General features: G+C 45.9%; 39 protein-coding genes and 1 pseudogene. 19 read left to right on the top strand and 21 right to left on the bottom strand.

Annotated elements, in window-relative coordinates:
- Window positions 1–293: 293 nt before the first annotated feature.
- Window positions 294–1,025: a TIGR04283 family arsenosugar biosynthesis glycosyltransferase gene (locus tag ACE1CM_RS39915; RefSeq protein ID WP_374884597.1), complete on the bottom strand. Its 732-nt coding sequence runs from the start codon at window positions 1,023–1,025 to the stop codon at window positions 294–296.
- Window positions 1,026–1,184: 159 nt separating this feature from the next.
- Window positions 1,185–1,655: a rhodanese-like domain-containing protein gene (locus ACE1CM_RS39910; RefSeq protein WP_374884595.1), complete on the bottom strand. Its 471-nt coding sequence runs from the start codon at window positions 1,653–1,655 to the stop codon at window positions 1,185–1,187.
- A gap of 136 nt (window positions 1,656–1,791) precedes the next feature.
- Here ACE1CM_RS39910 and ACE1CM_RS39905 point away from each other — a divergent pair, with 136 nt between their 5' ends.
- A complete protein-coding gene (locus ACE1CM_RS39905) occupies window positions 1,792–2,070 on the top strand; it encodes a YiaA/YiaB family inner membrane protein (protein WP_226580118.1) in 279 nt (92 codons plus the stop codon).
- A 285-nt stretch (window positions 2,071–2,355) separates the two neighbouring features.
- Here the strand turns inward: ACE1CM_RS39905 and ACE1CM_RS39900 are convergent, their stop codons facing one another.
- From ACE1CM_RS39900 to ACE1CM_RS39885, 4 genes are all read right to left on the bottom strand, one after another.
- Window positions 2,356–3,099, bottom strand: a complete 744-nt coding sequence (locus tag ACE1CM_RS39900; RefSeq protein WP_374884593.1) for a hypothetical protein — start codon at window positions 3,097–3,099, stop codon at window positions 2,356–2,358.
- Between the two features lie 171 nt (window positions 3,100–3,270).
- On the bottom strand, window positions 3,271–4,344 hold the full coding sequence (locus ACE1CM_RS39895) for an NYN domain-containing protein (RefSeq protein WP_374884592.1): 1,074 nt from the start codon (window positions 4,342–4,344) through the stop codon (window positions 3,271–3,273).
- A 250-nt stretch (window positions 4,345–4,594) separates the two neighbouring features.
- On the bottom strand, window positions 4,595–4,981 hold the full coding sequence (locus tag ACE1CM_RS39890; RefSeq protein WP_374884590.1) for a hypothetical protein: 387 nt from the start codon (window positions 4,979–4,981) through the stop codon (window positions 4,595–4,597).
- A 78-nt stretch (window positions 4,982–5,059) separates the two neighbouring features.
- Window positions 5,060–5,311, bottom strand: a complete 252-nt coding sequence (locus tag ACE1CM_RS39885) for a hypothetical protein (RefSeq protein WP_374884588.1) — start codon at window positions 5,309–5,311, stop codon at window positions 5,060–5,062.
- 844 nt (window positions 5,312–6,155) lie between these two features.
- Between ACE1CM_RS39885 and ACE1CM_RS39880 the strand changes: the two genes are divergently transcribed.
- The 6 genes and pseudogenes from ACE1CM_RS39880 to ACE1CM_RS39855 all read left to right on the top strand — a co-directional run bounded on the left by ACE1CM_RS39880 (window position 6,156) and on the right by ACE1CM_RS39855 (window position 13,626).
- Window positions 6,156–7,496 carry an NB-ARC domain-containing protein gene (locus ACE1CM_RS39880; RefSeq protein ID WP_374884586.1) on the top strand — a complete coding sequence of 447 codons (1,341 nt, stop codon included), beginning with the start codon at window positions 6,156–6,158 and terminating at the stop codon, window positions 7,494–7,496.
- A gap of 5 nt (window positions 7,497–7,501) precedes the next feature.
- Entirely contained in the window at window positions 7,502–9,802 is a 2,301-nt protein-coding gene (locus ACE1CM_RS39875; RefSeq protein ID WP_374884584.1) for a CHASE2 domain-containing protein, read from the top strand.
- Window positions 9,777–10,514: a DUF928 domain-containing protein gene (locus ACE1CM_RS39870; RefSeq protein WP_374884583.1), complete on the top strand. Its 738-nt coding sequence runs from the start codon at window positions 9,777–9,779 to the stop codon at window positions 10,512–10,514. Before ACE1CM_RS39875 ends, ACE1CM_RS39870 begins: the two co-directional genes overlap by 26 nt.
- A 22-nt stretch (window positions 10,515–10,536) precedes the next feature.
- Complete coding sequence (locus tag ACE1CM_RS39865; RefSeq protein ID WP_374884582.1) at window positions 10,537–11,763, top strand: tetratricopeptide repeat protein; 1,227 nt, start codon at window positions 10,537–10,539, stop codon at window positions 11,761–11,763.
- A gap of 12 nt (window positions 11,764–11,775) precedes the next feature.
- Window positions 11,776–12,282: pseudogene (locus ACE1CM_RS39860) on the top strand (tetratricopeptide repeat protein); the annotation flags it as partial.
- Between the two features lie 36 nt (window positions 12,283–12,318).
- Entirely contained in the window at window positions 12,319–13,626 is a 1,308-nt protein-coding gene (locus ACE1CM_RS39855; protein WP_374884600.1) for a CHAT domain-containing protein, read from the top strand.
- 192 nt (window positions 13,627–13,818) lie between these two features.
- On the opposite strand, the gene ACE1CM_RS39850 is transcribed toward ACE1CM_RS39855, so the two are convergent.
- From ACE1CM_RS39850 to ACE1CM_RS39840, 3 genes are read right to left on the bottom strand one after another with little or no spacing between them, the layout of a single operon-like run.
- The gene (locus ACE1CM_RS39850) at window positions 13,819–14,271 is read right to left on the bottom strand and encodes a ferredoxin (RefSeq protein ID WP_374884580.1); all 453 of its coding nucleotides are present in this window, start codon (window positions 14,269–14,271) and stop codon (window positions 13,819–13,821) included.
- The gene (locus ACE1CM_RS39845; protein WP_374884579.1) at window positions 14,271–14,657 is read right to left on the bottom strand and encodes a DUF1257 domain-containing protein; all 387 of its coding nucleotides are present in this window, start codon (window positions 14,655–14,657) and stop codon (window positions 14,271–14,273) included. Before ACE1CM_RS39845 ends, ACE1CM_RS39850 begins: the two co-directional genes overlap by 1 nt.
- A gap of 35 nt (window positions 14,658–14,692) precedes the next feature.
- Window positions 14,693–14,902, bottom strand: a complete 210-nt coding sequence (locus ACE1CM_RS39840) for a DUF2997 domain-containing protein (RefSeq protein ID WP_374884577.1) — start codon at window positions 14,900–14,902, stop codon at window positions 14,693–14,695.
- 328 nt (window positions 14,903–15,230) lie between these two features.
- Here ACE1CM_RS39840 and ACE1CM_RS39835 point away from each other — a divergent pair, with 328 nt between their 5' ends.
- Window positions 15,231–16,250, top strand: coding sequence for a saccharopine dehydrogenase-like oxidoreductase (locus ACE1CM_RS39835; RefSeq protein ID WP_374884575.1), 1,020 nt, complete (start codon window positions 15,231–15,233; stop codon window positions 16,248–16,250).
- Between the two features lie 160 nt (window positions 16,251–16,410).
- Here the strand turns inward: ACE1CM_RS39835 and ACE1CM_RS39830 are convergent, their stop codons facing one another.
- The 4 genes from ACE1CM_RS39830 to ACE1CM_RS39815 form a co-directional block, all read right to left on the bottom strand.
- The gene (locus ACE1CM_RS39830) at window positions 16,411–16,998 is read right to left on the bottom strand and encodes a hypothetical protein (RefSeq protein WP_374884574.1); all 588 of its coding nucleotides are present in this window, start codon (window positions 16,996–16,998) and stop codon (window positions 16,411–16,413) included.
- Window positions 16,999–17,066: 68 nt separating this feature from the next.
- Window positions 17,067–18,308 (bottom strand): type II secretion system F family protein, encoded by a 1,242-nt coding sequence (locus tag ACE1CM_RS39825; protein WP_374884572.1) that lies wholly within the window; start codon window positions 18,306–18,308, stop codon window positions 17,067–17,069.
- Between the two features lie 393 nt (window positions 18,309–18,701).
- Window positions 18,702–19,811, bottom strand: coding sequence for a type IV pilus twitching motility protein PilT (locus tag ACE1CM_RS39820; RefSeq protein WP_374884599.1), 1,110 nt, complete (start codon window positions 19,809–19,811; stop codon window positions 18,702–18,704).
- A 294-nt stretch (window positions 19,812–20,105) separates the two neighbouring features.
- Window positions 20,106–22,094, bottom strand: a complete 1,989-nt coding sequence (locus tag ACE1CM_RS39815) for a GspE/PulE family protein (RefSeq protein ID WP_374884571.1) — start codon at window positions 22,092–22,094, stop codon at window positions 20,106–20,108.
- 76 nt (window positions 22,095–22,170) lie between these two features.
- On the opposite strand from ACE1CM_RS39815, the gene ACE1CM_RS39810 reads away from it, so the two are divergent.
- Window positions 22,171–22,344: a hypothetical protein gene (locus ACE1CM_RS39810; protein WP_374884570.1), complete on the top strand. Its 174-nt coding sequence runs from the start codon at window positions 22,171–22,173 to the stop codon at window positions 22,342–22,344.
- A gap of 366 nt (window positions 22,345–22,710) precedes the next feature.
- Here the strand turns inward: ACE1CM_RS39810 and ACE1CM_RS39805 are convergent, their stop codons facing one another.
- Window positions 22,711–23,433 carry a hypothetical protein gene (locus ACE1CM_RS39805; protein ID WP_374884569.1) on the bottom strand — a complete coding sequence of 241 codons (723 nt, stop codon included), beginning with the start codon at window positions 23,431–23,433 and terminating at the stop codon, window positions 22,711–22,713.
- A 75-nt stretch (window positions 23,434–23,508) separates the two neighbouring features.
- A complete protein-coding gene (locus ACE1CM_RS39800; protein ID WP_374884567.1) occupies window positions 23,509–24,186 on the bottom strand; it encodes an actin-binding WH2 domain-containing protein in 678 nt (225 codons plus the stop codon).
- Between the two features lie 179 nt (window positions 24,187–24,365).
- On the opposite strand from ACE1CM_RS39800, the gene ACE1CM_RS39795 reads away from it, so the two are divergent.
- From ACE1CM_RS39795 to rsgA, 8 genes are all read left to right on the top strand, one after another.
- On the top strand, window positions 24,366–25,121 hold the full coding sequence (locus ACE1CM_RS39795) for a hypothetical protein (protein WP_374884565.1): 756 nt from the start codon (window positions 24,366–24,368) through the stop codon (window positions 25,119–25,121).
- A gap of 102 nt (window positions 25,122–25,223) precedes the next feature.
- Complete coding sequence (locus tag ACE1CM_RS39790; RefSeq protein WP_374884563.1) at window positions 25,224–26,123, top strand: DUF1822 family protein; 900 nt, start codon at window positions 25,224–25,226, stop codon at window positions 26,121–26,123.
- Between the two features lie 43 nt (window positions 26,124–26,166).
- The gene (locus ACE1CM_RS39785) at window positions 26,167–29,388 is read left to right on the top strand and encodes a CHAT domain-containing protein (RefSeq protein ID WP_374884561.1); all 3,222 of its coding nucleotides are present in this window, start codon (window positions 26,167–26,169) and stop codon (window positions 29,386–29,388) included.
- 280 nt (window positions 29,389–29,668) lie between these two features.
- Window positions 29,669–30,388 carry a nucleotide exchange factor GrpE gene (gene grpE, locus ACE1CM_RS39780; RefSeq protein ID WP_374884559.1) on the top strand — a complete coding sequence of 240 codons (720 nt, stop codon included), beginning with the start codon at window positions 29,669–29,671 and terminating at the stop codon, window positions 30,386–30,388.
- Window positions 30,389–30,489: 101 nt separating this feature from the next.
- A complete protein-coding gene (gene dnaK, locus ACE1CM_RS39775) occupies window positions 30,490–32,451 on the top strand; it encodes a molecular chaperone DnaK (RefSeq protein WP_374884558.1) in 1,962 nt (653 codons plus the stop codon).
- 53 nt (window positions 32,452–32,504) lie between these two features.
- Window positions 32,505–33,638, top strand: a complete 1,134-nt coding sequence (gene dnaJ, locus ACE1CM_RS39770) for a molecular chaperone DnaJ (RefSeq protein WP_226580057.1) — start codon at window positions 32,505–32,507, stop codon at window positions 33,636–33,638.
- Entirely contained in the window at window positions 33,635–33,901 is a 267-nt protein-coding gene (locus ACE1CM_RS39765) for a sulfurtransferase TusA family protein (protein ID WP_374884557.1), read from the top strand. Before dnaJ ends, ACE1CM_RS39765 begins: the two co-directional genes overlap by 4 nt.
- On the top strand, window positions 33,902–35,080 hold the full coding sequence (gene rsgA, locus ACE1CM_RS39760; RefSeq protein WP_374884556.1) for a small ribosomal subunit biogenesis GTPase RsgA: 1,179 nt from the start codon (window positions 33,902–33,904) through the stop codon (window positions 35,078–35,080). It abuts the gene before it with no gap.
- Window positions 35,081–35,380: 300 nt separating this feature from the next.
- Here the strand turns inward: rsgA and ACE1CM_RS39755 are convergent, their stop codons facing one another.
- From ACE1CM_RS39755 to ACE1CM_RS39740, 4 genes are all read right to left on the bottom strand, one after another.
- Window positions 35,381–35,638, bottom strand: coding sequence for a hypothetical protein (locus ACE1CM_RS39755; protein WP_374884555.1), 258 nt, complete (start codon window positions 35,636–35,638; stop codon window positions 35,381–35,383).
- 693 nt (window positions 35,639–36,331) lie between these two features.
- Window positions 36,332–37,561, bottom strand: coding sequence for a DUF445 domain-containing protein (locus ACE1CM_RS39750; protein ID WP_374884554.1), 1,230 nt, complete (start codon window positions 37,559–37,561; stop codon window positions 36,332–36,334).
- Between the two features lie 102 nt (window positions 37,562–37,663).
- Complete coding sequence (gene ubiE, locus ACE1CM_RS39745) at window positions 37,664–38,368, bottom strand: bifunctional demethylmenaquinone methyltransferase/2-methoxy-6-polyprenyl-1,4-benzoquinol methylase UbiE (protein ID WP_374884552.1); 705 nt, start codon at window positions 38,366–38,368, stop codon at window positions 37,664–37,666.
- Window positions 38,365–39,312, bottom strand: a complete 948-nt coding sequence (locus ACE1CM_RS39740) for a response regulator (protein ID WP_374884550.1) — start codon at window positions 39,310–39,312, stop codon at window positions 38,365–38,367. Before ACE1CM_RS39740 ends, ubiE begins: the two co-directional genes overlap by 4 nt.
- 226 nt (window positions 39,313–39,538) lie before the next feature.
- Between ACE1CM_RS39740 and ACE1CM_RS39735 the strand changes: the two genes are divergently transcribed.
- Complete coding sequence (locus tag ACE1CM_RS39735) at window positions 39,539–40,609, top strand: RuBisCO accumulation factor 1 (protein ID WP_374884548.1); 1,071 nt, start codon at window positions 39,539–39,541, stop codon at window positions 40,607–40,609.
- A 79-nt stretch (window positions 40,610–40,688) separates the two neighbouring features.
- Here the strand turns inward: ACE1CM_RS39735 and ACE1CM_RS39730 are convergent, their stop codons facing one another.
- Together ACE1CM_RS39730 and ACE1CM_RS39725 are read right to left on the bottom strand one after the other, a co-directional pair.
- The gene (locus ACE1CM_RS39730; protein ID WP_374884547.1) at window positions 40,689–42,458 is read right to left on the bottom strand and encodes a glycosyltransferase family 39 protein; all 1,770 of its coding nucleotides are present in this window, start codon (window positions 42,456–42,458) and stop codon (window positions 40,689–40,691) included.
- The gene (locus ACE1CM_RS39725) at window positions 42,455–43,849 is read right to left on the bottom strand and encodes a serine/threonine protein kinase (RefSeq protein WP_374884546.1); all 1,395 of its coding nucleotides are present in this window, start codon (window positions 43,847–43,849) and stop codon (window positions 42,455–42,457) included. The genes ACE1CM_RS39730 and ACE1CM_RS39725 overlap by 4 nt, the downstream gene beginning before the upstream one ends.
- A gap of 89 nt (window positions 43,850–43,938) precedes the next feature.
- Here ACE1CM_RS39725 and ACE1CM_RS39720 point away from each other — a divergent pair.
- A partial coding sequence (locus ACE1CM_RS39720; RefSeq protein ID WP_374884545.1) for a UvrD-helicase domain-containing protein occupies window positions 43,939–45,549 on the top strand: 1,611 nt, incomplete at its 3' end.

Here is a 45,549-nt window from a genome sequence, read left to right as displayed (position 1 = left end):
AACTAAAAACCTTTTTTTGGGTTTTTTAATTTTTTTTATTTTTGGCGGTGGGGGGGTTTTTTTTTTGGCGCCACATTTTTGGTTCCCGAAAAAAAAAGGGCGCCCGCCTACGCGGACTATTAACCTCATGCAAAATAAAGTGTATTCTATGAAGTCGCAAAACACTATAAACCGGGTTAGGAGGCAGAGCCTCCCGGATCTCGTTCCCAGGCTGGAGCCTGGGAACGAAATCGCGAGGCTCTGCCTCGGTTTTCGCGTGGGCTGCTGCCTCGGTTTTCTTACCTCACTTTTCTTCAGCGCATATCCTGATAAAACTTTTTTAAATAACTTGCAGGAACGCCCAAACCCCACAAAATACCAATATAAAGATAAATCCCCGTCGCCTTGAGAGATCCCCAACGAGCAACGCGACGATCTGAACTTTGTACGATGCGATTAACCTGACAAATACGTCCCTGCTGAGTCAACTTTAAACATAAATCCGCCTCTTCCATAATCGGCAAACTTTCATCAAAACCGCCACATTCCCAAAAATCAGAACGACGACAAAACATTACCTGATCGCCAAACAAAAGACGCAATCCCTTAAAAAACAGACGAGGTTTAAAAATCAGCGGAGCGTAGTAAGTTTTGAGATAATTATGCAGAGATATGCCCCATCGAGTCGTCATCGAACCTGTCATCAGAGAAATAAAACCCCCGCAGGCGATAGTTTTATCTGCCAAAGTTTGCTCGATCACCGCTACAACGTCATCCGGTACAATAGTATCAGCGTGAAGGAAGCAGAGAATATCCCCCGTTGCAGCATCTGCACCCAAATTCATTTGAATTGAACGCCCTCGTTTTTCCGCAGAAATGACGCGCACATCAAATGCCTTCGCTATAGCAATAGTCTCATCTTCACTTCCCCCATCAACCACCAAAACTTCACTAGCAGGGGGACAGAGTAGTTTAAGCAGACGCAGGGTGCGTCCTAATGAAGTTGCCTCATTCAAAGTGGGAATGATTATACTAACCCGTGACATGGTTTTAATTTTAGAACTTACTCGCGACGATCTTAGAAACCGGGTTTCTTTCTGGGATCTTTCGTTGCCAAACCAGGATTTTGGAGCGCTGAAGCGCAACTACGTGCCTGGAGCGCTGAAGCGCAACTACGTGCCTGCGCGATCGCATCCTCCCTCGGTTCAAATTTTGCCGCGATACTGCAACTTCAGCAACTTCCCCCACAGCCAATTATACGGATGCACCCCGCTATTTTTTTGTTCATCTTTATACACCGCTTTCCCCTCGTTAACCCATTGAAAAATACTGCCCTCCAAATTGTAAACGCGAGAAAACCCCGCCTGTAATAGCCAAGATCCAACCGCTGCACTGCGATAACCGACCGCACAATATACCACTAGCGGTGTTTCAAAAGATACATCTGCTATCGCTGACAAATCAGGCGAGTCAGGATCGATGCGCCTTGCGTGCCACAGATGACTTATTTCATACTCCGCCTCGCTGCGAGCATCGAGTAAAATCGGCGGTGTCTTAGTAGAATCTTGCAGCCATTGTGCCAAAGCTTCCGGCGTTATCGACTCGACATTGGGAAACTTGAGGGTAATCAAGCGCTTGAGGAGATTGAAGGTAAGCGATCGCCAAAACAAAACCACAATTTCAGACAGTTGAAAAACTGGCTCACCCGTTCGGGTGTTTTCCGAATTAGACTCCTAACATAGCATACTATATAGCCGAATAATTGAGCTAATAATGCCAACAACTCAAACCTATCGGAAGGCGGGAAAACCTATGCAAAACCTAACCCCTCAAAAAGATACAGCTGCCTGGATTATTCAAGTTTGGGCTTCATTTATACTTTCCTTCGGTTCAACGGCGATGGGTATTGCCTACCTGCCCGTAGATGGCTGGGTAAAAGGCTTCATGGGCATGGGTTTAACCTTCACAGTTGGCTCATCATTGACCCTAGCCAAAACCATCCGAGACAATCACGAAGCTTCTAAAATAACAGCCCGAATCGATGAAGCCAAAGTCGAAAAATTACTCAGCGAACACCATCCCCTCAAATAAAATAAGACATCCAGAACTTACGCAATGGCGTTGCCAGAAACTCGGTTTCTGAGTCGCTCTTTGCTTCCCTTTCCCAAGGATTTTTCGGAGAAACCGGGAATATGAGCGTAATATGATGTCCGTTGAATTGCCCATAATAAAAAAACCTCACGTAGTCGTTGCGTAGGGACACGGCATCAGAGATATTTCGGACAAACAGATAACGTTAATCGTGCCGTGTCCCGGCGTCTGATTATGGGTAATCGACCGGACATGATATAAGTCCTAACATCGTGAATTATTAGATTATTTTAAGCTTGTTTCTAGAATTGAAAGACGGGGACAACGGTAGTAACTACATTTTGCCTTGATACCCAAACTGCGGACATTTTGAACGTTAACAGACATCTTTTGTTTTGCACCTAATGTTACAGTATTTGTTTCTTTTAATTCGCCATTTACACGCATCTCGACTGTTAGACTTCTATTTTGTATAGCGCGGGTATCGCGACTGTCCATTCCTACAACTAAGTTAAGTTGTTGAAACTTGGAATCAAGAATGCACGAGACTTCAGCATAACCTACAAAAGCTCCGGAATCATTCTTTTCGCTATACAAATAACCAAGTTCAGGCAGAACTTCTCCTGCTATAACAATATTCGGTGGTTCGCTATTTTTTAGTAAAACACTTTCATAACCAGGTGTAGCACTCAGACATTGGGTAGTGAAGATGGAAGATGCTGAAGCTGGCGGGGAAGTTGGAGAGAGTGATGCAGTTGGAGAAGGTGATGCAGTTGGAGATGGTGATGCAATTTGAGAAGGTGATGCAGTTGGAGATGGTGAAATCGGAGATAGAGGTGAAAGCGTTGGATTGTTTAAAACGATTACACCTAGTCGTTGAAGAACTATTACGGTGAGTGCAGATGAACTAATTGCGGTAATAATCATTATTCCGGCAACTAAGGAGATGATAGCCTTGACGTTTTTTTTATTTCCTCGTTGGGGATTTTGATTAGAATTAGATAAGTTGTCTGACTCTTTTAAACTCATTTGTTTAACTCCTTTAAGTTGTTATTTAATTGGAGAAAATTTCTCGAGCTTAAAATAAGCGATCGCCAAGGAGTGATATCTGGCTCCAAGTGTTACAGTTTGTTGCAAAAAGGCGTCAAAGAAAGCAGGTTATACCAGCAGCGTCAAACTCAGAATGCGATCGCTATTAATCTAACAAATTTGGTCGAGGATGGTTTCCAAGTCTAGGAAGGAATCTGCCGCTTTGCACAAAGTGACGCTGGTGTTAGAACGAAAACTAACGACTTCCACTCGTTTACCTCTGCTTTGGACAATCTTTACTGGAAAGACAAAATCGCCATCCCCGCTGACCAAAACAGCCGTATCGTAAGAATTGGCTAACTCTACCATGTGTAAAGACAATTCTACATCTAAATTGGCCTTTCTCGAACCATCCGCATGTTGCACCACTTCTTTGCTAAACACCTGATAGCCTTGGCGCTGCATCCATGACAAAAAACTCAATTGTTTCTTGTTGTTGGGTTCAAAACCCGTGTATAAAAAGACGCGGCATGCAGCAGATTTAGCTTGAAGAACTGAGAGTAGTTGAGCGTAATTAATGTTGATACCCAGCGATGATGCACCATAATAAAGATTGGCTGCATCAACAAAGATAGCGACTCGCTCATGTTGGCTCCGATGGCATGATTTAGTAGCAGATGAAGTGACTTGGGGACTAAGTGGAATCGTGCGACTGAAATCTTCTGCTTGCAACATCTGCTGTACCTCTGCTATCTGCTGTTTTAGTTGGTCTAAATTGCGAGTACGATCCTGTAGATCCTCGGTACTAGCATCCAGATCGCTAAGCATCTGCTGTATCTCTTTTACCTGCTGTTCCAACTTGTTAATTTGGCCTATTTGCATCGCTTTTTGCTGCTGCTGGACTTGATGCAGTTTTGAGATAATCAGCCTTAAATGCGTATTGGTTAAATACTTTGTTTGGGGTGGTTTTAACTGACTCTCTCCTTTCTGAAACTGCTCGATTTGGTAGTCGATTTCCTGAGAATGCTGCTCGACATCAGCCACAGTAATTTGGTTTTTTTGTTGAGCTTGTTGCAACAATTCGCACCGGCGACAGCGATCTTCATTCATCAGCAACACTGCCAGAGAAAGCGGTACGCTAAAATAAGCAACTTGTCCAGATATAGCTGAAATTCCTGCTCCCACTACAGAACTAAAGAGGCTAATTTGTTTGGCAGTTTTTAACAGCTTGTGCTTGTCGTTCATGGGATTACCTCTAATCTAGATGTAAGTTCTTCGGCTTTTGTTGGCGAATATTCTCGATTGACTTGAAGTTTGTAGGTTGGGTTGAGGCACGAAAACCAACCTACACATTACTCCCTTCGGTGCCAGAAGAATTTGTATTGTAATGAACTACGAAGACGCGAAGGAAGAAGAAGGAAGAAATACATAATCTTCTACCGGGATGGGAGTAATTAGTAAAATTGATCGCTCCAAGTACGGGAGATCCTAGTAACTATGGAGTTTGCACAGCAAAGCGATCTACCTTGCGAAAAACCAAATTTTCTTTGCCTTGCTTAAGAATTAGTGAATCTCCTTTTATCTCGATATCGATAACAGAAGAACCTGCGGGACCAGAAATCTTAAGTTTTTGAGCATCCTCGCCTTTTAAAATCTCATACTTTCCCGCTAGTTGTTGGTTTTTGTCTACTTCATGTAGAATCACGTTGTTGTCTGCAAGGAATTCAAATCCCTGCTTGCCATCTGGCGACTGGTATTTTCCCGATAAGCTAGCAGGCGATCCGCAGCTAGTAATGCCTAATAAAAAGACTGTAACTAGAAACCCTCTGAAAGATTTCAGATTATCCATTTGCCGATGCCGTTTAATGTTAAGGTTTGGCATGACTTTCACCTACTATGTAATAACTTTGTGTTGCTCCTACAAAACACCATATTTGTAGCTGGTTACACCCAGAATATGTCAAGCTTTAAAATTGCGAGCAATTTTGATTAGTTCGTGATGAATTGCAAATAACAAAATCAATGCCTCGCAAACAATTCGCCAAAATAGATTGCCGATGATAATTAATCCCAATCCTGCTATAGGATTGCTGAAGATTTGCTGTATGCCAGCAAGAATCAAGACGACTACTCCGAGAACATAGATGAGCCGGACAATCCAAGAACTCACCATTGTCCGAAAACTGAAAAAATCACCGATAAAGCTATCCATTTTTACATCCTCAACTAAACTAAATGAAATATTTAATTTTCCGCAAAAAAGCTATGATTATTCCCAATCAATCCACAAAACTACCAAGAGGCAAAAAAGAGCGATCGCAAGTAATCCAAGCAGATAAAATAGGATACTGATGCCATACCTTACTCTCTTTTCAAATCCTAAAAAAACTTCTTTGCTGGGTTTGCCATGAAATATACCTCTGATTGATTGTCAGAAACTTTGCACAAGACAAGTGCTTTAATACCCAGGACTTACGCAAATTGAAACTCCAGACGCTACTCGTGGCGTTGTCATCGTCGCACCCTACCCGTAAAGATTCTGCGTGTCCTAACAGTTATCAGCTTGTCTGTTCGCTTACAGCGGCTTGCAGCCGCGTGAGGGAAAGCGTTATTGCTTTGTTTGTGAAGCGGCACCCTTAAGGGTGCCGCTACACAAACAAAGGTGTACCTCACTCATTTGCAATCCGCTGTAACTATCCAGTTGTGATAGCTAGTATAGTTAACTATCTACAAACTGTCAAGAAATATCCCGTTACAGTTTATTAAGCCGCCACGCGATCGCCTCCCAATATCAGTATTACGTATCCCTTGTTACAAAAACCCCACCCAAATCCCGACCTATATACATTTTTATACTTATCAGATAGTTTGTATCTGTACTAACATTCAACCTAGACAGAGAATATAGCGGATTTGAATTGGGTGAGGTACAGCCAAACGGCTTTGTTTGTGTAGCGGCAGCATTAATGCTGCCGCTACACTGCAACCGAGACGGCTGCCACGGAGTAACTATCGTATAATAGAGAGTATGTATCGGATAGAGAGAGAGTAAGCGTTTGATTTCCCAAATTCCCCAGGGTGAACTTGAAGCTATAGTCGCCGCCTATGGTGTATCGGAGGCGGAATGGCAGACTTTGTCTCTGGCGCTGAAAGATTTAGCGATCGCAGAAATTGCCGCGCAGCTAGAGATTAGCGAAGTGACAGTTCGCAAGAGATTGGGCGAGGTGTTTAGGAAATTCAATCTAGGGGGTGTGCGCCCAGGTAAACTAACGGATTTGAAGCAAATTCTTCTTTCCGAGTCTCAAAAACGCCAATCTGCCCTTCCAGGGAAAATAGTTTGGGGAGAGGCTCCCGATGTCTCGACATTTTACGGGCGCTCTGATGAGTTGGATAAGCTGGCGAGATGGATAGTTGAAGAAAAATGTCGCCTAGTGGCGCTGCTAGGATTGAGAGGAATGGGCAAAACTGCTTTGTGCGTGAAGTTAGTCGAACAAGTTGACAGTAAATTCGAGCGGGTAATATGGCGATCGCTTCGTTACGCACCACCCCTCGACGACTTGCTAGCTAACCTAATTCCGCTACTTTCTCACCCACAAAAACCCAATCTACCGACGGAGACTAACCAAAAAATCTCCCTACTAATTGACTGCTTTCGCAAACATCGCTGTCTGATAGTACTAGATTCTGCCGATGCAATTCTGCAAACAGAAGAACTAGCTGGACGCTATCAGAAAGGATATGAAAACTATGGCGAACTTTTTAGAAGGGTGGGTGAAGAACGCCATCAAAGCTGTTTGTTACTTACCAGTTTAGAAAACTTTCCAGAAATAGCTGCTTTGGCAGAGCCAAAGGAAGAGCTAAAATCTCCCGTCCGCACCTTAACACTGACAGATTTAAAGTTGTCAGAACCAGAGATTAGGGATTTTTTTCATAAAAAAGGTTTATCTGAATTAGATGAGGATAGGTGGTCAGAGTTAATCGGACGCTATCGCGGTAACCCCTTAGCTTTAAAAATGGCTGTTGCTACCATCAACGAGGTATTTCGCGGTCGTGTTTCCACGTTTATAGACCAAAAAACCTTTGTATTTGGGGATATTTCTAGCTTGTTGAAGCCGCAATTCGATCGCTTATCGGCTCTAGAAAAGAAGATAGTAGATTTACTGGCAATGGAAGAACAACCGATTTCGTTTGTGAAGTTAAGGCAGAAGCTTTCATCCTTTTATCCCCAGGCGCCAGAACTATCGGAACTGATCGCAGCCATGCAGTCTTTGAGTCGGCGATCGCTCTTAGAAAGAAAAGATACAGAGAGTAAGGAAGTTGTATTTACGCTCCAGTCTTTAGTCAAAGAGTATGCACGCACTAAGTTATCGAGTCAGACTACCTCTGCTGATGATTAAAAACTATGTCTATTTACTGCATCAATCCTAGCTGTCCGCAACGTCAAAACCCAGATGATGACCTCGATTTAAAAAGCTGTCAAACCTGTGGTACGCCATTGCGGATACAGGAGCGATACTTACTCAGTAAACTTCTGTCTGAACCAAATGCAAATGCTGAAGTCTTTGATGTATTAGACTTGAAATTTGAATTAGATCAACCAAAAGTATTAAAAGTATTGAAAGATCCTCATACTTCAGTGGAACTGTTTAAGCGAGAAGCTGTAGTATTGAAGTTTTTAAGTTACAATTATCCGCATCTTGGTATTCCCAAGGTTGAAAATGACGGATACTTTTTATTTCAGCATCATCAGGGTTTAAATGAATTGAAGCTGCACTGCTTATTGATGGAAAAAGTAGAAGGAATTAACTTAGAACAGTGGTTGCCAGAAAATAACATATTATCTGAAAAAATTGCCATTGATTGGCTGAAACAATTAGTAAAAACTTTAGCCGCTCTGCATAACAGAAAACTCCTGCATAGGGATATCAAGCCATCCAACATCATGTTGAAACCAGACGAGCATCTGGTATTAATAGACTTTGGTTCGGTGGCAATGCACGAAACTGCTCGCACGCAAATTGGTACAAATGGCTACACAGCACGAGAACAATATGAAGGTCAAGCCGTTTACCAATCCGACTTCTACTCTTTAGGGCGTACATTTGTGCATTTACTTACGAGGATAGCTCCAAATAATCAAACAGGTAAGTTGCGCTGGAGAGACAATATATATTTGACGCCAACCTGGCGAAATATAGTTATAAACTATGCCATCAAAGCGCTGGAATTATTGCCAGAAAATAAATGGAGAAATTGGGCAATACAGCAGTTGCATAACTTGGCATCGCGAATTCAAAATAACCCAAATAATCTTCCCCAAATATCAGCACCGCTGGCAGATTTAATTGATGACTTGATGGCATACTTGCCGAAAGATCGCCCTCAGAATGCCCAAGAGATTTTGCGTCGCTTAGAAGAGGTGGAATTTCCCTACCGCCGCACATTTCGTACAGGGGCGTTGGTTTTGCTAACCAGCGCGGTCATAACCCTTTTGGTGCTGGGAATAAGGCAGGTGGGGTTGCTACAGGCATGGGAACTTAAAGCTTACGACACATTAATACAACTGCGTCCTGCCGAACAGCCATATCCGCGAATTTTGGTAGTGGAAATTAACGAATCGCATCTCAACCAATATGGCAATCCGATACCAGATGCAATCCTCGCCCAAACATTAGAAAAGTTAGAAAGTTATCAACCGCGAGTAATTGGCATCGATATTTTTCGTCCTCCTTCACAAAAGGCAAAACCCACAGATTTAGCGTCTCATTGGCAGCAGAATTCCAACCTGATAGCACTTTGTAGCGTTAAACAAAATAACAATCCCAACAAGCCGGGAATTGCTCCTGCTGCTGAAGTTCCAGCAAATCGTATTGGCTTTAGTGACTTGGTCGTAGATCCCGATGAAGTTCTGCGTCGCCATCTTTTATTTATGCCATTAGTAGCTAACTCTCCTTGCGCTACAGAATTGTCCTTCAGCAGTCAACTGGCATTGCATTATTTAAAAGGCGATCGCATCCAACCGCAAACCACTTCTCAACGTGAATTCCAACTAGGAACGCGAATTTTTAATCAATTGACAGCGAATACAGGTGCATACCAAAGTTTGCCATCCTCGAATCTGGATGGATACCAAATACTGCTAAATTATCGCTCCTCCAAAACCGTTGCTCAACAAGTCACCCTCACAGAAGTTTTGCAGGATAAAGTTAACCCAAATTGGGTAAAAAACCGCATCGTTTTGATTGGTATTACTGCCCCAACGACTGCCGATAATTTCTTCACTCCCTACAGTAGCAGTCAATGGCCTTACCAAACAGTGTCAGGAGTAGTCATTCACGCACAAATGGTGAGTCAAATTATTAGCGCTGTTTTGGATAAACGCCCGCTGTTGAAAGTTTGGTCGCAACGGTTGGAAGTAATCTGGATCTGGGGTTGGTCTATTTTGGGAGGTTTAGCTATCTGGCGATCGCATTCCCTGCTAAACTGGGCAGTAGCTAGCATCATGACAGCTGGCGTTTTATCAGGGGTTTGTTTTGTCCTGCTAATGCAGGGTAGCTGGGTGCCGTTGGTGCCATCAGCATTGGGTTTCATCGCTACAGCTGGGATCGTGCTAGTTTGCCAACGTATCAATCTCGGCAGTCTCCGCCGACTTTTCCAGTGCTATGTTTTGGAAAAAGTTGCTCCTTGGACAAATCGCACTTGATTTGTTCCTAATTTTGGTATTAGTTAGCCTAGCAACGCCCGCTTGGTCGGAAACCTCAACCGAGACAACAAGCGATCGCCATCCATTATCCTTGTCTCTAGACTATAATCCCCCAACCGGCAAAGATCCCCCAGAACCACGGCGAGACGGGGGAAGGCGTCCCGGAATTCCGGCTACGGATAAACCTCTCACAGCCTTAGTACCTGAATATTACCCTGGATTGACCATCTCGGAACATCCTACCTTTTGGATTTACGTCCCTTATTCATCAGAAATACCCCATTCCGCAGAGTTTATCCTCTGGGATGAAAATGAAGATATCGTTTACGAAACAACGTATCAGCTAACAGGTACGCCAGGAATTGTTAGCTTTCATCTGCCAGAAAATGCTCCAGGGTTAGAAATAGACCAAACATACAGGTGGGATTTTATTTTCACTGTAGGTGATGGGAGGGGTGATGCGGTTGTCACCCCACAAATTATGCGCGTCGTACTGTCGGATGGCTTGATAAATCAAATAGAAAAAGCAACAACACCACGAGAGCGCATCTTTATTTATGCGATTAATGGTTTGTGGCACGATGCGCTAACAGAATTAGCTGAACTTCGCCGCCAATCGCCAACAGATGAAGAATTACTAGCTGATTGGGAAGTACTTTTGTCTGCATCGGGTATTAACTTGGATGATATGATTTCCGAACCTTTAATTTAGTTTTGCACAGGTGGATTGAGCCATGCTAGATAAAATAATCCGCGACATTTCTATTAGTGCGGCAACTAATTTTGCCACGGCGATGAGTCATGTGGCAAACTTTATATCTACTATTGCCCCTGACTCAGAAACATCCTCAAGTTTAGAGGAATTTTCTCACCCTCGCCAACAGGAAGCAAAGCAACTTTTAGAAGATGGAATTGTCAAACTTGAGAATAATCAATTTAGATCGGCTTCACACTCTTTAGAAGCTGCCTTAGAGATTTATCGGCAAATAGGCGATCGCTCTGGAGAAACAAAGACCCGTATTTATATTACGATAGTTTCCTTGTATGTGGAAGAACCTCGCCAACAACTGGAAAATATCATATCGACAATTTTAGCTTGTCCCGATTTCAATATTTTTTTGAAAGAATCGCCTCATTTTTTTGCAGAACTCTCGCGGTTCATCCCTCAACTTGAAAAGTCTTCAAATAAAATTTTTCAACTCATGCAACAAACAAAAGAGCAAGTAAAATCGAGTCAATTTATAGATGCCCTAAAAACCTGCGAACAAGCACTTACCCTTTCTGTAGAAATCAACCATCCTATGTGGATAACGGTAAGCTTCAACAATATGGGAGAAGTTTATCGCCAACAAGGTCAGTATTTATTAGCGAAAAATAACTTCGAGCGAGCTTTAGAAAGTAGTAAAAAAATCTCGAAAGAACGCCTCTTTTTTGAAGGAATGATTTGTAACAACCTTGGCGGAATATCTTACCATTTAGGCCAATATTCCGAAGCGCATAAGTTTTTGGAAGACGCTTTAGCCATTCACAGACAAATTGACCACAAAGCTGGGGAAGCGATGAGCTTTACCAACCTTGGAGGACTTTATGATAGTCAGGGTCAGTATTTCCAGGCGCTGGAGTTCCATCAGCAAGCTTTAGAGATTCACAGAGAACTTGGCGATCGCTTTGGGGAAGCAACAACCCTCAACAATATAGGAGTAGTTTACAACAATTTAGATGATTACGATCGAGCGCTAGCAAATCAACAGGAAGCCTTCGATATTTTCCAAGAAATTGGCAATCCTTTGGGAAAAGGACGCAGCTTAATAAACATGGGTCTAGTTTATCAAAAACAAGGTAAGTATTCGCAAGCAATAGAGTTTTGCAAACAAGCTAATACTATATACCAGGAAATTGGCGATCGCGCTGGACAAGGAATGAACTTTAACAACTTGGGAGCATTATACAGTAATTTGTGACAATATCAGGCAGCGTATGATAATTTTAAGAAAGGTTTAGAGATTAGTAAAAACATTGGCGATCGCGTCTGGGAAGCAATAAGTTTTAATAACATCGGTCACGCTGAATTAGTTCAAAATCATTATGACCAAGCTCAAAATAACTTTCAGCAAGCTTTAGCTATTTTCCAAGAACTAGGCTACCGCAGTGGAGAAAGTGCAACCCTGAATAACTTGGGGATGGTTCTTTTAAATCAAGGCGAATATACTCAAGCATTAGAAAAATTTCAGCAAGGTTTAACTATTAGCCAAGCGATTGGCAATAAATCTGCACAAGCAAATCAAATCGCTAACATTGGAATCATTTTTTCCGCTCTAGGTAAACATCTCCAAGCCGTCCAATTCTATCAGCAAGCTGCGGACATTTCCCAAGAAATTGGTACTCGTTTGGAGGAGGGAATCTGCCTAACTAATATGGTTGCAGCCTTCTTTTTAGCTGGGAATATTCAATTAGCTGAGCAAAACCTTCGCAAAGCTGTCGAAATTCTAAAACCCCTCCGCTCGAAATTGAGCGACATGGATAAAATATCAATTTTTCAAACCCAAATCAGTCTCTATCGTGGGTTACAACAAGTTTTAGTTGCCCAAGGTAAAACAGATGAAGCACTAGAAGTTGCTGAAGCAGGTCGCGCCAGAGCGTTTGTCGATTTATTAGCTGAAAGATTAACTTCCCCATCCAATATTGATATTCAACCGACTATCACTTTGGCAGAAATCAAACAAATTGCTAAAGAACAAAATGCCACGTTGGTTGAGTATTCGCTAATTTATGACGATTTTGGGTTTCAAAGCAAACAACCCGAAAAACTGCAAGCATTAGAACTTTATATTTGGGTAATTAACCCCACTGGCGATATTACATTTCGCCGCCAACCTTTACAGCTAGAACCTGGAAATATACCAGGGCCACTTTATACTTCTCTCAAGGATCTCTTAAAGTACACTTATAAACGCATGAGAGGTGACGGTAACGAAACAGTTTTATCTCCGCAATCAAACTTACGTTTGCAACAACTCTACCATTTGCTAATTGAACCGATTGCCGCTCTATTACCAACTGAACCCAAACAGCGTGTTATTTTCATCCCTCAAAACGAACTGTTTTTAGTTCCATTCCCATCTCTTTTAGATAAAAATGGCAAATATTTAATCGAGAAACATACAATTATCACTGCTCCGGCGATTCAAGTTTTGCAATTAACTCACCAGCAACAGCAGCGAGTTTCAGAATCAGCAAAAAACGTCCTTGTTGTCGGCAATCCCAGCCCAATGCCGTCACAATTATCTGCTCTCCCGAATTCAGAACAAGAAGCAATTAATATTGCACAAATATATAACAACCAACCTTTATTGGGAGAAACAGCGACAAAAGCAGCTATCTTACCGCAGCTAGAGAGAGCAAGTTTGATTCATCTAGCAACCCACGGTATGGTAAACGAAAAGAAGCCTTTAGAAAGCGCGATCGCATTTGCTCCCTCAGATGGCGATAACGGTTTGCTCACAGCCGAAGAAATTTTCCATCTTAAACTCAGCGCCGAATTAGTTGTCCTGAGCGCTTGCAACACAGGCAGAGGGACAATTACAGGGGATGGTGTGGTTGGATTATCGCGATCGCTGATTTCCGCAGGCGTTCCCAGCGTCATTGTATCCCTGTGGTCAGTGTATGACGATTCCACAGCATTTTTGATGACCGAGTTTTATCGCAACTTGCACCAGTTAAAACTCGACAAAGCTCAAGCCCTGCGAACTGCAATCTTGACAACCATGCAAAACTATGCAAATCCTAAAAACTGGGCTGCATTTATCCTAATTGGAGAGGCATAATCAGGACTTACCTGCTGATTGAGGCTCTCTTTCCTCTTATCTCTTATCTCTGCGTTCTCTGCGTCTCTGCGGTTCAATAAATTAACTATTCTTAAGGCGAGAAAAGAGTAAACAACCAATCCTCAAAAAATAAAAGGACTGCCATCAGCAGCCCCAGATTTTTCTTCACTACAACCAACAAACCCAGAATAACTAAGAACTTGGCTTGCGTTTTGCCCGCCTTTGACGGCGCTTAGAAGCAACCATAGCCGGGTCAATCGGAAATCCCGCCAGCGGTATCACCTGATACTGACGCTCGTCCTCTAGTTTCTTCAGCTCAGTATAGTCTACCCAGTGGATGCAATCCACCGGACAGGTATCGATCGCTTCTTGAATCAGATCTTCAGAGTCGCCATCCTGACGAATCACGCGCGATCGCCCATAATCGGGTTCAATGAAAAAAGTGTTGCGGGCTACATGAGCGCAGTGCTTGCAGCCAATACAAGTCACCTCATCGACATAAACCCCTTTTTGGCGCAACGCGCCGCCCAATTCTGGTTCAAAACCCGAACGATCGGGAGCATCTCTCCAGATACCCCCTAATTCTGGTTCAAAACCCGAACGACCATCCCCGTCATCCCCTTGCGAGGGAGAGAAATCGGTCATTAGCCCCTCCAGCGTTGCACCACGAGGCGGATAGAACCATCTTGATTTTGTTCTTGTTCCGTAACTTGGAAACCTTGCTTAGCAGTTTCGCTCATCACCGTGTGGAAAGCATAACGCTGGGTCACCTTTTGCAGGAACCGATCCACCGACCAAGCTTGCTGCCAGAATTGTAAATCGGCAACCAGTTCGTACTCGCTGCCATTCCAGCTAAACCCAATATCATAGCCATTTTCTTGCTCGATGGCAACTTCGGCATTGCGGGTTTGACCTTGATAGCCGCGCACTTGCTCAGGACCAGCTTTCCAGTCAATCCCTAGATCGGTCAAAGCAGCTTGCAAAGAGGTAAGGTTACGGATTTGAGTTTTGATTTGGCTAAAGTGTGACATAGTATCTCTTGAATCAATCGAACTGAACGCAGAAATTACCACTCGCTAAAAGTGGCTTGGGTCATCGCTGCTTGCACTTGATTTTGCTCAGCAGCGAAGTATTCGGAGGTAGTCTCCTGGTTAACCACTCGTCCGAGTTGCGCTTCAATCGCAGCAGTTACCTCGGCGCAGGAGCTACCAACAATGCCAGTCACTTTTTCTTGTACCCGACCATCCGGGTAAATGACAAACTCTAGTGTTTCCATGCTGTTGGCTGAACCCTAGGGACTGTAATTGATTTGGCAATAGCACGGGGCGTGCTATGGAAGATGCCGTTTGAGGTAGAGTTTGGCAGCAAGGTTACTTGCTGTCTTATTGTTAATTTTTCTCAATCTAGATCGCTAGACATGAGATAAAACTTAACAAAGCTTATGAAAAGAGAGATTAGTTCTTCAGTTATTTGTCAGTTTCGCGTAACTTTCCCCAGCAGTCAAGGTATTTATGCCCTGAGTATTACGCGATACCTTTTGGATACCCCATACACTCACCTACAGCAGGATAATAAAAGTCTGTCAAGAGCTATGGGGATGCGCCATGAGTGCAGAGAATATTACTGGTTTGCTTGATTCCCAGCCGATTCGCGTCGGGGTACTGGGATTTGGTGGACTGGGACAAGCCGCTGCCAGGGTACTTTCGCCCAAACAACAGATGCTTTGGGTAGCGGCAGCAGATCAAAAAGGGTATGCCTATAACAGTGAGGGGTTAAATCCAGACGCCTGTATAGCCGCTTACCAATCTCAAGGTTCCCTGGGTTATGTAGAGCCAGAGGGCACTTTGAGCAGCCGCAGCATCGAGGATTTAATCGAAAAAGCGGCATCGGTGGAGGGGTATTTTTTGGCATTGCCAAACTTGCCCAACACATTTATGGCTGAGGTGGCGCGTCAGTTTATCGCATCGGGGTGGCGAGGAGTTTTGGTCGATGCACTCAAGCGCACCAGCGCGATGGAGCAAATATTGGCATTAAAGGATGAATTACAGGCGGTGGGGATTACCTACATGACCGGGTGCGGTGCGACACCTGGATTGTTAACGGCAGCAGCTGCTTTAGCCGCCCAAAGCTATGCTGAGATTCACAGCGTCAAGATAGAGTTTGGTGTCGGGATTGCCAATTGGGAGGCTTATCGAGCCACGATCCGTGAAGATATCGCCCATATGCCAGGTTACAACGTTGAGCGTGCTAGGGCGATGACGGATGGGGAAGTAGAAGCGATCTTAGACCAAACCAATGGTATTCTGAGCTTGGAAAATATGGAACATGCCGACGATATCATGCTGGAGTTAGCGGGGATTTGTCCGCGCGATCGCGTCACAGTAGGCGGCGTCGTCGATACCCGCAATCCCAAAAAACCCCTCAGCACCAACGTCAAGGTAACGGGTCGCACCTTTGAGGGCAAAATTTCTACCCATACCTTCACCCTGGGAGATGAAACCAGCATGGCAGCCAACGTCACAGGCCCAGCTTTTGGCTATCTCAAAGCGGGCGTATCGTTGCACCGACGGGGGATTTACGGTTTATTTACCGCCGCAGAAATCATGCCCCAGTTTGTCCGCTAACCAATTTTAGATTGCAGATCGGGACTTACCCAAAGAAACCGGGTTTCTATGAAAAATAAGAAACCCGGTTTCTATCCTACAGATTTTAGATTGCAGATTTTAGATTAAAGGCTGGTTGGTAATTTCAATCTCAAATCCAAAATCTAAAATCTAAAATCTCTTATGCCGGTGGGCTTTCGATAGACACAATTTCTGGAACTTCTTCCTCAACTACCAAGTTTAGGCTTTGAATCACAAACGGTAAGAAGGCTCCCTTTAATCCCCGCTTAATTCGCTCCGGTGTTTCATCGAAAACGACAAATAACGGATGGATATGGTCAGCTCCCTCACTCAGGATATGTTTGTAGCGGGGAGGCATTACCCACTCATAACCTCTGTCTAGCCATACCTGGGTTTGACGCCAGCGACTAAGCAAGTCGGAAAAGTCTTCTTGGGGTCGATGAATAAAGACTAAAATTTCCACCCCCGTTTTAATTTTCCATTCCGGGTCGCACATCAAGATTGCCACATCGCAGGGTAAGCTAGTGGCTTCGTGTCCGGCAGTAACCACACCGCTATGCTTGCTCGATTGTGCAGTTTGCCGCAGGCGCACGATTGGTAGAGGAATGGTAATAATACTCTCGTCAGGTCGGCGCAGACTGGGTATTAGCTCCAAGTAGGGGCGATGCTGCTTTAACAGCAAGAGCGCCCCTTGCTGGTTGCTATACTCTGCCAGTAACGCTTCGTAATGGGATGGTTTAATCGCCATTTTTCTGGTTGGGACTCCGATACTTCTATTGTATTCAGGCCACTCGCACTGACATATATTTGTAACGACTAGCCCAAACCTTCAAATACCTTAAACATTGGTAGATACATCGACAGCAAAATCGCACCCACCATCACCGCGATTACTATCATCATCAGCGGTTCCAAGATACTTGTGAGTGCTTTAACCGCTTGCTCTACTTCGTCTTCGTAGAAATCGGCAACTTTCATCAGCATTTTGTCGATTTCACCAGTTTCTTCGCCAATGCTGATCATTTGAATCGCCAGGATGGGAAATACATTTTCTCTTTGCAAGGCAATGCTGATCATGCCGCCGGTTTGAATTTCTTGGCGTGCCTTATCAATCGCATTGGCAATGACTTGGTTACCTGCCGTATCTCGCACAATTTCCAAACAAGTTAGAATTGGCACGCCGGAACGGGTCAAGGTCCCAAAGGTGCGGCAGAAACGAGCCACAGCGGTTTTTTCCACGATATCGCCAAAAATCGGCGCTTTCAGGAAAAATTTATCCATTGCTAAACGACCGGGCGGGGTTTTGTACCACTGCCTGTAGGCAAAGGCGGCCCCAAATAGACCAATTATAAACAAGATAATGTTGTAATTTGTTTTTGGCGGGGGCAGGGTTGGGCCGCGCAAAAATTCACTGATTCCCAGCATGAACTGGGTAAACGCAGGCAGCTCCATGCCAATATCCTCAAAAATCTTCGCGAAGATTGGTAATAGTAAAGTTGTCATCCCGATAAAGATGATCACAGCCAAAGAGCCAACTGCCACTGGGTAGGACATGGCAGACTTGACCTGGTTTTGCAGTCTGGCTGCATCCTCGAGCAATTTCGCGATCCGGTTCAAGACTTCATCGAGAACCCCACCGACTTCCCCCGCTTCTACCATTGCAGTGTAGAGTTGATCGAAGCACTGAGGATGTTTACGCATTGCCTCAGCAAGGCTAATGCCCTCATTCACATCAGCGCTAATTGCCGTGAGAGCTTTTTTCATCTTCGGATTGCTGTTTTGCTCGGTTAATACACCCAAGGCTCTCACCAACGCCACGCCAGCATTCACCATTGCAGCAAATTGGCGCGAGAAAATAGCTTTATCCTTGACTGTCACACTCGCCATCGCGGTCTGCAAGTCAAAGTCAAGGCTAAAACCTTTAGCTTCCTTGAGGTCGTTAACACTTGCATATTGCTCTCGCAGTTTGGTTCGCGCCTCTCTGAGCGTTTCTGCGACAACTTTTTCTTTTTTAGTGTTTCCTTGAGCGTCTCGAACTTGGGCAACGAAGGTAGGCATAGCTGATACAGAAGATAAAAATTTGTTTCTGAAGCCACCCCTTCCCTTTAGGGAAGGGGGTTCTAACTCGCTTTCAACCTCTCCGGTGGCTCTCCCTATTTCTAGGTATAACATCCGTGAGTCTCAGTATCAGGAATTAAAACTTTTGTGGCGACTCGCTCTGACAGGAGGAAACTTTCCAAACGAAGAAGGAACAATTCCTCCTACTCGCAAGTTAATTGTTTGGGTCGCCTGTCTCCAAGCCGCCAACAGGAACGGTTCCGTACCCGACCATGCAAGATTTGCCAGGTCTACTTGGAGCAGGTTGTTGTCAACAAATATTGCTAAAAAACTTAATTTTATTGCTGAAATTCCCTTGATTAGGGACTTTCAGCAATGGTGCCCGCCCCTGATTTAGTGAGCGCCCGCCCCTACTTTGGCTCCCGCCGGAGCCGAGCCGATCAGACGTTGCAATTCATCAGGTTTGGAGGACTTGCTCATCGCCGCTTCGTAACTAATCGTTCCAGATTTGTACAGCTTGGCTAGAGCCGATTCCATCGTCTGCATCCCCAAATTCGCCCCAGTTTGAATCGCCGAGTAAATTTGAGCCGTTTTACCTTCCCGGATTAGGTTGGAAATAGCTGGCGTCACCACCATGATTTCTTGCGACATCACCCGACCGTACTCGCCTGGTTTTGGGTTTTTCTTGGGTACTAAGTTTTGACTGAATACCGCCAACAGCGAGTTAGAAAGCATGGCTCGGATTTGGGGTTGTTGAATCGGGGGGAACACATCCAGCATCCGGTCAATCGTTTGTGCGGCGGAGTTAGTGTGCAGCGTTCCGAATACCAAGTGACCCGTTTCTGCGGCAGAAATCGCCAGACCAATCGTTTCCAAGTCCCGCATTTCCCCCACCAGAATCACGTCTGGGTCTTCCCGCAGCGCCGCCCTTAGAGCATTGGCGAAACTCTTGGTATCTTCACCCTTTTGACGTTGGTGAACCAAGCTTTTAATGTTCGGGAAAACATATTCAATCGGGTCTTCCACTGTCAGAATGTGTTCGGCGCGCGTCCGGTTGATCAAGTCGATCATTGCAGCCATCGTGGTTGTTTTACCAGACCCGGTTTGTCCCGTCACCAGTACCATGCCGCGAGGTCTTTCAGTCATTTCCCGGACGACATCGGGCAAACCCAAATTGTCGAAGTTGGGAATTTTAGACGCCAAAGCTCGCAAGCAAGCCGCCCAAGCGCCCCGTTCCCGGTAGACGTTCACCCGGAAGCGAGCCAATCCCTTAACCCCATAAGCGCAGTCTAGCTCCCAGTTTTGCTCCAAATCTTTGCGCTGGGAGTTATTTAACATGCTAAAAATTAATCGCTGACACTCTTCTGCCGTCAGCGGTTCATCAGTTGCCGGAGCCAGCTTACCGCTGACGCGGAAGTAGACCGGAGCGCCTGCTTGGATGTGCATGTCCGAGCCACCCCGCTCGATCAATTGCTCCATCAGGTCTTCAATCATCATTTCCATTCCCATAAAGCTGTCTCCTTGTCAAGTTGTTGATTAATATATTGCACTTCGATGTTGGTTTTTTGTCAAAAGTAATTGCTAATTGCTAATTGCTAATTGCTAATTGGTGTGGGTATTAGGCGATTTTTTGCCGCTTACCTATTAGCCATTAGCCATTAGCCATTAACCATTAACCATTAACCATTAACCATTAACCATTAGCCATTAGCCATTAACCATTAGCCATTAGCCATTAGCCATTAGCCATTAGCCATTACCAGTCTGCCCTTGGATGTAGCCAGCAACTTGGGTTACTTACTCTTGGAAGCGAGGTGTCATGCAGTAGGGACACTCTAGCCACTCTTGCTGCAATCCGGCATCGCAAGTGCGACAGGTGAGGGCAGTTTTGCGTTTGGCTTTCAGTTCGGCTTCCAGACCCGAGTCGGTAAACGTCACCCGCTCAACTTCTTCTAGAGTGGTACGACCCTCACGCACCAAGTTTAAGCTGTAGGCTAGCAAAGTTATCATGCCTTCTTCTACGGCTGCTTCCTTGATCCGTTCTGTCGGAGCGCCTTCGTTGATTAAAGTTTGCAGGCGTTCTGTATTTTTTAATACTTCATACACCCCTACGCGACCTTTGTAGCCAGCTCCGTTGCAGGTTTTGCAAACGTTCTTGTTGTTCGCCCTTTCCGCTGGAGGAATGGTATTGGCTTTGTATAAAGTAATATCGGCATCGCCGGAAGCAGTTAAACCAAACCTCGCCAGTTCTTCCCGTGTGGGCGTGTAGGGAATGCGACAGTCGGGGCAAACGCGGCGCATCAAGCGTTGAGCTAATACGCCCAGCAATGCGCCGGACACCATGAAAGGTTCCACGCCCATTTCGTCTAAACGAGCGATAGCACCTGCTGCGTCGTTGGTGTGGAGCGTCGTCAACACCAAGTGACCCGTTAGTGCCGCTTCAATTGCCGTTTTTGCCGTTTCTTTGTCTCGCGTTTCACCCACCATAATCACGTCCGGGTCTTGTCGCAGAAACGCCCGCAGAATTTTGGCAAAATCTAGTCCTTTCTCCCGAATCACCTGACATTGGGTAATCCCGCCCAAGGTATATTCGATCGGGTCTTCCGCCGTGCTGATATTGACCCCCGGATCGTTCCGTTCTGCCAGCACCGAGTACAAGGTAGTTGATTTACCAGAACCAGTTGGTCCCGTCACCAAAATCAGCCCGAAGGGACGGCTGGCCATTTCTCTGACCAACTTTAAGGATTCTTCATTGGTGATTAACTTATCCAATCCCAACTGGGTCGCCGAGTTATCCAAAATCCGCAGCACCACCTTTTCCCCGTAGCGACTGGGTAAGGTACTGACGCGGAAATCCACTTTGCGACCTTCAAACATGCGGCGGATCCGACCGTCTTGTGCTTGTCGCCGTTCCGCAATATCCAGTTGAGAAATTACTTTAAACCGGGCGGTCACCGCTGGAATAATCTGCTTGGGCAGGGGATCGAATGCTTGTTGCAGCACCCCATCTCTGCGGAAACGAACGCGCAAGTATTCTTCCTGGGGTTCTATGTGAATGTCGGAAGCTTTCTCTTGCAGCGCTTTGAGCAGGATTTTATTCACCAGGTTGATGATGGGAGCGTCATTTTCTCCACCTGAAGGATCCAAATTGTCGTCATCCGACACTTCCCCCAGATCTGGTACATCTAAATCCTGAATAATACTGCTAACGTCTGTTTGCGCTGCTATTTCCTTTTTCTTTTCATTAGCGCTTTGCTCGTTCAGGTAGTCGTTAATCAACTGCTGATAATCGTCGATGGTAATAACCATCCGCTGTAACTCAATCCCTTGAGGCCGGAGAATCCGGTTCAAATCGTCCAGCGCTTGCAAGTTATCAGGGTTGACCATTGCCACCAAAACACTTGGCGGCTGAGTTTCGTTTTTCGCTAGCGGTACTAAATTATACCTCCTACAGATATCAACTGGAATCAGGGTTTCAATTAGCTCGTTAACTTGCTCTGTCGGTATCTGATTAATTTCTGGATCTAGCGACTCAACCCCGTAGAGGACTTTGAGTTCAAACAGTTGCTGTTTCTTGTACTGACGCAATAACTCTGGCGGCAGCTGTCGTCCCGTGAGCGACTCCAGAACTTCCGTCAGAGGTCTCCCAGATTTGCGACTTTCAATGATAGCTTGATGCATCTGGTCAGGATTGACATAGCCAGACGCCACCACTTTATTGCCAAAGGGAGAGAAATTAAGGGCAATCAGACTCGTGGTGCGCCGGGGTGATGAGGATTGAGTCATAGCTGAAACAGAAAGTCTCCTAATAAAGAATTCCCAAAACTTTTTGGCAAAATAGCAAGGGATAGCAAGAGCTGGTGTGAAATCCCAGCTGCTATGTCAAGCTTTCATGACTGCCGGAGCGATTACCGCTTCCGGCTACAGGCGACCTGACAAGGCTGCGAGACTTACCCTACAGGTGAGGACGGTTAATATAGGGAAACTCAGACCGATGACAGATGTATTTCAGCATCATAGCCTGTATAGCTTGTAATAACCCGTAACAGCGGGCTATGGCAATAAATTTTATGGGGTTGGGACTTCAGATCCCAGACTCTGCCAAGAGACTTACGCCTATGGGGTACTAAGATTATAGAGCAGTCCGCGAAAACCTCGTGTCAATAGAGCCGGGGTGACCGCGAGAGACAAGCTTGTCTGACAAATTTTGCCCTTGGACATTAGACCGGGGAGTGTCAAATTGTTAATTAAGCTAAAAGGTAGAAGTAGGGCTTGGTTGTTTGCTCTACCTCAATTCTACAAAACCAGATAGCCGTTGAAGTTGACCATCCTCACCCTTCCCTGGGTCGGTTGACTGCAAGAGGATTCCCGTACCCCAGATAGCCGACCCAAGTTAGTTTCATCAACTAACTTGCCGCTTTTGTAACTTTCTAACTTCTTTATGGACGCTCATCCCAATCTGGAGGGACTCGTTCAGCAAACGTCCATATTCACCAGCTTTGTTGTTTGTATCCAACGCCATCAAGTTGGTCAAATTATTTTCTAAATAAGAAAAAACTTCATAGCGACGGGCAATCAAACCTTTGTTTTCTCTCAAGAGTTTTTCTGTGCTTAAAGCAGCAATCAAACTTTCCCTGGTGACCTCTAGTGCTGCAATCAAAGTGTCTCGGTTCATCAGATTGAGTTCTGATTGACTGACTGCTTCTAGCCGTTCAACGATGTCTACCGCTTCAATTAGTTCGTTATATTTATTAACTTCATCAAGCAAATTTCTCAGAGCTAAAAAATTCTTGGCTTTAATCCAAAGGTAAAGGTTGCATCCCAGAGTCACCATCAGGGAGATTACCACAGCAACCTGTAAAAACCGAAAAATGTTATAGGTATCTTCAAATGACTGACCAGAATTTCGAGCCAGCAGCAAGCCAAGGGTAAACACAACCACCAAAATCAATCCAAAAATCAAAACTTCAGCCAAACACAAGGAAAACAACCGCTGAGGATGGCGCAATATCTGCGAAATAGTCATGGGGAAAATATCAAGCATCAATACGTTATTCACCTCCAAGCAAATTAAGTTTTCTAGTTCTTTTTCAGCGAGCTTTAACCGATGCAAATTTGAGTGCATATCCCTGCTATCCTCTTGTTTATTTATTGGCTAATAGTTAAAGAAGATTACTATTAGCCATTAGCCATTAGCCAATTATTTGACATTCAAACCTAAGACGTGAAGAATATGAAGATAGAAGTTACTTTCTATTTCAGAACGGAAAAGCTGAAAAGGTTTTCCTGGCGTGCCAAAAAAAGGTCTGATCGTCCATCCTAGTTGGCTACCGACAAAGGCATAAAGTGCTAACCAGAATCGCAAAATGTTCATGCGTGCGGCTTGATTCTCGGACTCTTGATCGTAGAAAAGCTTCATGGTTTGATAGACGTAATTGACGCCAATCAATCCAGCGATCGCAAAAATTCCCACATTGAACAATTGGAAAAATTTGTAACTGTTAAGCGAAATTCCAAAAAATAAGGTGATGGGAGCCAAGCTAAATAGTAAAACGCTGGTTACCGATACACCTGTTAGCACCATCGCTAAGTATTGACATATACTGCATCTGGAGCCAGAGAGAATGTTAAAAAAGTATAATGGCGGCAAACAAATCAACAGTGTAATTAAGTAAAGTGCCGGGAGTTTAACCGCCGAAGAAAAAGCTTGCAGGAAACTATGGTTTGCTCCTATAATCGCTCCATAAATTGCCAAAAAAATGAAACTGACAATTAGTTGTGCTATAATCTTGTTGTTAATTTTTAACCCTTGGTAAATTTCCGCGATAAATTCTTGGCGATTTTGCAGCAAATCTAGCAAAATTGAAAAGGTTTTCATTGTATCTTCTCCAGTTAATTCTAAACTGTGTGTTTCCGCAGCAATCCCAGCCAAACTGAAACCGGGTTCGTTGGCTTTCCTCTTTCCTGATGTCAGATCTCCATCTGCTAATCTGTCAGACCAATGCCAAAATTTTTAGGTCAGAAGTCGCGCAATTGTTACAAAAATTTACAAAAGGTATGAACGAACGAGATGAAAGGCTACGCCAACTGATTGCGACGGTGCGTCAACACCCACCAGTGAGTCCTCTGTGGCGAAAGGCTATGAATCAACTGCTGATGGAAATTCAGCAACTACCGGGGTTAGTGCGTTCTTCTCACCCTGATTATTGGGAGGTTTTGGACGATACGTTGATGCAACTGGGGGAGAAGATAAAGGAATTTGAACCCAGACATCCGTCGATGGAAAAAAGTTTAGTGGTGTGGATTAACCGGAAATTAAGGTTAAGATATGAAGTGCGATCGCTCTCTTCACCAGGACGCATTCGCCCAAAACCCAAAACTGCTCTAGCCGAATACAAAGCCCAAATTCGCAAGCTTCCCCTCTCCCTGGATACTCCCGTCAGCGATGACAGTGGGGAAACATTCGGCGACCTTTTGCCAGATGAAAGTCCCTCTACCTTGTGGGATTTAGAAGCCGAAATTCAACGGCAGCAGGAAAAATTAAAAAACCAAAGAATTGGCATTCAAATGCGGCAATATATCGAACAAGATCCAGAAGGGAAGCTGCGAAATTGTTATCCTCGTGCCTATCCTCGTTGTCACTGTCATCTACTCAGTCAAAGGCGCTGTTTGAAAGATCCACCTGATAAATTTAAGGATATTGCCCAAGATTTAGATATGGCATTAGGAAAGGTGACTTCTCATTGGTTTGATAGATGCATTCCCCTGCTGCAAGAAATTGCCGAAAATTTTGGGTATCGATCTGATAGTTAGATATAGTAATCTCGTTTGTGGTTGAGAATTTTTTTAAGTAACCGCAGAGACGCAGAGAACGCAGAGAAGGAAGTAAGGAGAGGTTGTCGCGAAATGAATAGTATGGAAGTTCAAGTTTTAACTGTTCCGGTTGGTAAAGAAATACGCGGTTTGGCTATGCAATTTGCTGCGGAACAAGCAACTGCTCAAAAGGGGAAACAAGTTTATTTGAATACCCTGGCTGTTTATGCTGTTCATCGCTATTTGAAATGGTTGCACGTGGAAACGGATTTGAGTCAAGGTGATTGTTGGCATCCGGGGAAGCGATCGCTTTTCGATCTGGCAGATTTGGTTATACCGAATATTGGCAAGTTTGAATGTCGTCCCCTACTGCCAAAAGAAACTGTTTGTTGGGTGCCAGAAGAAGCGAGGTTAGACCGAATTGGCTACTTAGTCGTGCAGTTTAGCGCTCGCTTAGAAACGGTACAATTATTAGGATTTACCACAAGTGTAGGCACAGGTCAAGTATCGATTGGTGAATTGCGAAGTCTCGATGACTTCATCTCCCATCTTAATCAATTACTCGCCCAATCTAAAATCCCAAATCTGCAATCTAAAATTAATTTGAGCCAATGGCTGCACAATATTTTTACAGAAAGTTGGGAATCAATAGAGGAAATATTTGCCAATCGCTCTTTGAGTTTGGCATTTAGAGATGCTGATAGCCGGGGTAAATTAATTGATTTGGCAGGTCATACAGTTGCTATTGTAGTGACGCTGAAGCCAGAAAATAGTCAAAAACTGCGGATTCGGCTACGAGTGTATCCGGTGAGCGATCGCATTTATTTACCACCAAAACTTAAACTAACTATCTTGACTGAAACAGGGGAAGTTTTCCGCGAAGTGACGGCTAGAAGTAACGATGAATTTATTCAATATGAATTTAGCGGTCAAAGGGGAGAGCAATTTGGCGTTAGAATTACCCTGGGAGAAGTTAGCATCGCGGAATCTTTTGTAATTTGATAGCTGCTTGCGGCACAATATAAACAGCATTAAGGTAGCAGCAATGGCAAAGTTAGTCCTCCTAGACATTGAGGGTGACTTAAATCAAGGCGCTTCGGTTACCCTGGAAATTAGGGAACAGTTTCGTGCTGCTACCCAAACGCGACAGAAAGGCAAGTTACCCCCAAATCCCACGCTTTTAGAACAATACCGTCACTGGCAGTCGCTTTATCGCAGTTTAGACTTTTTATTCAGAATAGAAGACTTGCCAGGACAAGTGACCAATTTCGCTAGAGGAGAAGCAATAGCAGCTTGTCAAATAGCTGGTGAAGTGTTAAAAGATAGTTTGAATAATTGGCTGAATAACCCATCTTTTCGCCCGGTGCGTGAGAAATTGCTAGAAAAATTAATGGGCGATGAGACAATTCAAGTCATTTTACAAGTGGAAGATATTCATGTACGGCGACTTCCTTGGCACTTATGGGATTTTTTTGAACGTTATCCTTTCGCAGAAATAGCCCTAAGTTCGCCTGCTTACGAACGAGTCGAAACATCAGCAAATACCAGAAATAAAGTCAGAATTTTAGCTATTTTGGGGAACGGTAATGGGATTGATGTTGCAGCAGACAGAATGATGTTAGAAGATTTAGCAGAAAAGGCAGAAACGGTATTTTTAGTAGAACCGCAACGACGAGAATTAGATAAATGGTTGTGGGATGAACAAGGCTGGGATATTTTGTTTTTTGCGGGTCATAGTGCGAGTTGGGGAGAAACGGGTCAGATTTGGCTAAATCGTAACGAACGGGTGACAATTGGGGAAATTAAACATGCATTGAAACGAGCGATCGCACGCGGTTTAACCATTGCAATTTTCAACTCTTGCGATGGACTTGGATTAGCACATTATCTAGAAAATTTGCAGATTCCGCAAATAATTGTGATGCGCGAACCCGTCCCGGATTTAGTCGCGCAAGAATTTTTACAACATTTTATCGCAGCTTTTGCTGGAGGAAAATCTCTCTATCTATCTGTACGCGAAGCTAGGGAAAAGTTGCAAGCTTTAGAAACTCAGTTTCCCGGCGCCACCTGGTTACCAGTTATTTGCCAAAATCCCAGCAAAATTCCGCCAAACTGGCAAGAATTGACTGGGAAAGTATTGCAGAATCCCACACCAGCACAGCAGCAGGCGCAGCTCGGAAAACCTCTGTGGGGAGTGGGTTTTCTCTTGGGAATGACTCTCGTCGGAACTTCGATATTTCAATGGCAGCAAGCGGAACTGCAAAAAAAAATTGCCTTAGTTATTGACCGAGTTGTTGCTGCCAAAACCTTGTTTAATTCGGAGCAAGCTTTGGAAGCGCTGCTAGAAAGTTTACGCGCAGGTAAACAACTGCAAAACTTAGCAGGAGTAAATGCCGCTACCCGCATTCGAGTGGTGACGGCACTCCAACAGGAACTTGACGGCATCCGAGAGCGCAACCGTTTGGAAGGACATGGTAAAACTGTATTGCGGGTGAGTTTTTCCCCCGATGGTGAGATGCTGGCTTCTGCTAGCGATGACCGCACTGTAAAACTATGGCAAATTGATGGCAAGTTGCTGCATACGCTTGAGCATAAGGACAGCGTTAGGAGCGTTATTTTTAGTCCAAATGGTCAAATAATTGCTTCGGCAAGTTATGACGGTACGATTAAACTTTGGCGCAGAAACGGTCAATTATTACAAACTTTGTTTGGTCATGAAAATAAGCAGGTAACGAGCGTCAGTTTTTCGCCCAACGGTCAATTTCTCGCTTCGGCGGGTGCAGATAACACCGTCAAACTTTGGCGGGTAAATAGTACGGGTTTGGCAATGATACCCAACGCAATTTTAAAACATCGTTCTTGGGTTGAGCAGGTGACTTTTTCGCCCGACGGTGAAATACTGGCTGCTGCGAGTACAGATAAAACTATTAAACTCTGGCGCAAAGACGGCACGCTGCTAAAAACCCTCGCAGGACATAATGGTTCTGTGCTGAGCGTGAGTTTTTCACCAGATGGTGAAATGCTGGCATCTGCTTCGAGCGATCGCACGATCAAACTCTGGCAAACTAATGGTAAGCTACTCCAAAGTATCCCAGCCCATGATGCAAGAGTTTGGAGTTTAGTTTGGCGTCCAGATGGAGGTGCATTTGCTTCTGCGGGGGCAGATAATACCGTCAAACTCTGGAGTCGTAATGGTAGATTGCTCCAAACTTTTAAAGGTCATACTGCTTCCAGTTATAGCGTCAGTTTCTCACCAGACGGTGAAACTTTGGCAAGTGCCAGTGCGGACGAAACGATTCGATTTTGGCATCAGACTAAAATGCCAACTTTGCCGCAGAATCGTGCGGTGAAAACAAGCATCAGTTTTTCAAGCGCTCGCATATTATCTACTACAAATGGCGACAAAACCGTAAAAATCTGGAGTAGGGATGGACGCTTGCTCAAAACTTGGCAGGGTTTGGCTGCTGTTTTGGGCGCGAGTTTTTCACCCGACGGTCAAATCCTCGTGTCTGCAATTGCGGACAAAATTCAACTCTCCAACAAAGATGGGAAACCATTACACAGCTGGAAAGCGCACGAACAGCCTGTGCGGGACGTGAATTTTAGCCAAAAAAACGGTAAAATTTTAGCATCTGCAGCGGCTGACAATCTGGTTAAAATCTGGCGATGGGATGGTAGCTTGGTCAAAATATTGCCAGGACATCAGCAAGCTGTTAACCGCGTCAGTTTTTCACCCGACGGTCAGCTGCTTGCTTCGGCTAGCGATGATAATACGATTAAACTTTGGGGAATTGACGGTAAACTACTGAAAACTTTGGAGGCACATAGCAGTTGGGTGTGGGATGTAGGTTTTAGTCCCGATAGTCAAACCATGATTTCTGCGAGTGCTGACGGAACTGCTAAACTTTGGAGTCGCGATGGTGAGTTGCTCGGAACCTTGAAAGGGCATAATGCGGGTGTCTCCAATGCGAGTTTTAGTCCCGATGGTCAAACGATTGTTACAGTCAGTGCTGACGGTACGGTGAGACTCTGGAGTCGCGACGGTTACTTGCTCGAAACCATACCAGCGCAAGGCGTCGGTGTTTGGGGAGGCGCGAGGTTTAGTCCAGATGGTAAGAGTCTGGTTTTGGCTAGCAGCGATCGCATTGTAATGTGGAGTTTGGATCTCGATCGACTTTTAGAACGTGCCTGCGACTGGCTGCACGATTATTTAGAAACAAATCCTTTTGTTACTCAAAGCGATCGCTTCCTTTGCCAGCAAAAGTAGGGAAACTACGATCGCAGTTTACTCTCCTCTGGGTAAGCTGGCACGCTATGATGACGAGTGAATAGGCGAATAGAGATTTCGCGAGTGCCCAAGCGGGTAGACTGGAAAATAGTGATTGGGAACCAACCCCATCTTCCGTGGAGTAAAAGTCCTGACCAATAACTATCCCGCCGGAAACCGGATTGGGACCAGGTAGGGACTCCAAAACCAGCGAAAATTAGCCCAAATAACCGGCTTGGATAGCGCGCGGTAGCAGTCTCTAGAGGGAAATAAGCAGACGATGATTGACGAAGCTAACCAGACAAATAACACTCAAAACCCCACAACAACCGTGGTTCCAGAGGCAATGGCCAGCAGCACGAACGCCGAGGGGGTAGAATTACAAGCGGCGACGGAGTCGGACTCCCAAGTGGCGACGGCTGAGACAAGTACGGGGACTGAGGTAGAAGCAGAAACCGACCAAACCGCAGAACAAGAGGCAATGGCATTAGCCATAGCTGCATTAAAGCAGCAAGTTGAAAGTTTGAAAGCTCAGGTAGAAGATCGGACGAGTCAATACATGCGAATTGCGGCAGATTTCGATAATTTCCGCAAGCGCACGGCAAAAGAAAAGGAAGAATTAGAGCAGCAGGCAAAGTGCGCCACGATTTTGGAAATACTGCCAGTGGTAGATAATTTTGAGCGGGCGCGAGGTCAGCTTAAACCCCAAACCGATGGGGAAATGACTATTCATAAAAGCTACCAAAGCGTTTACAAGCAATTGGTAGACTGCCTCAAGCGCTTGGGAGTGTCGCCAATGCGCCCGAAGGGTAAAGAATTTGACCCCAACCTCCACGATGCAGTGATGCGAGAACCAACCGACGAATATCCCGAAGGCACCGTGACAGAAGAATTGATGCCCGGGTATTTCCTGGGAGAAAAGGTTCTGCGCCACGCGATGGTAAAGGTTGCTGCGGCGAATGAGGGCGTGGTAACCTCAGAGGAAAATCAGCCAGAATAACCCCATTGGTGATGGGAAAAGGCGATTGGAAATTTTAGATTAACAGCCACGCATCCAAACCAAAACGCTCAACAAAATCATCCACTACACTGCGGCGATCTATGGGAAAAGTCATAGGCATTGACCTGGGCACGACAAATAGTTGTGTAGCCGTTTTAGAAGGCGGTCAACCGATTGTCATACCAAACTCGGAAGGAGGGCGAACGACGCCGAGTATCGTGGGATTTGGCAAGGCAGGCGATCGCTTGGTAGGTCAGCTAGCAAAGCGGCAAGCGGTTACCAATGCGGAAAATACCGTATACAGCATCAAGCGGTTTATCGGTCGTCGCTGGGATGATACGGTAGACGAGCGCTCGCGCGTTCCCTACAACTGCATTAAAGGCAAAGACGATACCGTCGATGTCCAAGTCCGGGGACGGACTTACTCGCCCCAAGAAGTATCGGCGATGATCCTGCAAAAACTCAAGCAGGATGCGGAAAACTTTTTGGGCGAAACCGTGGAGCAAGCGGTGATTACAGTGCCTGCCTACTTCACCGATGCCCAACGACAGGCAACTAAAGACGCAGGCACCATCGCCGGACTCGAAGTGCTGCGAATCATTAACGAACCCACCGCCGCCGCCCTATCCTACGGGTTAGATAAACAACACGAAGACCAAACGGTTCTGGTGTTTGACCTGGGAGGGGGAACGTTCGATGTCTCGATCTTACAGTTGGGCGATGGGGTGTTTGAAGTTAAGGCCACTTCCGGCAACAACCATCTGGGCGGAGATGACTTCGATAACTGCCTGGTGCGCTGGATGATGGACAACTTCAAGGCATCTGAGAGAATCGACTTATCAACCGATAAAATGGCGATCCAGCGCCTGCGGGAAGCAGCGGAAAAAGCCAAAATCGAACTGTCGAGCATGGTCAACACCTCGATTAACTTGCCGTTTATCACCGCAGACGAGACAGGACCAAAACACCTGGAAATGAGCCTCTCGAGAGCTAAATTTGAAGAATTGGTGGCGCATTTGGTGGAAAGTACCATCGAACCCGTCACCCAAGCGCTCAAAGACGCGGATATGAAACCGGATGACATTGACCGGATTATCCTGGTGGGCGGTTCAACCCGCATTCCCGCAGTCCAAGATGGGATTCGCCAGTTTTTTGGCGGCAAAGCACCAGACAGATCGGTCAATCCCGACGAGGCTGTAGCATTGGGAGCAGCGATTCAAGGCGGGGTGCTGGGTGGAGAAGTAAAAGATTTACTTTTGTTAGATGTGACGCCCCTGTCGTTGGGCATCGAAACTCTGGGAGAAGTATTCACCAAAATTATCGATCGCAATACCACCATCCCCACCAGCAAGGCACAAATATTTTCCACCGCCACCGACGGTCAAACTTCAGTAGAAATCCACGTATTGCAAGGCGAGCGGGCGCTGGTGAAAGATAATAAAAGTTTGGGCCGCTTCCTGCTGGCAGGGATTCCCCCAGCACCGCGCGGCGTGCCGCAAATCGAAGTAGCTTTCGAGATCGATGTCAATGGCATCCTCAAAGTGGCGGCAAGAGACAAAGGGACCGGCAGAGAGCAAAGCATCCGGATCACGAATACGGGCGGCTTAACGGCGTCAGAAATCGAACGGATGCGCCAAGAAGCCGAAATATTTGCCGAGGAAGATATCAGGCGCAGGCAGGTGATCGAACTCAAAAACCAAGCCGATAGCCTATTCTATAGCTATGAGACTACGCTCAAAGAGAATGGCGAATTCATCAGCTCAGAGTTAAAGGCCGAAGCACGGGCAAAGGCAGAAGAACTGCGAGCCGCGATCGCCAACCCTAGAATTGGGATAGATGATATGCGGCAGCAGATCGAAAACTTCCAACAAACCCTGTTTGTCATCGGTGCCGCCGTGTACCAGCAAGCAAATCGCAGTCGGGATGAATACTCAGACCAATCTGAAACGGTAGCCGCTGCCGCTCCAGGGGAGTATATAAAATCAACCCCCGATGAAGAAGACGATTTCAATTTCGATCTGGAAGACAATACGGTCAGTGCTGACTACGAAGCCGTAGACTAGCAGAATGCGATCGCAAGTCCTAATAGTTAAAATTCCCCAGCAAAGAGCGCTCTATGCCCCGCGACTACTATGACATCCTCGGCGTTAATCGATCCGCCGATAAAGAAGAAATTAAACGCGCCTACCGCCGCCTCGCTCGGAAATACCACCCCGACGTGAATAAGGAACCGGGCGCAGAGGAGCGCTTTAAAGAAATTAACCGCGCTTACGAAGTCCTCTCCGAACCAGAAACCCGCGCCCGCTACGACCGCTTTGGCGAAGCGGGCGTCTCCGGTGCAGCCGCCAGTGGATTCCAAGATTTAGGCGATATAGGTGGCTTCGCCGACATCTTTGAAAGCTTCTTTAGCGGCTTTGGCGGCATGGGAACTCAAACCACCGCTGGGCGGCGGCGCAGCGGCCCAGCGCGCGGAGACGATCTGCGCCTGGATCTAAAGCTGGAATTCCGCGAAGCCGTATTTGGCGGCGAAAAAGAAATCCGCATCAGCCATTTAGAAACCTGCGAAGTGTGCAGCGGCACCGGCGCTAAACCGGGGACTCGCCCTCGCACTTGCTCGACTTGTAGCGGTTCGGGTCAAGTTCGGCGCGTCACCCGCACCCCCTTTGGCAGCTTTACCCAGGTTTCCGTATGTCCCACCTGCAACGGCACCGGACAGGTAATCGAAGACAAGTGCGAAGCTTGCGAAGGTAAAGGACAAAAGCAAGTAACCAAAAAACTTAAAATCACGATTCCCGCCGGAGTCGATGACGGCACCCGCTTGCGCGTAGCCTCAGAAGGAGATACCGGACAGCGGGGTGGCCCACCAGGGGATTTATACGTATACTTGTTCGTGAATGCCGATCCAGAGTTTCAACGGGATGGCATCAATGTCCTGTCGGAAATTCAGATCAGCTATCTCCAAGCAATTTTAGGCTGTCGCCTCCAAGTGAACACGGTTGATGGCCCGGAAGAACTAACGATTCCCCCCGGCACTCAGCCGAATACGGTGCTGAAGCTGGAAAATCGCGGCGTACCTCGTTTGGGCAATCCAGTCAGTCGCGGCGACCACCTGATTACCGTGGGCATCGAAATACCCAATCGCCTCACCGCTGAGGAACGGGAACTGTTAGAAAAGTTGGCTAAAATTAAGGGTGAACGGACTGGTAAAGGCGGTATAGAAGGATTTTTGGGGAATTTCTTTCACAAATGAGTAACCCAACCCTGTTGACTCCCGATGCCCAAATGGATTTGCGCGGCACCCCTTGCCCGATTAATTTTGTGCGGACTAAACTTCGCCTAGAAAAAATGGCACCCGGTCAACTGCTGGAAGTGTGGCTGGATGGGGGAGAGCCCATCGAGCAAGTACCCGATAGTTTGAGGATGGAAGGGTATAAAATAGAACAAATTGAAGACCGCGCTGGCTTTTTTGCCTTGAAAGTGCGGCAGAAAGCCAATAACCCCGCCGAGGGCTGAGTGGCTGAAAAATACCCAGAGCCAAATTCGGAACGCAGCAAGACCCCGCTGTTGGGGACAGTGCTGGCAGTCCAAGCGAATTACTATCAGGTAAAAATAGATTCTGGGTGGGAAAATAGCAGCGAAACCGAAAATCCGGGAAAATTTGACGCCGAGTCTAGCAATGCAAAATCCGCGTTCCCAGGCTCCCGCCAGGGAACTAGCCACGCCGAGTCTAGCAAGGCAAAATTGCTTTGCACCCGCAGGGCGCGGTTGAAAAAAATCGGGCAGCAGGTAATGGTGGGCGATCGCGCAATCGTGGAAGAACCGGATTGGATCGGCGGTAGGGGTGCGATCGCAGATATTCTCCCCCGCCAAACCGAACTGGATCGTCCGCCAATCGCCAATGCTAACCAAATTCTGCTCGTCTTTGCCCTGGCAGATCCACCCTTAGAACCTTACCAGCTGAGTCGATTTTTAGTTAAAGCCGAGACGACTGGGTTGGATGTCAGCCTTTGTCTGAATAAAAGCGATTTGGTCACAGAAGAACAGATCCAGGAGTGGCGGGCTCGCATATTATCCTGGGGCTACGAAGCGATCCCGATTAGCGTCCTCACCGGCACTGGTTTAGCACAACTAAAAGACAGCCTGCGCGATCGCATCACCGTCCTCGCTGGGCCTTCCGGTGTGGGTAAGTCCAGCATTATAAACTATTTAATTCCAAATGTCAACATACGGGTAGGAGAAGTTTCCGGGAAACTCAGCCGGGGGCGTCACACTACGCGACACGTAGAATTGTTTGAATTACCGACAGGCGGGTTACTCGCAGATACGCCCGGTTTTAATCAACCAGATTTAGATTCTAGTCCAGAAGAGTTAGCGTTTTATTTTCCCGAAGCCAGACAGCGCTTAGAGAGGGATACCTGTCAGTTTAGCGATTGTCTGCATTGCGATGAACCGAACTGTGCAGTGCGGGGAGAGTGGGAGCGTTACGAGCATTACTTGGATTTTCTCTCTGATGCGATCGCGCGTCAAGAGAAATTGAACCAACAATCAGATCGGGATGCAGTGCTAAAATTAAAAACCAAACGGGGAAAAAGTCAGTACGAACCCCGGTTAGAAAGTAAAAAATATCGCCGTCCTTCCCGGCGCACCGAGCAACAAAAATTGGAAGAATTGTATCAAGATACCGATATTTGAATTAACGTAAGTTGCTAGTTAAATCCAACGACGCTGGTAATTGGTAATTGGTAATTGGTAATTGTCATGATTCCACCACCAATGAATCCAATTCCCAATTACCTCAGTTAGAAACCCGGTTTCTGCGTCGATTTCTCGCTGTCAAACTTACGATTTTTCCGATCACCTTAGTTTCTTTGCCGCCAAAGGTTATAACTAGCAACTTGAGGTACTAGATACCCGACTTCTCAGAGAAGTCGGGTATCTGGGTATTATGTTTATTTTACTCAAATATTTATCAGCGGCCTCGAAAACCTTTTGTCACCTACCACCACCACAACCTAACTCTACACAACCAACCTTGTCGCACTTATCATCAACTTTTTTGTTTTTGTGTGACAAGCAATAATCCATGCCTCGACCTTTGAAATCTGCGGAATCAACTGGATCTTGGATTTGGTTCCCGCTATTGATGCTGGCATTGTGATCCCACCAGTCTTTCTTGGTTGCCCAAGGGAAATCTTTGCAGAATTCGTCCAGGCTTGCGTATAATTTGTTGTATATTGGATTTTTTGCCATGTTTGCGTTTTCTGTTATCCGATGTATATGTCTGTATTCCCCAAGTTGGAATTGTTGTCAGGATATTTTGGACGCAATTAGAAATTTTTATTTGTCCCGTTTGTTCTGTGGGGCGGGTTTCACGAGGTCAGAAACCGGGTTTCGACCTAGATCTCTTTCCTTGCTCAACAATTTTTCACAGAAACCCGGTTTCTGAAGAAACCGGGTTTCGACCTAGATCTCAATTTTTCACAGAAACCCGGTTTCTGTCTGTAAAATCCGCCCCTGGGGTAACATTCTCCCTTACCATACACAACCAATGGGAAGGGACATGATATAACCAGATACCGAGTAGCAAAAGATGGGCGGGCGAATCTGCCCACCCCACATACCTAGTGGCAATTCTTCAGGACTTACGCAGCAACTCCAGATATGGTGGAGATGGTGCGTTACACTGCGTTAACGCACCCTACATATAGAGACGTTGCGTAAGTCCTGTTCTTGTGGGATGGGCGTCTCGCCCGTCCAGCTATCAGTTTATTTGTACTAACATAACGCAAGTTGCTAGTTATCTTTTTATAGCTGCTAATAGTTAATGGCTAATGGTAGAACCGAAAAATATTACCATCAGCAATTAGCAATTAGCGATTAGCAATTTATCAACCCACGATAGTTATAACTAGCAACTTGGGTTAACATACTTAATTGTTCGCTTCACCGCAGCAGTAGCAAAGCAGTTTGAATCAACCCCACCACAAAGCCTAAAATCCCGCCTAAATTAACAATTGCTTGCAATTCATTTTTGACAATTCCTTCAATTGCTGCTTCTAAATCGGCGGGAGAGGTGGCTTTAACTCGTTCAATAATCACTTGGTCGATATTCAAAATTGGAATCGTTTGAGCGACTATTTTTTCTAAATCTCGCTCTAAATAGCGTTCCAAAACTAAAGCGAGTTCTTGACTCATAACTTCTAAAGAAGTATGTACGACAGCAGAATTTCGCAGCCGACTTAATATTAAAGCGGCTGTTTCTTCCCAGTTAATTGAACCGCTTAACCCTTGCATTATGTCGCCTCCGCGATTTTGAATATAGCTGCGAATGCTGTCTTTAATGGTTTTACGCAACTGGCGGACGGTGGAAATGGGGAGATTTTGTAATGATAGATTGTGCAACCAGCGTTTTAGGCGATCGCGCAATTCTAATGATTGCATTAACTCGGCTAGGCGCTGATTCGATATCTCTTTTTCATCCAAACAAAATGTTCGCAGGCGAGTTAATGTATTTCTCAATCCAAATAAATTTGCTACTACCCAATAAGTACCGCTGGTTTTCTCGCGAAACCCTTCATCAATTACTTGAATGTTGCGGTCGGTTAAAAAATCAATAATAGCCAAACGCACCACATCCGGCGGTAGAACTACATGCAATAACCAATCGGCTAGCTGTCCAGATTGCTGTTCGGTTAGTTGGAAATCTATTAAAATTTGGTCAAATATTTGATTGATTTGCGCTTCCAAAAAATCATCGCGGCGAGCCAATACTTTGAGCAAGCGCGGCAAAGATTCGCTCAACAAATCTCGCAATATCGCTGCTAATATTTTAGCAGTTTTTTGTTCCTTATCGCCTTGAATTTGATCGAGCGCCAACCGCAACAACCAGAGAATTCCTGCTTGCACCCGTTCGGTGTGTAGCAAGCGCCGCGCCAGTTTTTGCAATTCATCTGGGGTGAGGAGCGACCCCATGATCGTATCAGAAACTCGCTTTGCGAGTCGTTCTTGGTTCGCGGGAATTAAACCGGGGGTAAACGGAAGTCGTCGCTTACCGATGTATATTGCTCGATAAGGACGGAAGAGCATTTTGATGGCTATATCATTGGTGAAATAGCCGATAATTGTACCCAGTATCGGAGGGCTGATGTATAGCCAGAGGTCGGATATATTCAACTTGGAATTATCAACTAGCGGGTAATTGGTAATTGGTAATGGGTAATTGGGGGGAACTATTACCTATTACCTATTACCCATTACCCATTCCCTCTTTCCATTCTATTTGGTAATTACCAAAACACCCATCATGCCGCTGGCAATGGGATAATGAGTAACTGCGGCAAATCCGGCGCGCCTCGCTAGTTGCACTTGTTCTGAGCCTGTGGGAAATTTATCTAAGCTGGGACTGATGTAGGCGTACTCTTCAGTTAGGCCGAATTGTTGGGCAGCGGGGACAACAAGGTTGTCCAGATACCACTGCTGAAAACTGCGGAGGGTGGAATTATTGGGGCGGTGGAAGTCTAGGATAGCAGCTTTGGCGTTGGGTTTGAGGACGCGGTGCAATTCCTGCAAGGCGCGGGGAATATCGGTGACGTTCCTCAGTCCGTAACCCATTGTAGCGGCGTCGAAATAATTGTCGGGAAAGGGTAAATTGAGGGCGTCTGCTTCCACCCAGTCAATGGGAAGCAAAGGGTAGCAGGCGGCGACGCGGGTAGAAGCATTTGCTAACTGTGCTGGGGAAAAATCTACTCCCTTCACCTTGCCTGCAAGTCCGACGCGCCGTGCTAGGATTTGAGCCAGATCGCCGCTACCGCAGCAGAGATCTAGACAAGTATCTCCCGGTTTAGCATCGCTCCACTTTACCGCCATGTGCTTCCAAATGCGATGCTGCCCCAAGCTTAACCAATCGTTGAGCGAGTCGTAAACTGGGGCGATGCGGTCGAAAATGGTGCGAATGTAATTCGCTTGGGTATCGATACTCATGCAGCGGCGCGGGTGCTAGTGATGGCGAGGGCTACCTGTTGGGCAGATAGATGGATCAGCTTGACTTCATCTTCGCGCAATTGGCAGGGTTTTTTCCATTGCAGTGATAAAACCGCTAATAGTTTACCTCGATAGACAATTGGGGTAACTAGATGCGCTTGAATTCCCGTCTGCGAGTAATGTTCGAGGGCTGATAAAGGGGGATCGGATGGTATGTTGAGGGAAACTTGGATTTGGGAGTTAGCGATCGCATCTTTCACCAAGGAATCTGCTGCCAGCCAGTTTACCACCGCACCGTCAGCACTGTAGATACCAGCAGCAGAACTTAAACTACCGCCTTCCACCATTTGCAAGATGCAGCCATCGGCGCTAAAATTCTCGCCAAACGCCTGAGCAATCGGTTCTAAACAATCTTCTACCTTCGCCGATGCTTGGGCAACCTGTACGATTGTAGAAAGCAAAGCCGTTTGCGCTTGGGCGCGACGCAGTTCTTCGGTGCGTTGTTTGAGGACTTCGTAAGTTTCCGCCGCCCGCTGTACTACCGCCTTTAATTCGTTTGGGTCCCAAGGCTTGGTAATGTACTTGTAGACTTGTCCGGAATTGATGGCGTCTACCAAGTCTTCGATATCGGTGAACCCGGTGAGGATAATTCGCACCGTATCGGGGAATTTGGGTACGGTTTTGCTGAGAAACTCGGTTCCCTTCATCTCCGGCATCCTCTGATCCGAGATAATTACAGCAACTTCGCCCTCAGCAGCAAGCACTTCTAATGCTTGAATGCCACTTTCTGCCTTGAGGACGTTGAAATCGCGCCGGAAGGTGCGGTAGAGCAGATCTAAATTATCTGGCTCATCATCTACAACCAGCATTTTGGCTTTTTTGCGTCGTTCTACGCTCATTAGCTGACGGCGAATGCTCTCTAGCTCAGGAATACTATTATCCATAACAATCTAACGAACGGGTTGTCTAAGATCGTTTAAACGTTTTGATTTCTTAAACAACGTCCAGAGTAAAATGTAAGCAATGCATAACCTAATCTACCCCAGATGGCTACGCTTGGATATCGGGTATTCTCGGTTTTTGCCATACTCGTTAGCTGGTAGGGTTGTTGAGGTCGCGATCGCGGTACAGTTTGAAAAGATCGCACCGATCGCGACTTTGTGAGGTTTTATGACCGAGTTTTCACCCAATGCTCCCAACCCGAACGAGTTAGAATCTTTACTGCTGCGCCTCAGACGCAAAGAAGGCACTTGGGTTGAGTGGGGACAAGCTTGCGCTACGCTGCAAAAGGGGGGCTATGGTTCCCAGAAGATTTTTGAAGAAACTGGGTTTGAGCCAATCCAGCAAAATCAAGTCATCGTGGCTGCTCAAGTTTACACCAGTATGGTGAGTGCTGGGGTATCGGAGGAGGTGCGCCAGCATTTTGAGCGCATCGGTAGCGATACATTATACGAGTTTCGCATTCTCAGCCAATCGGAACGCGCCGCCGCCGCTACGTTTGTTTTAGCACACAAGCTCGATTCTACAGATTCCCGCGAAGTCGCTAAAGCGATGAAAGAGTTTTCCCGCTTGCGGACTTTACCGAATGGGTTTTCCAACCATCCTGGAGATGCCCTCGCGTATATGTACTGGAAATTAGCGCGACAGCAGTCGGATTTGCAAGCGCGATCGCGTCTGATCGCCAGTGGGTTAAGATTTGCTCACAGCGATACGGCACGCCAACAAGTCGAAAAACTGTTAACCGATTTTACCGTCACGCCTAAGCGTCCTGCACCCACTTTACCCGTTTACCGCCTGGATTCAGAAGAAGAATTACCCCGCATTGTCCCCCTTGCGGGTAAACTGCCTTTGGGCGCTGGGGAATTTAAAGCTGTGCCGATGATTGACGAAAGCGGCGCCTTCCGGATTGTCAAGTTTGCCGGTAATGGTGCTTGGGTAGCGATACCTGGATGGCAGGTGATCTTAGGTGCGGAAGATCCTGTGGGTATTTTATGCGATCGCTCTTTACTTCCCAACCAACAAACTAGCAGCGGGGAAGAATTGCTAGTTGTTTGCGATCGCGCTGCACGGGAATGGGATGCTAATAGTTATTTTATCGTCGAACAAGCCGAGCAATTGCAAATCCAGTGGTTGGAAGAAGAAATCGATATTCCCATCTTGGGAAAGGTTATCGTCGTGATGCGTCCAAAGCGCATTTTGGATGAAGAGGTGACTAAAGATTTGTGGCAAATTGATGAATAGCTAATGGCTAATAGCTAATGGCTAATGGTAGATCAGTCAAATATTCCCATGAGCAATTAGCAATTAGCGATTAGCAATTTTATTGGCAGCGATAAAGTTGATAGGGAATGCCGAGGCGGTAGTGCTTTGTGGGGTCGATGGTGCAAGTTGTTGCACCTGAAAGTGGTAGATTGGGTGGATAATCTTTAGGTTTTAGACCTGGAATCACCAGCCATAAATTAAGCTGAGTTGTTGTAGGTGGTGACATTTGGGACAAGCTTTGCAAAACTGATAGGTAGTTAGGCGATCGCTCGTAAAATGCTAGGTATGTTCCCGCTATTTTCTCATCTCTAATTTTATCCAAAGCTAGGGCAAAACTCAAACCCAAAGCAACATCTTGATAATCGTTATATCCCATCACAACCGCCAAGGGTAATCCAGGTTCTACGTTCATATTTTTAGCAACTTCTTGAGGGTTGTAAGGCTTTTGAAAGGCCAAATCATAAACCACAAAGATACAGCTAATAATGCCTACCAATAAAACCAAGGAAAGCCGGGTAAAAGTAGGAGAGGGAGTCAGGGAGAAAACCGGGGGACAAGGCGACGCGGGTAGGGAGATAAATTTCTTTATAGATGCCATTTTACCATCGGTTGGGATAACTAGACTGGCTGCTAGTAAAGCGGAAATAGCTGGGTAATAAACAAAGTTATAGCGAGGAACTACTGTGATATCTTTACCCATTAAATAGACTATGGCAAAGAATTCTAGCAACACGCAAGCGGTGAAACATAAAAGCGTCCAAGTACTCGAATGGGTGTCGGTTGTTTGCCACAGTTTCTTTAATCCTTTAAAAATATGCAAAAACAGCCATATTCCAAATAAAAGCATTAAAATTACGGCGGTAATTGCTATCCAAAGCGGGTAGTTCTCTACCGGCAATGCAATCACCATTAATATCCAACCTACTAAAGTTTGGAAAAAGGGGAGGATATTATTAGGTTGGGGTATCCAATTTGTTTCTGGACGACCTACATCGCCCAGCATTAATGGTAGCCAAGGGATGAAAAATATTAGGGGTAATAGGCAAAATGTAATAATTAAAGGCAGGTTGGCTGGTAAGATATTCAATGATTGATGATCTACTTTGTAGAATATACCGCATAAAGTTACGAGTTGGGCGATATAGGCCAGGATAAAAAAGTAGTGGACGTAAAAACCGATACTGTTTATGGCTAACCAAGCGATCCAAACTGATAATCGCCAGCGCTGTTTTTCGATGTCTTGTTGAATTTGGATTAGTATTAGTAAGGATAAAGTTATCAGCAATACTGGTAGAGTGTAGTGACGTGCTTCTTGGGAGAGGTAGACGCCGAAGGGAGAAACCGCCATTACCGCAGCGGCGGTGAGTCCAGAAGCTTTGGAAAAGGCGATGCGGTTGAGATAATATATAGCTGCGATCGCACAGACTCCAAATAAAGCAGGAAGCGATCGCAAATCGTTACCCAGGGTTTCGTACTGTAGGGGCGGGTTTAACCCAAATCTGTCTCCAAAAGCAGAGAATATCGTTAAACCTGCCCTTAACCAAGCGTGCATCAAGCAAAAAAATAGCGGCGGATGGGTTGACTGGGTAACCAAATTGTGAGCAATTTGGGGACAGGTAGCCGCCCAATTGAGGGTAAAAATTTGCCTGACTGTTTCAATCGGAAGCAATTCCTGTAATGGGACATCGTTATAATTCCGTCCCAAACTCATTAAAGCGGTAATGACTTCATCCAACCATAGGGGTTTAAAGTCTAGGTGCCAAAACCGCAACCCTATCCCTACTAGCATTACTAATGCCAAACCCAGATAGTGATAGGAAATCTTCATCGCGTCAAACTGGGGCTATGCAGCGGTTTTCTTAAGAAATTGGCGATTTCTTGTCCTAACCATTCTTTTTCGGGTGGCGTTAACCACGCCCCAATTCGGTGGGTGCGAATTCCTTCAATTAAATTGCACGCCGTATAAGGTTGGGGCGTTTCATTAGTCAACAAAGCCGCTAACCGATCTTGCAACCGCATAAACCGATTTAATTCTACCCGATCTATGTCCTGCGTCCGCCCTTGGACTTGGTAAAAGAAGCCGAGTAAAGAGTAGCGTAACCGGAAAGATTTTCTTTCCATCTCCAGTTTTGTTTTACCCATGAGTTTGAACGTAGTTTTTACTAACTTTACGACTCCAAACATCGAGGGGATGATACCAACTAGGGGAAAAATCCAGATTAACGGACTAATAAAAGTAAAGCGCATCAAAGAGATCAAGTGATATCCAATCACCAGCAAAATCAAAGCGATGACGCATTCGCCTACATCCCAGTATCCCCACCCGTGCGGAATTTCTGCTACCAGTTGCCGATCGTTTTTAGTCAAAATAACGCGACTGCGCGCCGGACGAGTGCGTTTTGGGGTAATAGCAGCATCTCCCCGCAAAACTGCGCGCGCTTGCTTGGCAGAGGAAAAACGGTCTTCTACGGCGGGTTCTAGGAGTTTATGCAACCATTCGGCGAATTCTGGGGAAAGGTCTAGACGCGATCGCAAATCCATTTTCAGCTGCCGGTGGGATAATTCGGCGGGCAAGCGGTGGGTGAGTAAAAATAACAACGTTGCCCCCACTCCGTATAAATCGGAAGCGGGAAATGCTTGTCCCCGAAATTGTTCCGGTGCCATATAACCGTAGGTTCCCACTACAGTCCTGCCGGTAAGAGTATTTTGATACTTGGCCTGTACGGAACCAAAATCCACTAAAAATATCTGTCCGTCGTCGCGCTGGATGATATTTGGCGGTTTGATATCGCGGTGGATGACGGGTGGCGTCAGGGAGTGCAGATAGTTGAGGACATCCAAAATTTGGGCGGCGATGTGGCGCACTTGGGTTTCCGTGGCGTGCCAACCATCTTGGACGAGAGAATAAAGCGATCGCCCATTCGCCAATTCTTGCACCAAATAAAAACCTTGGTGGGAAGGCGTATCTACCTGAAAGTAATCCAGATAGCGGGGAATTGCCGGATGGTTGAGATGGGATAAAACCCGCGCTTCCCGTTCAAATAATTCTAAAGCTTTCCAGTCAGTAATTCGCTGTAGCGACAATTCTTTGAGTGCTACGTGCTTTCCTGCGTGCAAGTCAACCGACTCGTAAGTCGTTCCCACACCACCTTGCCCCAAAATGCTGACAATTTGATACCGTTGGGCAATAATTTCTCCCGGTTGGTGAAGCAGTTCCATAAAGCTGATTCCACTTGGAGGTTGTAAATTTGATCCTATGTGGCTATATAGAAAAAGTTTGCGTTTGTTGTTGCTCCGGCTAATAGAAAATGTCAATCGATCCTAATGATATCGATCCGCAATCAATTTCGTCGGCGTCAGATTCTGAGTATAGACAATCTCCAGGGAGTTATGCAGGTTTTGCCTCTCAGTTGCGCGAAGAAGCTGTGCAGCGACTGCGAAACCGCCTGCGCCCAGGACAACAGTCAATGGCGGATTGGAAAGGGGGGCCATTAGCGGTTTGGGCCGTTCCCGGTGCGGGAAAATCTACAGGGATGGCGGTAGCAGCGGCGATCGCGATCGCGCGCAATCAACTCCACTCCCGCCATCAATTAATCGTAGTTACTTTTACTCGTTCTGCTCCTGCCAATATTAAAGCGAAAATTCGCGAATGCTTGCAAAAAGATTTATCGTTACCACAAGTTGGATTTATTGTCCAGACTCTACACGGTTTAGCCTTAAATATTGCCGCCCGCCATTCAGATTTATCGGGAATAAATTTGGACAATCTAACTGTCGTAACGCCGAATCAAAGTCACCGTTTAATTCGGGCGGCGGTAGACAGATGGATTGCCAACAATCCCAGAAGGTATCAAATTTTACTCGAAGGGCAACAATTTGATGGGGAAGAAACGGAAAGGTTGCGCCGCCAGTCGGTATTGCGGACTGAAGTATTGCCAAATCTGGCTCAAATAGTAATACACGAAGCGAAAAGTTCGGGTTATTTACCGGACGATTTATGGAGATTGAGCGAACAAGGGAGGGATGGGTATGGGATACTAGCGATCGCAGCCGGGTTATACGAACAGTATCAGAATTTGTTGAAAAGTCGAGACTTTATCGACTACGACGAAATGATTTTGGCAGCTTTGCGCGTATTAGAAAATGACAGCGCAAGGCGTTTGTGGCAAAAGCAAGTTTTCGCCGTCTTTGAAGACGAAGCTCAAGATTCTTCACCGTTGCAAACTCGACTATTAGAAATTCTCGCAACTGATAGCCCAGGGGAGCAGGTGAGCAGGGGAGCAGGTGAGCAGGTGAGCAGGAGAGCAGAGGAGCAATTACCAATTACCAATTACCAATTACCAATTACCGATTACCAATTACCAATTACCAATTACCAATTACCGAAAATCAACTTAGTGCGAGTAGGCGATCCAAATCAAGCGATTAATTCGACTTTTACACCCGCCGATCCGATTTATTTTCGCCAATTTTGTTCGGAATGCGAAACTCAAGGACTGCTGGCGACAATGGATGTTGCTGGTCGCAGCAGTCGGATTATTATCGAGGCAGCTAATTTTGTTTTAGACTGGGTTAATCGCTCGAAATTAGCCGGAACAGAACAACCGTTTCGTCATCAAATTATTCACCCAGTTGCGGCAGATGACCCCCAACCAGATGCCAATCCTCATCCGGAAGGGAAAGGTTTAGAAATCTATACGCCCCGCGATATTCATCAGACGGTGCAATTGATTGGCGCAAGAGCAATAGAGTTATTGGGCGATCCCCCCCAACCCCCCCTTACCAAGGGGGGGCTTGATCAATTACCATCCTCGCTGCACAAGGGAGAGCTGGTTTCCCCCCCCCCCCCCCAAAACCAAGAGGGGGGTTTTAAAAAAAAAAACAACCAGAACCAAGGAGATAGGGTGTCACCCCCCCCC

The sequence above is a fragment of the Microseira sp. BLCC-F43 genome (genome assembly GCF_041929235.1).
Classification (GTDB): Bacteria; Cyanobacteriota; Cyanobacteriia; order Cyanobacteriales; family Aerosakkonemataceae; genus Microseira.
This window is presented reverse-complemented; position numbering and strand designations above follow the sequence as displayed.

Bases quoted from the DNA above. Each gene is read 5' to 3' on its own strand.
- ACE1CM_RS39915 (WP_374884597.1), bottom strand. From the start codon at position 1,025: ATGTCACGGGTTAGTATAATCATTCCCACTTTGAATGAGGCAACTTCA.
- ACE1CM_RS39905 (WP_226580118.1), top strand. From the start codon at position 1,792: ATGCAAAACCTAACCCCTCAAAAAGATACAGCTGCCTGGATTATTCAA.
- ACE1CM_RS39900 (WP_374884593.1), bottom strand. From the start codon at position 3,099: ATGAGTTTAAAAGAGTCAGACAACTTATCTAATTCTAATCAAAATCCC.
- ACE1CM_RS39895 (WP_374884592.1), bottom strand. From the start codon at position 4,344: ATGAACGACAAGCACAAGCTGTTAAAAACTGCCAAACAAATTAGCCTC.
- ACE1CM_RS39890 (WP_374884590.1), bottom strand. From the start codon at position 4,981: ATGCCAAACCTTAACATTAAACGGCATCGGCAAATGGATAATCTGAAA.
- ACE1CM_RS39885 (WP_374884588.1), bottom strand. From the start codon at position 5,311: ATGGATAGCTTTATCGGTGATTTTTTCAGTTTTCGGACAATGGTGAGT.
- ACE1CM_RS39875 (WP_374884584.1), top strand. From the start codon at position 7,502: ATGTCTATTTACTGCATCAATCCTAGCTGTCCGCAACGTCAAAACCCA.
- ACE1CM_RS39865 (WP_374884582.1), top strand. From the start codon at position 10,537: ATGCTAGATAAAATAATCCGCGACATTTCTATTAGTGCGGCAACTAAT.
- ACE1CM_RS39855 (WP_374884600.1), top strand. From the start codon at position 12,319: ATGGATAAAATATCAATTTTTCAAACCCAAATCAGTCTCTATCGTGGG.
- ACE1CM_RS39850 (WP_374884580.1), bottom strand. From the start codon at position 14,271: ATGACCGATTTCTCTCCCTCGCAAGGGGATGACGGGGATGGTCGTTCG.
- ACE1CM_RS39845 (WP_374884579.1), bottom strand. From the start codon at position 14,657: ATGTCACACTTTAGCCAAATCAAAACTCAAATCCGTAACCTTACCTCT.
- ACE1CM_RS39840 (WP_374884577.1), bottom strand. From the start codon at position 14,902: ATGGAAACACTAGAGTTTGTCATTTACCCGGATGGTCGGGTACAAGAA.
- ACE1CM_RS39835 (WP_374884575.1), top strand. From the start codon at position 15,231: ATGAGTGCAGAGAATATTACTGGTTTGCTTGATTCCCAGCCGATTCGC.
- ACE1CM_RS39830 (WP_374884574.1), bottom strand. From the start codon at position 16,998: ATGGCGATTAAACCATCCCATTACGAAGCGTTACTGGCAGAGTATAGC.
- ACE1CM_RS39825 (WP_374884572.1), bottom strand. From the start codon at position 18,308: ATGCCTACCTTCGTTGCCCAAGTTCGAGACGCTCAAGGAAACACTAAA.
- ACE1CM_RS39820 (WP_374884599.1), bottom strand. From the start codon at position 19,811: ATGGAAATGATGATTGAAGACCTGATGGAGCAATTGATCGAGCGGGGT.
- ACE1CM_RS39815 (WP_374884571.1), bottom strand. From the start codon at position 22,094: ATGACTCAATCCTCATCACCCCGGCGCACCACGAGTCTGATTGCCCTT.
- ACE1CM_RS39805 (WP_374884569.1), bottom strand. From the start codon at position 23,433: ATGCACTCAAATTTGCATCGGTTAAAGCTCGCTGAAAAAGAACTAGAA.
- ACE1CM_RS39800 (WP_374884567.1), bottom strand. From the start codon at position 24,186: ATGAAAACCTTTTCAATTTTGCTAGATTTGCTGCAAAATCGCCAAGAA.
- ACE1CM_RS39795 (WP_374884565.1), top strand. From the start codon at position 24,366: ATGAACGAACGAGATGAAAGGCTACGCCAACTGATTGCGACGGTGCGT.
- ACE1CM_RS39790 (WP_374884563.1), top strand. From the start codon at position 25,224: ATGGAAGTTCAAGTTTTAACTGTTCCGGTTGGTAAAGAAATACGCGGT.
- ACE1CM_RS39785 (WP_374884561.1), top strand. From the start codon at position 26,167: ATGGCAAAGTTAGTCCTCCTAGACATTGAGGGTGACTTAAATCAAGGC.
- grpE (WP_374884559.1), top strand. From the start codon at position 29,669: ATGATTGACGAAGCTAACCAGACAAATAACACTCAAAACCCCACAACA.
- dnaK (WP_374884558.1), top strand. From the start codon at position 30,490: ATGGGAAAAGTCATAGGCATTGACCTGGGCACGACAAATAGTTGTGTA.
- dnaJ (WP_226580057.1), top strand. From the start codon at position 32,505: ATGCCCCGCGACTACTATGACATCCTCGGCGTTAATCGATCCGCCGAT.
- ACE1CM_RS39765 (WP_374884557.1), top strand. From the start codon at position 33,635: ATGAGTAACCCAACCCTGTTGACTCCCGATGCCCAAATGGATTTGCGC.
- ACE1CM_RS39755 (WP_374884555.1), bottom strand. From the start codon at position 35,638: ATGGCAAAAAATCCAATATACAACAAATTATACGCAAGCCTGGACGAA.
- ubiE (WP_374884552.1), bottom strand. From the start codon at position 38,368: ATGAGTATCGATACCCAAGCGAATTACATTCGCACCATTTTCGACCGC.
- ACE1CM_RS39740 (WP_374884550.1), bottom strand. From the start codon at position 39,312: ATGGATAATAGTATTCCTGAGCTAGAGAGCATTCGCCGTCAGCTAATG.
- ACE1CM_RS39735 (WP_374884548.1), top strand. From the start codon at position 39,539: ATGACCGAGTTTTCACCCAATGCTCCCAACCCGAACGAGTTAGAATCT.
- ACE1CM_RS39730 (WP_374884547.1), bottom strand. From the start codon at position 42,458: ATGAAGATTTCCTATCACTATCTGGGTTTGGCATTAGTAATGCTAGTA.
- ACE1CM_RS39725 (WP_374884546.1), bottom strand. From the start codon at position 43,849: ATGGAACTGCTTCACCAACCGGGAGAAATTATTGCCCAACGGTATCAA.